The sequence below is a fragment of the Ensifer sp. Root954 genome (assembly GCF_001429005.1).
Taxonomy (GTDB): domain Bacteria; phylum Pseudomonadota; class Alphaproteobacteria; order Rhizobiales; family Rhizobiaceae; genus Ensifer; species Ensifer adhaerens.
Map to the genome: position 1 here is coordinate 414,134 of NZ_LMJM01000025.1, position 55,260 is coordinate 469,393.

The 55,260-nt window shown below is 63.7% G+C and carries 56 protein-coding genes (2 of these 56 only partly in view); 35 read left to right on the forward strand and 21 right to left on the reverse strand.

Translation table 11 applies throughout. The features are described 5' to 3' along the window. Both ASE71_RS21325 and ASE71_RS37050 read left to right on the forward strand, forming a co-directional pair. On the forward strand, positions 1–303 hold the 3' end of the coding sequence (locus tag ASE71_RS21325) for a transporter (RefSeq protein WP_060516086.1). Its footprint begins 675 nt before the window's first position; 303 of the gene's 978 nt are visible here — the last part of the coding sequence; its start codon lies off the left edge, out of view; it ends in the stop codon at positions 301–303. A 271-nt stretch (positions 304–574) separates the two neighbouring features. Then, the gene (locus tag ASE71_RS37050; RefSeq protein ID WP_060516087.1) at positions 575–1,024 is read left to right on the forward strand and encodes a hypothetical protein; all 450 of its coding nucleotides are present in this window, start codon (positions 575–577) and stop codon (positions 1,022–1,024) included. Between the two features lie 82 nt (positions 1,025–1,106). On the opposite strand, the gene ASE71_RS21335 is transcribed toward ASE71_RS37050, so the two are convergent. After that, complete coding sequence (locus ASE71_RS21335) at positions 1,107–1,787, reverse strand: glutathione S-transferase family protein (protein WP_060516088.1); 681 nt, start codon at positions 1,785–1,787, stop codon at positions 1,107–1,109. Between the two features lie 353 nt (positions 1,788–2,140). Here ASE71_RS21335 and ASE71_RS21340 point away from each other — a divergent pair, with 353 nt between their 5' ends. From ASE71_RS21340 to ASE71_RS21350, 3 genes are all read left to right on the forward strand, one after another. Further along, complete coding sequence (locus tag ASE71_RS21340) at positions 2,141–4,099, forward strand: elongation factor G (RefSeq protein ID WP_060516089.1); 1,959 nt, start codon at positions 2,141–2,143, stop codon at positions 4,097–4,099. A 499-nt stretch (positions 4,100–4,598) separates the two neighbouring features. Further along, a complete protein-coding gene (locus ASE71_RS21345) occupies positions 4,599–5,177 on the forward strand; it encodes a TetR/AcrR family transcriptional regulator (RefSeq protein WP_060516090.1) in 579 nt (192 codons plus the stop codon). A 27-nt stretch (positions 5,178–5,204) separates the two neighbouring features. Further along, positions 5,205–6,275, forward strand: coding sequence for an NAD-dependent epimerase/dehydratase family protein (locus tag ASE71_RS21350; RefSeq protein ID WP_060516091.1), 1,071 nt, complete (start codon positions 5,205–5,207; stop codon positions 6,273–6,275). On the opposite strand, the gene ASE71_RS21355 is transcribed toward ASE71_RS21350, so the two are convergent. Then, positions 6,223–6,618: a MerR family transcriptional regulator gene (locus ASE71_RS21355; protein WP_060516092.1), complete on the reverse strand. Its 396-nt coding sequence runs from the start codon at positions 6,616–6,618 to the stop codon at positions 6,223–6,225. The two genes, ASE71_RS21350 and ASE71_RS21355, sit on opposite strands and share 53 nt — an antisense overlap. A gap of 71 nt (positions 6,619–6,689) precedes the next feature. Here ASE71_RS21355 and ASE71_RS21360 point away from each other — a divergent pair, with 71 nt between their 5' ends. Continuing rightward, positions 6,690–7,673, forward strand: a complete 984-nt coding sequence (locus tag ASE71_RS21360; RefSeq protein ID WP_060516189.1) for an aldo/keto reductase — start codon at positions 6,690–6,692, stop codon at positions 7,671–7,673. Positions 7,674–7,758: 85 nt separating this feature from the next. On the opposite strand, the gene ASE71_RS21365 is transcribed toward ASE71_RS21360, so the two are convergent. After that, positions 7,759–8,670, reverse strand: coding sequence for a LysR substrate-binding domain-containing protein (locus ASE71_RS21365; protein WP_051659269.1), 912 nt, complete (start codon positions 8,668–8,670; stop codon positions 7,759–7,761). A 243-nt stretch (positions 8,671–8,913) separates the two neighbouring features. Here ASE71_RS21365 and ASE71_RS21370 point away from each other — a divergent pair, with 243 nt between their 5' ends. The 4 genes from ASE71_RS21370 (at position 8,914) to ASE71_RS21385 (ending at position 12,839) form a co-directional block, all read left to right on the forward strand. Beyond that, complete coding sequence (locus ASE71_RS21370; protein ID WP_063891141.1) at positions 8,914–9,702, forward strand: transporter substrate-binding domain-containing protein; 789 nt, start codon at positions 8,914–8,916, stop codon at positions 9,700–9,702. 268 nt (positions 9,703–9,970) lie between these two features. Further along, positions 9,971–11,476 carry a M81 family metallopeptidase gene (locus ASE71_RS21375; protein ID WP_060516093.1) on the forward strand — a complete coding sequence of 502 codons (1,506 nt, stop codon included), beginning with the start codon at positions 9,971–9,973 and terminating at the stop codon, positions 11,474–11,476. 137 nt (positions 11,477–11,613) lie between these two features. Beyond that, on the forward strand, positions 11,614–11,901 hold the full coding sequence (locus ASE71_RS21380; RefSeq protein ID WP_060516094.1) for a DUF3302 domain-containing protein: 288 nt from the start codon (positions 11,614–11,616) through the stop codon (positions 11,899–11,901). Next, positions 11,898–12,839: an HlyD family secretion protein gene (locus tag ASE71_RS21385; protein WP_060516095.1), complete on the forward strand. Its 942-nt coding sequence runs from the start codon at positions 11,898–11,900 to the stop codon at positions 12,837–12,839. The genes ASE71_RS21380 and ASE71_RS21385 overlap by 4 nt, the downstream gene beginning before the upstream one ends. Here the strand turns inward: ASE71_RS21385 and ASE71_RS35830 are convergent. After that, the gene (locus ASE71_RS35830) at positions 12,821–13,075 is read right to left on the reverse strand and encodes a hypothetical protein (protein WP_156400686.1); all 255 of its coding nucleotides are present in this window, start codon (positions 13,073–13,075) and stop codon (positions 12,821–12,823) included. The two genes, ASE71_RS21385 and ASE71_RS35830, sit on opposite strands and share 19 nt — an antisense overlap. Positions 13,076–13,124: 49 nt before the next feature. After that, entirely contained in the window at positions 13,125–14,138 is a 1,014-nt protein-coding gene (locus tag ASE71_RS21395) for an aldo/keto reductase (protein ID WP_034793226.1), read from the reverse strand. Between the two features lie 309 nt (positions 14,139–14,447). On the opposite strand from ASE71_RS21395, the gene ASE71_RS21400 reads away from it, so the two are divergent. Both ASE71_RS21400 and ASE71_RS21405 read left to right on the forward strand, forming a co-directional pair. Beyond that, entirely contained in the window at positions 14,448–16,883 is a 2,436-nt protein-coding gene (locus tag ASE71_RS21400) for an arylsulfatase (RefSeq protein ID WP_113544702.1), read from the forward strand. Positions 16,884–16,975: 92 nt separating this feature from the next. Continuing rightward, complete coding sequence (locus ASE71_RS21405; RefSeq protein WP_060516096.1) at positions 16,976–17,323, forward strand: hypothetical protein; 348 nt, start codon at positions 16,976–16,978, stop codon at positions 17,321–17,323. A gap of 33 nt (positions 17,324–17,356) precedes the next feature. Here ASE71_RS21405 and ASE71_RS21410 read toward each other — a convergent pair whose 3' ends face one another. Continuing rightward, the gene (locus ASE71_RS21410) at positions 17,357–18,208 is read right to left on the reverse strand and encodes a hypothetical protein (RefSeq protein ID WP_060539187.1); all 852 of its coding nucleotides are present in this window, start codon (positions 18,206–18,208) and stop codon (positions 17,357–17,359) included. A 266-nt stretch (positions 18,209–18,474) separates the two neighbouring features. Between ASE71_RS21410 and ASE71_RS21415 the strand changes: the two genes are divergently transcribed. From ASE71_RS21415 to ASE71_RS21435, 5 genes are all read left to right on the forward strand, one after another. Further along, positions 18,475–19,113 (forward strand): glutathione S-transferase family protein, encoded by a 639-nt coding sequence (locus tag ASE71_RS21415; protein WP_060516098.1) that lies wholly within the window; start codon positions 18,475–18,477, stop codon positions 19,111–19,113. Between the two features lie 159 nt (positions 19,114–19,272). After that, entirely contained in the window at positions 19,273–19,611 is a 339-nt protein-coding gene (locus ASE71_RS21420; RefSeq protein WP_060516099.1) for a hypothetical protein, read from the forward strand. Positions 19,612–19,998: 387 nt separating this feature from the next. After that, positions 19,999–21,498, forward strand: coding sequence for a nucleobase:cation symporter-2 family protein (locus ASE71_RS21425; protein WP_370689558.1), 1,500 nt, complete (start codon positions 19,999–20,001; stop codon positions 21,496–21,498). A 191-nt stretch (positions 21,499–21,689) separates the two neighbouring features. After that, on the forward strand, positions 21,690–22,295 hold the full coding sequence (locus ASE71_RS21430; protein ID WP_034793244.1) for a deaminase: 606 nt from the start codon (positions 21,690–21,692) through the stop codon (positions 22,293–22,295). 145 nt (positions 22,296–22,440) lie between these two features. Further along, complete coding sequence (locus ASE71_RS21435; RefSeq protein WP_060516101.1) at positions 22,441–24,345, forward strand: adenylate/guanylate cyclase domain-containing protein; 1,905 nt, start codon at positions 22,441–22,443, stop codon at positions 24,343–24,345. Positions 24,346–24,383: 38 nt separating this feature from the next. Here the strand turns inward: ASE71_RS21435 and ASE71_RS21440 are convergent, their stop codons facing one another. Beyond that, entirely contained in the window at positions 24,384–24,980 is a 597-nt protein-coding gene (locus tag ASE71_RS21440; protein WP_060516192.1) for a TetR/AcrR family transcriptional regulator, read from the reverse strand. A gap of 170 nt (positions 24,981–25,150) precedes the next feature. On the opposite strand from ASE71_RS21440, the gene ASE71_RS21445 reads away from it, so the two are divergent. Next, positions 25,151–25,573, forward strand: a complete 423-nt coding sequence (locus ASE71_RS21445; RefSeq protein ID WP_060516102.1) for a RidA family protein — start codon at positions 25,151–25,153, stop codon at positions 25,571–25,573. 91 nt (positions 25,574–25,664) lie between these two features. Then, a complete protein-coding gene (locus ASE71_RS21450) occupies positions 25,665–26,318 on the forward strand; it encodes a hypothetical protein (protein WP_060516103.1) in 654 nt (217 codons plus the stop codon). Between the two features lie 66 nt (positions 26,319–26,384). On the opposite strand, the gene ASE71_RS21455 is transcribed toward ASE71_RS21450, so the two are convergent. Together ASE71_RS21455 and ASE71_RS21460 are read right to left on the reverse strand one after the other, a co-directional pair. Beyond that, positions 26,385–27,242 carry a sigma-70 family RNA polymerase sigma factor gene (locus tag ASE71_RS21455; protein WP_034793265.1) on the reverse strand — a complete coding sequence of 286 codons (858 nt, stop codon included), beginning with the start codon at positions 27,240–27,242 and terminating at the stop codon, positions 26,385–26,387. Next, positions 27,242–27,712 (reverse strand): carboxymuconolactone decarboxylase family protein, encoded by a 471-nt coding sequence (locus tag ASE71_RS21460; RefSeq protein ID WP_034793267.1) that lies wholly within the window; start codon positions 27,710–27,712, stop codon positions 27,242–27,244. The genes ASE71_RS21455 and ASE71_RS21460 overlap by 1 nt, the downstream gene beginning before the upstream one ends. Before the next feature lie 233 nt (positions 27,713–27,945). Here ASE71_RS21460 and ASE71_RS21465 point away from each other — a divergent pair, with 233 nt between their 5' ends. From ASE71_RS21465 to ASE71_RS21480, 4 genes are all read left to right on the forward strand, one after another. After that, positions 27,946–28,872: a peptidoglycan-binding domain-containing protein gene (locus ASE71_RS21465; RefSeq protein ID WP_060516104.1), complete on the forward strand. Its 927-nt coding sequence runs from the start codon at positions 27,946–27,948 to the stop codon at positions 28,870–28,872. 157 nt (positions 28,873–29,029) lie between these two features. Beyond that, positions 29,030–30,010 carry an ABC transporter substrate-binding protein gene (locus ASE71_RS21470; RefSeq protein ID WP_060516105.1) on the forward strand — a complete coding sequence of 327 codons (981 nt, stop codon included), beginning with the start codon at positions 29,030–29,032 and terminating at the stop codon, positions 30,008–30,010. Positions 30,011–30,084: 74 nt separating this feature from the next. Then, on the forward strand, positions 30,085–31,791 hold the full coding sequence (locus tag ASE71_RS21475) for an ABC transporter permease (protein WP_060516193.1): 1,707 nt from the start codon (positions 30,085–30,087) through the stop codon (positions 31,789–31,791). Further along, positions 31,779–32,819 carry an ABC transporter ATP-binding protein gene (locus tag ASE71_RS21480; RefSeq protein ID WP_034793276.1) on the forward strand — a complete coding sequence of 347 codons (1,041 nt, stop codon included), beginning with the start codon at positions 31,779–31,781 and terminating at the stop codon, positions 32,817–32,819. Before ASE71_RS21475 ends, ASE71_RS21480 begins: the two co-directional genes overlap by 13 nt. Positions 32,820–32,831: 12 nt before the next feature. Here the strand turns inward: ASE71_RS21480 and ASE71_RS21485 are convergent, their stop codons facing one another. Beyond that, entirely contained in the window at positions 32,832–33,128 is a 297-nt protein-coding gene (locus tag ASE71_RS21485) for a hypothetical protein (RefSeq protein WP_063891143.1), read from the reverse strand. Positions 33,129–33,279: 151 nt separating this feature from the next. Between ASE71_RS21485 and ASE71_RS21490 the strand changes: the two genes are divergently transcribed. From ASE71_RS21490 to ASE71_RS21505, 4 genes are all read left to right on the forward strand, one after another. Continuing rightward, positions 33,280–34,077, forward strand: a complete 798-nt coding sequence (locus ASE71_RS21490; RefSeq protein WP_060516107.1) for an aminoglycoside phosphotransferase family protein — start codon at positions 33,280–33,282, stop codon at positions 34,075–34,077. Positions 34,078–34,244: 167 nt separating this feature from the next. Continuing rightward, positions 34,245–34,853, forward strand: a complete 609-nt coding sequence (locus tag ASE71_RS21495) for a glutathione S-transferase family protein (RefSeq protein WP_060516108.1) — start codon at positions 34,245–34,247, stop codon at positions 34,851–34,853. A 460-nt stretch (positions 34,854–35,313) separates the two neighbouring features. Next, on the forward strand, positions 35,314–36,354 hold the full coding sequence (gene ftsZ, locus ASE71_RS21500) for a cell division protein FtsZ (protein WP_034793296.1): 1,041 nt from the start codon (positions 35,314–35,316) through the stop codon (positions 36,352–36,354). 82 nt (positions 36,355–36,436) lie between these two features. Next, a complete protein-coding gene (locus ASE71_RS21505; protein ID WP_320410624.1) occupies positions 36,437–37,237 on the forward strand; it encodes a nucleotidyltransferase domain-containing protein in 801 nt (266 codons plus the stop codon). 178 nt (positions 37,238–37,415) lie between these two features. On the opposite strand, the gene ASE71_RS21510 is transcribed toward ASE71_RS21505, so the two are convergent. The 5 genes from ASE71_RS21510 to ASE71_RS21520 all read right to left on the reverse strand — a co-directional run bounded on the left by ASE71_RS21510 (position 37,416) and on the right by ASE71_RS21520 (position 42,497). Then, positions 37,416–37,808, reverse strand: coding sequence for a hypothetical protein (locus tag ASE71_RS21510; RefSeq protein WP_060516110.1), 393 nt, complete (start codon positions 37,806–37,808; stop codon positions 37,416–37,418). A gap of 481 nt (positions 37,809–38,289) precedes the next feature. Continuing rightward, entirely contained in the window at positions 38,290–38,412 is a 123-nt protein-coding gene (locus ASE71_RS37390) for a hypothetical protein (RefSeq protein WP_255380501.1), read from the reverse strand. A 416-nt stretch (positions 38,413–38,828) separates the two neighbouring features. Then, on the reverse strand, positions 38,829–38,960 hold the full coding sequence (locus ASE71_RS37395) for a hypothetical protein (protein WP_255380500.1): 132 nt from the start codon (positions 38,958–38,960) through the stop codon (positions 38,829–38,831). A gap of 238 nt (positions 38,961–39,198) precedes the next feature. Further along, the gene (locus ASE71_RS21515) at positions 39,199–41,496 is read right to left on the reverse strand and encodes a mechanosensitive ion channel family protein (RefSeq protein WP_156400687.1); all 2,298 of its coding nucleotides are present in this window, start codon (positions 41,494–41,496) and stop codon (positions 39,199–39,201) included. Between the two features lie 227 nt (positions 41,497–41,723). Continuing rightward, complete coding sequence (locus ASE71_RS21520; RefSeq protein WP_060516112.1) at positions 41,724–42,497, reverse strand: SDR family oxidoreductase; 774 nt, start codon at positions 42,495–42,497, stop codon at positions 41,724–41,726. Positions 42,498–42,797: 300 nt separating this feature from the next. Between ASE71_RS21520 and ASE71_RS21525 the strand changes: the two genes are divergently transcribed. Together ASE71_RS21525 and ASE71_RS21530 are read left to right on the forward strand one after the other, a co-directional pair. Beyond that, positions 42,798–43,700, forward strand: coding sequence for a LysR family transcriptional regulator (locus ASE71_RS21525; RefSeq protein ID WP_060516113.1), 903 nt, complete (start codon positions 42,798–42,800; stop codon positions 43,698–43,700). Between the two features lie 183 nt (positions 43,701–43,883). After that, a complete protein-coding gene (locus ASE71_RS21530) occupies positions 43,884–44,171 on the forward strand; it encodes a hypothetical protein (protein WP_060516114.1) in 288 nt (95 codons plus the stop codon). Between the two features lie 60 nt (positions 44,172–44,231). Here ASE71_RS21530 and ASE71_RS21535 read toward each other — a convergent pair whose 3' ends face one another. The 3 genes from ASE71_RS21535 to ASE71_RS36520 all read right to left on the reverse strand — a co-directional run bounded on the left by ASE71_RS21535 (position 44,232) and on the right by ASE71_RS36520 (position 45,829). Then, positions 44,232–44,648, reverse strand: coding sequence for a hypothetical protein (locus ASE71_RS21535; RefSeq protein WP_060516115.1), 417 nt, complete (start codon positions 44,646–44,648; stop codon positions 44,232–44,234). A 246-nt stretch (positions 44,649–44,894) separates the two neighbouring features. Beyond that, positions 44,895–45,392 carry a GNAT family N-acetyltransferase gene (locus tag ASE71_RS21540; protein WP_060516194.1) on the reverse strand — a complete coding sequence of 166 codons (498 nt, stop codon included), beginning with the start codon at positions 45,390–45,392 and terminating at the stop codon, positions 44,895–44,897. Between the two features lie 293 nt (positions 45,393–45,685). After that, complete coding sequence (locus ASE71_RS36520) at positions 45,686–45,829, reverse strand: hypothetical protein (protein ID WP_034793319.1); 144 nt, start codon at positions 45,827–45,829, stop codon at positions 45,686–45,688. Positions 45,830–46,119: 290 nt separating this feature from the next. Here ASE71_RS36520 and ASE71_RS21545 point away from each other — a divergent pair, with 290 nt between their 5' ends. Beyond that, on the forward strand, positions 46,120–47,280 hold the full coding sequence (locus ASE71_RS21545) for a sensor histidine kinase (protein WP_060516116.1): 1,161 nt from the start codon (positions 46,120–46,122) through the stop codon (positions 47,278–47,280). A 70-nt stretch (positions 47,281–47,350) separates the two neighbouring features. Here the strand turns inward: ASE71_RS21545 and ASE71_RS21550 are convergent, their stop codons facing one another. After that, complete coding sequence (locus ASE71_RS21550) at positions 47,351–48,055, reverse strand: SDR family oxidoreductase (protein WP_034793321.1); 705 nt, start codon at positions 48,053–48,055, stop codon at positions 47,351–47,353. A 124-nt stretch (positions 48,056–48,179) separates the two neighbouring features. Between ASE71_RS21550 and gcvA the strand changes: the two genes are divergently transcribed. Then, complete coding sequence (gene gcvA, locus ASE71_RS21555) at positions 48,180–49,124, forward strand: transcriptional regulator GcvA (protein ID WP_060516117.1); 945 nt, start codon at positions 48,180–48,182, stop codon at positions 49,122–49,124. A 7-nt stretch (positions 49,125–49,131) separates the two neighbouring features. On the opposite strand, the gene ASE71_RS21560 is transcribed toward gcvA, so the two are convergent. Next, positions 49,132–49,665 carry a putative immunity protein gene (locus tag ASE71_RS21560; RefSeq protein WP_060516118.1) on the reverse strand — a complete coding sequence of 178 codons (534 nt, stop codon included), beginning with the start codon at positions 49,663–49,665 and terminating at the stop codon, positions 49,132–49,134. A gap of 157 nt (positions 49,666–49,822) precedes the next feature. On the opposite strand from ASE71_RS21560, the gene ASE71_RS21565 reads away from it, so the two are divergent. Continuing rightward, the gene (locus ASE71_RS21565; RefSeq protein WP_060516119.1) at positions 49,823–50,980 is read left to right on the forward strand and encodes a M20 aminoacylase family protein; all 1,158 of its coding nucleotides are present in this window, start codon (positions 49,823–49,825) and stop codon (positions 50,978–50,980) included. A 63-nt stretch (positions 50,981–51,043) separates the two neighbouring features. On the opposite strand, the gene ASE71_RS21570 is transcribed toward ASE71_RS21565, so the two are convergent. After that, the gene (locus tag ASE71_RS21570; RefSeq protein ID WP_060516120.1) at positions 51,044–51,697 is read right to left on the reverse strand and encodes a glutathione S-transferase family protein; all 654 of its coding nucleotides are present in this window, start codon (positions 51,695–51,697) and stop codon (positions 51,044–51,046) included. Between the two features lie 323 nt (positions 51,698–52,020). Here ASE71_RS21570 and ASE71_RS21575 point away from each other — a divergent pair, with 323 nt between their 5' ends. The 3 genes from ASE71_RS21575 to ASE71_RS21585 all read left to right on the forward strand — a co-directional run. Then, positions 52,021–53,397 (forward strand): phenylacetate--CoA ligase family protein, encoded by a 1,377-nt coding sequence (locus tag ASE71_RS21575; protein ID WP_244496820.1) that lies wholly within the window; start codon positions 52,021–52,023, stop codon positions 53,395–53,397. Positions 53,398–53,564: 167 nt separating this feature from the next. Further along, complete coding sequence (greA, locus tag ASE71_RS21580) at positions 53,565–54,047, forward strand: transcription elongation factor GreA (RefSeq protein ID WP_060516121.1); 483 nt, start codon at positions 53,565–53,567, stop codon at positions 54,045–54,047. 199 nt (positions 54,048–54,246) lie between these two features. Continuing rightward, a protein-coding gene (locus ASE71_RS21585) for a DUF3095 family protein (protein WP_060516122.1) crosses the window boundary here: on the forward strand, positions 54,247–55,260 show its 5' portion. 18 nt of this gene lie beyond the right edge of the window; the window shows 1,014 of its 1,032 coding nt (coding positions 1–1,014); it begins with the start codon at positions 54,247–54,249; its stop codon lies beyond the right edge, outside the window.

Sequence of the window (55,260 nt, forward strand, 5' to 3'; positions counted from 1 at the left end):
GAATTCCACGCGGAATGGGCCGTTACCAAGCACTTCGGGCAGGAGTTCTCCGCCGGCGTTGCAGGCTACTTCTACCAGCAGGTGACCGGCGACAGTGGCGCCGGCGCAAGGCTCGGCCCGTTCAAGGGCCGTATTGCCGCGATCGGCGGCACCATGGGCTACAATTTCAAGATGGCCGAGACGCCGGTATCGCTGACGCTCAAGGTCTTCCAGGAATTTGGCGCCAAGAACCGGCCGGAAGGCACGGCCGGTTTCGTCACCATCGCCTTCCCGATCGGCACGCCGCCGGCCCAGGTGAAGTAGGCTTGAGCCAAGCCTCGCATGCCCCGCCGGCGCCGTTTTCGACCGGCGGAGGCATGGATGACGCGTGACCTTCGTGCCGGTCTGGAAACGACCGATCGCGGCAGGGTTCGCGTGCGGCGACGTTGCTTTATCTCCCGATCGGCGCATACTGCCGCCTTCGCTGGGCAGGATGCGGCTCCGGCGGCTGTAAGATCGTTCGCGTTTTCGTCCCGATACGGGCGGTCGCGGAATGTCTCGGACGGCCAGGCCACAGGCGCTTCTCCTGCACGCCATGGACCGGATCGATCAGGCCTTCGCCGAGATCGGGTGTCCGTGCAACGGCGATTGGGCGGAAGCAAGTGCCACGCGTCACTTCCGCCGCAGCCGGCGGGCATTCGTAAGAGCGTCCGCCCTGAAAGGCACAATTGGTTTCGACCCGCGGTTGGCGGCGTACGCGGATAGCGGCGCGCCGGCCCTTGGCAGCCAGGAGGTTTCAATGCAGGAGTTTGCACGCGAACCGGACGGCCCGATCGGCCCCGACGATCTTGATATGCTGCAACGCACCTTCGACCGGGTCTGCATCTGGTGCGACATCCCGCGTTACGGCAAACGTGCCGACCGGCTGGCCCGCCACATCACGGGCCAGTTCCGCAGGGGCATTGCCGACGAGCGCGTGCTCTTCGAAAACGCCATGTGGCTGGAGCAGCAGGGTGGTTCAACGCGGCATCGCGCCGACAATTGACGCCGGCGGCGCCTGAAGCACATCGCGATTTTCAGATTGAGCTGTCTATCGCAACCCGCTGCGCCCTTTTGCGCGACATTCGCTACATCTCGAAGAACCGCTCCGGCATCAGGTTCCGGTAGGGGAACATATGGAAATACGGACGCGCCTCGGTGAGCACCCGGCGGACGGACGCGCGCTCGAGCAGCCGTTCGAAATAGACCGCAAGATGCGGATGCGTCTCATCGAAGGGCTCGACGATGCCGCCATAAAAGAGAGCCGGGGTGGCGGCGCAATCGGCAAGGCTGAAGGTATCGCCCGCGGCAAATTCATGCGTGGCGAAGTGCGCGTCGGCCATGCCATAGGCCAAGCCAAGCGCGGCGCGGGCATCGGCAACGCCGCGGTGGTCGCTTTCACCTGGCGCCCGCAGCGTGTCAGTGACGATCTTCTGCATCGGCACGTGGATGTAGTTGTCGAAGAAGCGATCCCAGAGCCGGGCTTTCAGAGCCATATCGGGGTCATCGGGGATCAGCCGCTGGCGTCCCGGATAATGGCGGTCGAGATATTCGATGATGATCGACGTCTCTGGCATCACCACGTCGCGAGCGCTGTCCGTCAAGACCGGCATCTTGCCGACCGGCCACAGCGCCGCGAAGCGGGCCGCTTCTTCCGGGTCGAGCAGGTCGACCAGGCTGCTTTTGAATGGGGTCTCGTTTTCGTAAAGCGCGATGAGCACCTTGTGGCAGAAGGAAGCGAGTGGATGCTGGTAAAGCGTGAGGGACATGCGCGTATTCTCCAGTGCGGAAGGGACGCTTGCGGATCGGTCGTCAGGTCTTTACGTGCCCGTTTATCGCAAAACCGGTCCTGTTTCGCAATCGGTTTTCGGGGTTCAGGGCCAAAAGATCGGGGCCCGTGGCGCAGAACGGCGGCAGCCGCGCCGGACACGCGCCGATTTTTTGGGGACGCCATGCTGATCGATTCCAAGCGGTTAGCGCCGGAAAAGGACGCGCACGCGTAAAGACTTGCCGCCATCGTGCCCGGCTACCATTGAAAGCGCAAAAGCTGCCCTAGAATTAATAGAACAAGGGCGTCGCAACGCTCGGCGCCCGTCGTCATCGCGACAGGGGAGGATTGCCGATGCGCTGCTTCACGGTACTTGGGCCCTCGCAGACCGGAAAGACCACGCTGGCAGACAAGCTGGCCGGTCTGGAGGGGGCCTCCAGAAAAGCTGCTTCACCCTACGGATTGAACCTCACGGAATTCGAATTTGGCGGCGAAGCCTGGTGCGCGCTCGACGCACCCGGCGGCACCGAGGCGCTGGGACACGCCCAGCACGCGCTGATCGCCAGCGACGCCTGCGTGCTCTGCGTTTCGCCGGTGCCGGAGGAGGCAGTGCTGGCCGCGCCCTATCTGAAGGCGATCGAGGCGTCGGGCACGCCCTGCATTCTCTTCATCAACCGCATGGACGAGCCGCAGGGGCGGCTGCGCGACGTGATCGCCGCGCTTCAGGACTATTCCGGCCACATGCTGCTCCTGCGCCAGGTGCCGATCCGCGAAGGCGACAAGATCGTCGGCACCTGCGACCTGATCTCCGAGCGCGCCTGGCGCTACCGCGAGGGACAGACCTCGGCGCTGATCGAAATCCCCGACACGGTGATGGATCGGGAAAAGGAGGCGCGGGCCGAGCTACTCGAGCATTTCTCGGAATTCGACGACTGGCTGCTCGAAGAGCTGATCGAGGACCGGGCGCCGGCCAACGACACGATCTATGCGATCTCCACGCGGCTCTTGAAGGAAAACCGCATCATCCCGGTGCTGGTGGGCGCTGCAAGCCACGCCAACGGCATTCTGCGGCTGATGAAGGCGCTGCGCCACGAGGCGCCTCAGGTCGACGCGCTTCGAAAGAGGCTGGCTGAGGCCGGACCGATTGCCGAGACGGCGCTTTCGGCCGTCAGCTTCCACGCCTATCACAAGGCGAATGTCGGCAAGACAGTGCTGGTCAGGGCGCTGACATCCGGTATCAAGCAGGGTGCGACGCTCGGCGGCGGCAGCCTCGGCTCGCTGCAGGACCCGGCGACCGGCAAGCCGCTGCCGAACGCCACGCCGGAGGCGGGCGCGATCTTTGCCGCTGTCAAGGCCGACCATCTGCCGGTGCCGGCGCTGCTCGCCGCCAGCAGCACCGCCGAGGCGCCGGACTGGACACTGCCGCCGACGCCGATGCTGGTGCGCATATTGGTGCCCGACAGCGAGCGCGACGAGACCAAGCTCTCGGGCACGCTTGCCAAGCTCGCCGAGACCGACCGCGCACTCGCGGTCATGCAGGAGGAAGGCAGCGGCGCGCAGCTCGTCTGCGTGCAGGGGCCGATGCACCTGCGCGACCTCTGCAAGACGCTCGCCGACGTCTTCCATGTCGGCGTTACCGACCGGCCGCCGAGCCCAACCTATCGCGAGACCGTGCTGAAACCCTCCGACGTGCACTACCGCCACCGCAAGCAGACGGGCGGTGCCGGGCAGTTCGCCGACGTCAAGCTCAGCGTGCACCCGAACGAGCGCGGCGCCGGCTTCTCTTTCGCCGAGACGGTGAAGGGCGGGGCGGTGCCGCGCAACTTCATCCCGGCGATCGAGGCCGGCGCGCGCGAAGCGATGGAGAAGGGGCCGCTCGGCTTTCAGGTGATCGATGTCGGCGTGACCCTGACGGACGGTCAGCACCATGCGGTCGACAGCAACGACTTCGCCTTCCGCGCGGCCGCCAAGATGGGCGTGCGCCAGGCGCTGTCGCAGGCCTCGGCGGTTCTGATGCAGCCGGTCATCCGCGTCGAGATCCACATCCCCTCGATCTATTCCGGCAGCCTGGTGCCGATCGTCTCCACCTACAAGGGCCAGGTGCTCGGCTTCGACCGCGACGAGACCGCCAAGGGCTGGGACATCTTTCGCGCCCTGGTGCCGGGATCGGCGCTCGACGATCTCGCCCGGACGCTAAGGGCCGCGACGCAAGGCATCGGCTACTTCTCCAAGAGCTTCGACCATTTCGAGGAGCTCTACGGCAAGGAGGCGGATGCGGTAATCCACGCGCATGGGACACAGCAGGCGGGGTGATCGTCTATGAGAGCAGCGGCTTGGCGCGATGCACCATGACCGCGCCGAGCAATTTTAGTCGCGCATCAACGTCTCTTCGGTGGCGAATTCATTGCCGCGCAATCACGGAGCGTATTTGTCGTCGCGATAGGTCTCGCCGATTCCCCGGACCGCCGACGGGCAAGGTCAGTGCGCGGGTCGCCTTCCGTGAGGTTGCTTTCAAGGCCCCAACCCGGCATCGCCGTTCTGCGGATACAGTCTCCGACATCACGCTCCCTCAACTTCGTGTAGAGGCAGGATCGGCGCGGTAGTCCGTGAGCAACCGTTGATCGGGCTGGGGTTCGGCTGCGTTTTCACCGCTTCGAGAATGATGTGCTGGTCATCGAAGATCAGGTCGTGGCGCTGCGCGCATGGTGGGGCCGGAGGAGGCGATCCAGCTTTCTGAGGGATCCGACGCGCTTGACAAAGGCGCCGATAGATTATTTATAACCATCCGGTCGGAAATAAATTGGATGGAGCCATGGGCCGGAAACGCGCAATTGATCAACAGCAGGTACTGGATGCCGCCGAACGGGTCGTCGGTCGCGATGGCGCTGCCAACCTGACTGTCGATGCCGTCGCCAGGGAGGCCGGTGTCAGCAAGGCGAGTGTGCTTTATGACTATAAGTCCAAGCAGGCGCTGATCGAGGCCGTCGTCGACCGGGCGTTTGAGCGTGACAACGCACACCATGCGCGGGTCGAGCAGAAGATCGGAGACATTCAGGATCGAGCGGTCAGGGGGCGCATCGTTGCTGCGGCCGAACCGCCGCCCGAGGAATTCCGGGCGGTGGCACTGAACCTCAGCGCGGCGCTTACGCTCGATGCCGGTTTGCGCCGGAAGATGCAGGCAAGCCAGGATGCGACGATCGCGAGAATTCTTCAGAACTCCCAGTCGCCGCGCGGGGCGTTGCTTGCCTATCTCGCGCTCGAGGGTCTCAAATTCCTCGAATATCTCGACTTTCACCATTTTGCGCGTGCGGACCGCGACGAGGTGCTGCGCGAAATCAACTGGCTCGTGACTGCAACCCCGCAGGCAGCCGATCTTCCGGACGAGCGCTAAGCGTCCAAACCTCATAGGTGCAGTGAAATGAACCGAGCATGCGATGCCACATCCGCCGTGGCCACGGGCGAACGCGCCCCGTTCCGAAGCATCTTCATCACCGGTGGCAGCGGCTATGTCGGCCGCAACCTCATCCGCCATTTCGTCACGACGGGCGCTTCTGTTGTCGCTCTGGCGCGCAGCCAGAAGGCGGCCGACCGCGTCCGCCAACTCGGTGCGACGGCCTTTATGGGCGACCTGCTCAGTCCAGACATCGCCGCGGGAATGGCGGGCTGCGACGCGCTTGTCCATGCCGCGGCCGATACCGATCATGGACCAGGCACGCCGCAGCAGCGGCGGGTGAACGAGGATGGCACGCGGATCGTCATGGAGGCGGCCCGCGCCGCCGGTATCCGCAAAGCGATCCATATCAGCACCGAATCCGTGCTTGCCGATGGGCACCCGCTGGTGCAGGTGGACGAGACGGCGCCGTTTCCGCGCCGCCCGGCCGGCAGCTATTCGCGCAGCAAGGCGGCGGCCGAGCGTGTAGCCCTTGCGGCCAGCAGTCCGGCTTTCCCGGTCGTTGCCCTTCGGCCGCGCTTCGTCTGGGGGCGTGACGATACCACGGCGTTGCCGGCACTGGTCGAGGCTGCCCGCTCCGGCAAGCTCGCCTGGATCGCGGGAGGCACCTACCTGACCTCGACCACGCATATCGCCAACCTGTGCCAGGCCGTGGCGCTTGCGCTTGCAAACGGGCGGGGCGGGGAGGTCTATTTCATCACCGATGGCGATGCCGTGCCGTTCAGGACGTTCGTCTCGCAGCTTCTGGAAACGCAAGGGATCGTCCCGCCGGAAAAATCCGTTCCCCGCGCCGTCGTCAGAGCCGTTGCCTGGGGCGGCGATGTGCTCGCTGCCCTCTCCAGGGGGAGGATCAGCGTTCCGCTGACATCACAGGCCTATGCGACGTCGGCCGTCGAGATCTCGCTTGATATCGGCAAGGCAAAGCGGGAGCTGGGCTATGTTCCTGTCATCTCGCGGGAGCAGGGGCTGGACGAGCTTCGGACCGTCAGCACCGGTAGTCCTCCAGTTGCGGCGCCGTGTCCGGCTTGCCTGCCTTGATCCAGTCCACCTTGCCGCGCAGGAACGAGAGAGCCGCGTCCAGCGCGGCCTTCCGCTCTTCTAGTCGCGCGATCTGCGCTTGCAGGATCTCGACCGTTCGTGCGGGCGAACTTTCGCCGGCGCGATAGGCGTCATTGAGGGCCTGAATCTCCCGCAGCGAGTAACCCAGCGTCTGTTGCAGCCGGATCATCCGCGCGGCGGTAACATCTTCCTGGCTGAACAGCTGATAGGGATTAGAGCCCCCCTTGGCGCTGCGCTCCGGCTTCAGCAGCCCCTTGGAAATGTAGAAGCGGATCGTATCGACCGGCAGCTCCGTGGCCTTCGCAAATTCCGAAATCAGCATTCAGCAAACCCTTGACCATGGAGTATGGTCAATACTTATAAGGGCTGCTTGTCTGGAATTGGAGACCCATGATGACAAGCAAGGAAAAGATTCTACACCGCGTCCAACTCGGCTCGGATGGCCCGGCGATCGGGGCCCAGGGCCTCGGCTGCATGGGCATGAGCGAGTTCTACGGCACGACGGACGAGGCCGAATCTCGCGCCACTCTGGAACGGGCGCTCGAACTCGGCGTCACCCTGTTCGACACGGCGGACATGTACGGTATCGGCGCCAACGAGGCCTTTCTTGCGTCCTTCGTCAGGACGCATCGTGAAGCGGTCCTGATCGCCACCAAGTTCGGCTATGCGCGCACGCCGCAAAGCCCAGAGGACTGGAGCATAGACAACCGGCCCGAGTTCATTCGTGCTGCCGCTGACCGCTCGCTGAAGCGCCTGGGTGTCGATGTCATCGACCTGTATTACATGCATCGCCGCACCGATGCCGTACCACTCGAAGAATCCATTGGCGCGATGGCCGATCTGGTCGCGGCCGGAAAGGTCCGTTGGCTCGGCCTCTCGGCGGTGTCCGCGGCGGAGCTGCGGGCCGCGCATGCCATCCATCCGATTGCAGCGCTGCAGTCGGAATGGTCTGTTTTCACGCGTGAGATCGAGGAAGATGTCGTTCCCGCTGCATTCGAACTCGGCGTGACGCTCGTGCCTTACTCTCCGCTCGGACGTGGCATGCTGACCGGCCAGGCCTTTGCCCAATCCCTGACGGAGGGAGATGCACGCAGGAATTTCCCGCGCTTTGCATCGCAGCACCACCAGGCGAACATGCAGGTGGTGGCAAAGGTCGAGGAAGCCGCGCGTGGCCTCGGCATTACCTCGGCCCAGCTGGCACTAGCCTGGCTGCACACGCAGGGCCGCAAGTTGAATGCGAAGGTGGTGCCAATCCCCGGAACACGCAGGCGCAGCCGCCTTGAGGAGAACGTCGCGGCGGCGTCCATCATCCTCCCCGATGATGTAACGGCCATGCTCGATCCGCTCGCCGGGGCTGTGCAAGGAGCCGCCGTCTAAGGGTGCGACCGCCGTGCGCGACGGGCGTGCGGCGGCCGGTTCTTGTGTTGGGTGGGGAGGAGGGACGCTCGCCGGCCGCCGACGGCTAGCTTGTGCCAGATGTTTGCACTGCCTCTGCGCTCTGCCGCTCGCGCTCCTCGATCTCGGCGATCAGCCAGTTGAGAAAGGCCTTTGTTACCGGCTTGGTGCGCAGGAGGTCTTCCTGGCAGACGAACTGGTAGGTTTCGGGCGGCTCGTAGAAATGGTCGTGGGCCAGGCGGATCTGGCCGGATTTGAGTTCGTGTTCGACCATGGTGCGGTCGATCAACGCCACGCCCTGGCCTTCTCTCACCGCTTCGAGAATGATGTGCTGGTCGTCGAAGATCAGGTCCTGGCGGCTGCGCGGAAGGGCGAGGCCGGAGGAGGCGATCCAGCTTTGCCACTCCTGAAGGCCGCGATAGTGCAGCCGGTTGCCGGAAAGCAGTGCCTGCCTGTCGCCCTGCCAGAGGTCGCGGCCGCAGACGGGCACCAGGCGCTCGCGCAAGAGCTTGCGGGTGAAGCGTCCGGGTGGCGGCTGCAGGCAATAGGCGATCGTGACGTCGGCCGGGCCGGTGCCGGCGGTGATCGTTTCGAGGTGGGAGAGGTGGATCTGCACGCCGGGATTGGCGGCGAGAAACTCGGAGATGCGCGGCGCGATCACTTTCATCGAAAAGAACGGGCCGACCCGGACGCGCAGGATCTTGTCGCTCGTGCGTGGGCGGATGTGCTGGACCACGCCTTCGAGATCGTCGAAGGCGCGCTGGCAGGAGGCGTAAAGCAGCCCGCCCTCCGGCGTCAGTTCGACACCGTGCTGTTTTCTGACGAAGACCCGAAGGCCGAGATTGAGTTCCAGATTCCGGATCTGGTGGCTGATCGCGCCCTGGCCGATGCAGAGCTCGTCGGCGGCGGCCGTCAGGCTGCCGTTGCGCGCGGCCGCCTCGAAGGCGCGCAAGGATTTGAGGCTCGGCAGGTCACGCATCCGTTGCTCCGGGTCTGGATCGGTTGCAGCCTACATGAATTTTTTCGATAGCTGGAATGATTTCTTTCACATTGCGAAGGCTGGAGACCTCCCGCATTGTCGAAGCATAATAAAGCAAAACGAAAACTGAAATCGGCCGAAAATCCAGATAGTTTCAAGCAAGTTGCTCCTTTGGTCAGGCCAATGGTCACGCTTGCGACCGGAACTTCGTGGGTGGCCGACAGGAAGGACAGAGGGAACGAGATGAAAAAGAAGTTCATGACCGCATCGGTCATCGCCGCGCTGTTTGCGGCCGGCACCGCCAATGCCGAGACGCTGGCGATCGGCACCGAGGGCGATTACGCGCCATTCAACTATGTGACCGCAGCCGGCGAAATCAAAGGCTTCGACTACGATATCGGCCAGGCGGTCTGCGCCGAAATCAAGGTAGACTGTGTCTGGAGCACCAATGAGTGGGCGGGCATCATCCCGGCCCTGCAGGCCAAGAAGTTCGACGTGATGATCGCCTCGATGGCGATCAATCCGGATCGCAAGACGCAGGTCGACTTCACAACCCCTTACTACTTCAACGCCATGCGCTTCGTCGCTCGCAAGGATCTCGGCCTCAAGGACATCTCGCCCGAGGCGCTGAAGGGCAAGGTGATCGGCACGCAATCCGGCTCGGTCGCGGTCGAGGCGCTGCAGGAGTTTTTTCCCGATAGCGAAGTGAAGCTCTATCCGACGATGAGCGAAGTGTTTCTCGACATGGAAAACGGCCGGCTTGACCTGATCCTCGAAGGGCAGATGGCCTTTACCGAGTGGCTGGCCAAGGAAGAAAGCGGCTGCTGCGCCTTTGTCGGCGAGAGCTTCGTGCTCGACACGGCCGAGGGCAACGCCATGGCGGTGCGCAAGGGTGACGCGGCGCTGCTCTCCAAGCTCAATGCCGGCCTCAAGACGATCATGGAAAACGGCACCTACGACAAGATCCGCAAGCAGTATTTCGATTTCGACATCATGGCGAAGCCGAAGACCACGAGCGAGTATTTCCGCTGAGGTTTGCCGGCCACCGTCTCCCCGCCTGCGGGGAGAAGGTTAGGGTGAGGGGCAACTCCTCGAAAGATGCGCGAGGGCGTCTCTTCTAAAGGTGCCGAGAGGGGCCGCCGCGGATCCAAGGTTCAACTCCAACCATCCAGAATTCGCCTGTCGCGCCCTGCGTTCAACGCATCGCGCGGCAGGAGAACAGGCGCGGCGTCGGGGTTTCGCGTTTTCCCCGACGCCCGTCTTCTCGATTTTTCCAGTCAGCAAAATGAAAGTGCATAGGATGAGCTTCCGGGTCGCCGTTCTCGAATTCAACCAGGAAACCAACACGTTTTCGAAGCTCAAGACCGGGTTCAGGGACTTCGAGGCCTGCCACTATTTCGTTGGCGCCGAGATCGAAACCCATTGCCGCGGCACCAATTCGGAGATCGGCGGCTTCATCGATTGTTGCGACACGTACGGCTGGCAGCCGGTCTATACGGTGGCGGCGCGGGCCGAGCCCGGCGGCAGGATCGAGGAGGCGATGCGGCAGCGCTTCGTCACCGATCTCCAAAGCGCGCTCGACGGCGAAAGGCTCGACGGCGTGTTTATCGTCTTCCATGGGGCTATGTGCACGGAAACGGCTGACGATGCGCAGATCCAGCTTCTGGAGGTGGTGCGTGGCATCGTCGGGTCGGAACTTCCCATCGCCGCGACGTTCGACCTGCACGCCAATTCGGCGCCTGAAATGGCCGGCCTGCTCGATATTGCCGTCTCGTTCCGCACCTATCCGCATGTGGACATGGCCGAATGCGCTCACAAGGCGGGCGCATTGCTCGAGCGCGCCATGCGCGGCGAAATCCGGCCGGCGCTCGCCATCCGCCAGCCGCCGATGCTGAACGGCTGCAACGACGGGCGCACGACCCATGCCTGCGCCATGACCGAGCTGCTCGAAATTGCCGACGGGATCGCGGCGCGCGACGGCATGCTGGCGACCTCGATCAATGCCGGCTTCTACGATGCCGATATCTTCAATACCGGCCCATCGGCGGTTATCTGCTACGACCGCAACCGGGTGGCGGCCGAAGACGCGGAAGCCGAGGCCGAGCGTCTCTGCCGCGGGATCTGGGACCGGCGCGAGCACCAGGATGTGCAGCTGCCGCTCGACGCGCTGCCCGGCATCGTCGCGGCGCATCTTGCGAAAGATGGGGCCGGGACGCCGCTGGTCATTGCCGACTTCTCCGACAATCCCGGCTGCGGTGCCTATAGCGATTCCACCTGCGTGCTCGCCAGGCTGCTCGATACCGGCGTCCGAAACGCGGCTTTCGGCGCGCTCTGCGATCCGGAAGTCGTGGCCGAGTTGATCGCCGCCGGCATCGGTGCGACACGCGAGGTTACGCTCGGCTGCAAGATCGACCCTGAAGTCGGCGGCGGGCCGATCACGATCAAGGGCAGGGTGGAGGCGATTTCGGACGGCAGGATCGTCTTCGAGGGGCCGATGTTTCAAGGGCTGCCGGCGACGATGGGGCCGAGCGTGCGCTTTCATGTCGAAGGCATCGACATCCTCATTTGCAGCGAACGTCAGCAGATGCTCGATCGCAACCTCTTCCGCGCCGTCGGCATCGAGCCGTCCGACTATCAGATCGTCGTCGTCAAATCGCAGCAGCACTTCCGCGCCGCCTTCGGTCCGATCGCATCCGAGATCGTCGAGATCGACGGCACGGGCCTCAGCAGTGCCAATATCGGCGCGCGCAAATTCCAGCGGGTGCGGCGGCCGGTCTATCCGCTGGATCACGGCGAACTCGGCTGAGGCGGGCTGCCGTTCACGGGCCAAGGTTCATGCTGCGCCCTCTAAAGGGGCAGCCGTATGGCGCGGTAACCGTTACGTACTTCCGCAGTGCCCGGCTTTGGGTCTAGCGTCCCCGTCGTGAAGGGGAGCGCAACTTCATGAGTTTTATCGATCTCTTCGCCTGGATCGTGCTGATCGTGCTCGTGGTGAGCACGGTCGCCGTGCTGATCTTTCTCGCCATGCTGCCGGGGTCGATCGCAAAAAGGCGCAATCATCCCTGGAGCGAGGCGGTCAATGTCGCGGGCTGGGTGACGCTGTTTCTCGGCTTCGCGCTATGGCCGATCGCGCTCGTCTGGGCCTATGTCGACGTGCCGCGCCCGAGCGGCGCGCATCCGGCGGCGACCCCTGCAGGCGAGGTTCATCCGAGCGAGGCGGGCCAGTCATGATCGTCTTTCTCTTCAATGTCTATCTGGCGATCCTCTTCTGCCTGGTGAAATTCAGGATCGTGCCTTTCAACCTGTTCTGGAAGATTTCGCCGGCGATCGTGTTCCTGCTGCTTCTCGTCGGTCTGTTCATCCCGATGAACTGGGGCGCGCCGCAGGGCAAGGCGCTGGTGGTGCGCAATTCGGTGGCGATCGTGCCCGATGTCGCCGGCGAGGTCACGGAGGTGCCGGTCGCCCCCAACAGCCCGCTGAAAGCCGGCGACGTGCTCTTCCGCATCGACCCCGTGCCCTACCAGGCGAAGGTGGACGCGCTGCAGGCGCAGCTTTCGCTGCAGGAGCTGCGGCTTGCGCAGATGACGAAGCTGCAGTCGCGCGATGCGGCAACCGAATTCGACGTGCAGCAACGCCAGGCGGACGTCGACAATCTGAGAGCCCAGATCAGCAATGCCGAGTGGGAACTCGGCAAGACGACGGTGCGGGCGCCGGCCGATGGCTACGTGACCAACCTTGCGCTGCGCAAGGGCGCGCGCGTGACGACGCTGCCGCTGTCGCCGGCCATGGCCTTTATCGACACCTCCGAGACGATCATCGGGGTCGAGATCAACCAGATCGATGCGCGCTACATAGAGCCCGGCCAGATGGTGGAGGCGACCTTCAAGTTTGCGCCCGGCGAGACCTATACCGGTGAGGTCGAGGGCGTGCTGCAGGCGATCGCCTCCGGGCAAGCCCGGGTGTCCGGCACGGCGGTGACCCCGGAGGCAGTCTCCGCCGCGCCCTTCATCGTGCGGGTGAAACTCGACGACCAGGCTTTCGCCGCACGGCTGCCGGCCGGCGCCACGGGGGACGCGGCCATCTTCACCGACCGGGTGAAGGTGGCGCATGTGATCCGCCGGGTGCTTTTGCGCCAGATCGCGATCACCAACTACGTCAATCCGTTCTGATCGGCTGCGCGGCGGGGTGCCACCGGCTGCCCCGCCCGCTGGAAGACGGGCGAGGATAGGACGGTTTCTCGCAATTCCGGACGGAAAACTGCTGCGCACTTTTCCTGGAATTTCTTGGCCAAATGACGCAATTCCGGACGGAATACCGCTGCGCACTTTTCCTGGAATTGCTTGGCCAGATGTCGCAATTCCTGGCGGAAAACCGTTTCACACTTTTCCTGGAATTTCTTGGCCAAACGACGCAATTCCGGACGGAAAACCGCCGCACACTTTTCCTGGAATTGCTTAGCCGGCAATCGGTAGCGGCGCCTCCGGGTTGACGAGACCGGCTGCCCTCAAGTCCCGCCAGAAGTCGGCCGGCACGGCCTCGTTCAGGGCGGCGCGGTCTTCGGCGATGCGGCTCGGCTGGCTGGCGCCGGGGATGACGGCGGCAACTGCGGGGTTGGCGAGCGAGAACTGCAGGCCGGCCGCCTTCATCGAGATGCCGTGACGGTCGGCGATCGACTTGATACGCGCGACCTTGTCGAGAATTGCCGGCGTGGCCGGGGCATACTCGAAGTTCGGGCCACCGACGAGCGCGCCGGAGCTATAGGGGCCGCCGACGACGATGCCGAGGCCGCGCTTGGTGACCTCGGGCATGACGCGCTGGAGTGCGCGGTCATGGTCAAGCAGGGTATAGCGGCCGGCAAGCAGGAAGCCATCGGGACGCGGACCTTCGAGCGCGAGCAGCAGTTCGATCGGCTCCACCCGGTTGACGCCGAGCCCCCAGGCCTTGATCACGCCTTCGTCGCGCAGCCGGTCGAGCGCCCTGAAGGCGCCCTTGCGCGCCGTCTCGAAAACGTCGAGCCATTCGTCGCCGTAGAAATCCTGGGCAACGTCGTGAACGAAGGCGATCTCGATACGGTCGGTCTTCAGGCGCTTGAGGCTGTCCTCGATCGACCGCAGGGTGGCGTCATGGGAGTAGTCGTTGACGATCTTGTTGGGGCGGCCATAGCGGAAGACGTCGCCCTTTTCCCCAAGGTCGCGGGCGCTGACGTCCTCGATCTCGTCGAGGATGACCCGGCCGACCTTGGTGCTGATGACGTATTCGTCACGCGGGCGACCGCCGAGCGCTTCGCCCATGCGGATCTCGGCAAGGCCGGCGCCGTAGAACGGGGCGTTGTCGAAATAGCGGATGCCGTCGTTCCAGGCGGCCTCGACGGTGGCAAGCGCTTCCTTTTCGGGTATTTCGCGGAACATGTTGCCGAGCGGGGCCGCGCCGAAACCGAGCTTGCCGGGCAGAATATCCTTGAGTGTCATGTGTCCTGTCCTTTGCTGATCGATGGGGCAGGTGATGCGCTGCATCGCCGTTGTTTGGAAAAATAGGTCAGCGAGCGGAGTCCCGGTAGCGGGGCACGCTTCGCAGGATAGGGGAAACGAATTCACAGATGCGATGTTCGGAGCCGGATAACTGGTGAAGTGTTCCGGGGAAGCCATCGGGCAGACCGTCTGTGACGGATCGGATGGAGAACACCGGTCGTAAACTTCTCGCGTCTCGGGTCTGGTTTGCGTATATTAGACTAGCCTAAATCGGTGGAGATTCAACGATCTGCAATAGGGGTGTTCGCCATGACCATTGGCCAGAGCATGCTTGCGGGTGCAGCCTTCTTCGCGCTTGGTTTTACGTCCGCATGGGCACAGCAGGTTTCAGGGACGCTCGGCGCCCCGGGAGCGACGACAACAATTACGGGTAAGCAGCTTCCGTCACCAAGTCCGGCTTTTGGCGGTGTAATCAAGGAAAAGGCCTCGGAATCGACGCCCTGGTGGGCTCCGCGTGTCGTGCCGCCGAAAGGCGCGCCCAATGTGCTGCTGATCATGACGGACGATCAGGGCTTCGGCGCGCCCAGCACCTTTGGCGGGGTCATTCCGACACCGGCCATGGACCGCATCGCCAAGGAGGGGTTGCGCTTCACGAACTTCCACTCGACATCGCTCTGCTCGCCGTCTCGTGCGGCGCTGATCACCGGGCGCAATCACCATTCGGTTGGCTACGGGGTCGTCGGGGAGATCGCGACCGGATATCCGGGCTACGATTCGATCATTCCGATCGAGAAAGGCACTGTTGGCACGATCCTCAAGGAAAATGGCTACGCCACCGCGTGGTTCGGCAAGAACCACAACACGCCGTCCTATCAATCGAGCCAGGCGGGGCCCTTCAACCAGTGGCCGACGGGCATGGGCTTCGATTATTTCTATGGCTTCGTCGGCGGCGACGCGAGCCAGTGGCAGCCGAACCTGTTCCGCAACACCACGGCCATCTATCCGTTTGAAGGCAATCCCAAGTGGAACCTGGAAACGGCCATGGCCGACGAAGCGATCCAGCACATCAGGCAGTTGAGCGAGATCGCCCCGGGCAAGCCCTGGCTCGTCTACTACGTGCCCGGTGCCACCCATGCACCGCACCACCCGACGCCCGAATGGATCAAGAAGATCAGCGACATGCACCTCTTCGACGAGGGCTGGAACAAGGTGCGCGAGACGATCTTCGCCAATCAGAAGCGGCTCGGCATCATGCCTGAGAACGCGAAGCTCACGCCGTGGCCGGAGGGGTTGCCGCAATGGGATTCCCTCAGTTTGGAGGCGAAGAAACTGTTCATCAGGCAGGCCGATGTGTACGCCGCCTACCTTGCCTATGCCGACAACGAGATCGGGCGCGTCATCCAGGCGGTGGAAGATATCGGCGAGCTCGACAACACCCTGATCATCTACATCGGCGGCGACAACGGCGCGAGCGCCGAGGGCATGCTCAACGGCACGCCGAATGAGTTCACCACATTCAACGGCGTCGACGTTCCGGTGAAGGACCAGTTTCTCTGGTATCCGTTCTGGGGTTCGGAGCGGACATTCCCGCATTTCGCAGCCGGCTGGGCCTGGGCGATGGGGACACCGTTCAAGTGGGTCAAGCAGGTGCCTTCGCACTTTGGCGGGACGGCGCAGGGCATGGTCATGTCGTGGCCCGGCCATATCAACGACGCTGGCGGTGTCCGCGCGCAGTTTCACCACTTCATCGACATCGTGCCGACGATCCTGGAAGCGACAGGCATCCCGCAACCGGAGACGATCAACGGCATCAAACAGGAGCCGATCGAAGGCGTCAGTATGGCCTACACATGGGACAAGGCAAATGCCGCTGCCCCGACGCAACACCAGACGCAGTACTTCGAGATGCTGGGAAACCGCGCCATCTACCACGACGGCTGGGTCGCCGCGACGACGCCAGCGACGCTGCCGTGGGAACTCAGCACCAAGACGCCACCCGACGTGATCTCCGGCTACAACTGGGAACTCTACAACGTCGATGAAGACCCGACGCAATTCACCGATCTTGCCGCCAAAATGCCTGACAAACTCAAGGAATTGCAGGACCTCTTCTATGCCGAGGCGAAGAAGTACAACGTGCTGCCACTCGACAATTCGACGCTCGCACGCTGGAACGCCCCGCGGCCGAACCTGACGGCCGGCCGTACGGAATTCACCTACCGCGGCGAACTGAGTGGTGTGCCGGCCAGCGCTGCGCCGAGCACCTTGAACAAGTCCTATACGATTACGGCCGATGTCGAGATACCCGACGACGGTGCGCAAGGCATGATCGTCACCGAGGGTGGCCGCTTTGGCGGTTACGGCCTCTTCCTCAGCCAGGGCGACTTCGGTGTCGGCAGTGGGAAGGTCGTGTTCCTCTACAATCTCCTCGACCTCAAGCGCACCCTGTGGGAAGGACCGGAACTCGAACCCGGCAAACACAGGATCGTCTTCGACTTCAAGTCGGATGGAAAGGGACTTGGCGCCGGGGGCACCGGCGTTCTGTCGGTGGACGGCAAGGAGGTCGCCAGGAACAGCATCGATCATGGCATCCCGGTCACTTTCCCCGAGGATGAGACCTTCGACGTCGGTCTCGACACGCGCACCGGCGTCGCCCTTTTGGAACACCGCTACGACACGCCCTTCCGCTTTACGGGCAAGATCGACAAACTGACTTTCGAATTGAAGCCAAACGCAACGCCCTAGAGCGCCGTGCGTTCACGTGAACGCACATGGGACGCTCTGGCGACCTTGCATCGCAAGGCCCGGACACAAACGACTGGCAGAGGTGCGTTCCGATGATACGCGTGCTTGATCTCGCCGCCTTCGGGGAGATGGCAACAGGGCTCGCACTGGTGGTGGCGCCTTCGCTCGTGGGCCAGGTGCTGCTTGGCGAGCTACTCACCGGGCCTGCGATCCCGACGGCCCGGGTGGCGGGAATTGCCCTGATCGCACTCGGCGTTGCCTGCTGGAAGAACTCAAGCCTCATCGGCATGCTGATCTACAGTGCGGCCGTCACGCTCTATCTGGCCTGGTTCGGACTGACGGATGGCTCCACCGGCGTCCTTCTGTGGCCTGCGATCGCAGTTCATGCGGTGCTGTCGGTCTTGCTCTGGCGCGGACGTTACACGCCCGGCGCCGGCTAGTTTTCGGATAGGGACGGGGACATTGTGGGGGCGTTATCCGCCCGCAAGTGCAGCTATGGCAAGCAGGATATGAAGGGCCGCCACAGAAGCGACAAGGAAAAGCGCCATTCGCCGCATGAGTTCCAAGGTTTCGGAAGACTCATTGGGCCGACTTTCCGAAAAAAGGGTGTCAATAGGCTGCTCCCGAACGTCGTGCCAGCCGAGCCGCTTGAGATGACGGCGCATCAGATGGTCTTCGCCGCCGTCGTAACCTAGCCAGCCGGCATTTGTCAGATCGTAGTGTCTCTCGCCGAGACCACGTATCGTTGCAAGCGTTCTTGCGGCATCATCCTGCATATATGTACAGGGTTCATCGTCGGGATCCCGCTGCCAAAATCCGTACACGAGCAGACGGTAGAGCGCATTGCATCCTTCCATCGTTACTACTAGGTCTTTTATCTCCCGGCTTTGATAGAGATCGCGGTCGAGGCGCTCGTTGTCGTCGGTGAAGTAGACCTCCGGCAGCGATTGATCGTCCTCAAAAATCACATCGCCTGGCGTGATGATCAGCTTCCCCCAACGCCAGTCGATCGGAATTGCCACGGCCGCGCTGGACCAAGCGCGCTCACGGTCATTGAGCGGCCGCCGCCAATGTTGTCGGCCGATATCCGCGGAGCGAGCCCGGCCGCGTGTTCCGTCTGGTAGGCGGACGCGGTCGGCGGCAAAAGCTATTCCGAAGCGATAGTGGAGAACGGCAACGCCATGCCGCCGACCATAATCGCTCCGTGGTTCATTCGGCCCGCTCTGATCCGTAGACAGCAAATACCCTTCGGGATATTCGTCGTTCTCGAATGGCCACATGACTATCCAACCTTCCGCGCGCAGCCGCAGGCGGCGGCTGCTCATCCAGGCGATCTCCGGCAACCAGGATGTGGATTGTTCCCGTCTTGATCCCACCGGTTGCGCAACGAGTTACCGGAAAACGGTCAAGCGTTTGCGCATTTGGTTTGGGCAATTTTATCCAATATCGTTTTGCTCGCGTTCAGCCGGACGACATGATGCGCGGGCGGGTGGTGCTACCGGTCGAAGGGAACGGTCGATTTTCTCTCGCGCCTGTCGGCAAGCGTCGCCTCGGTTCGTCTTCACGACGTGCATCAACGGAGAGCCACCGCATGAAGCTCTATTTCAGCCGCAACCCCAATCCGCGCCTGGCGGTCGCCACGGCCCGATTTCTGAAGGCAGAGGTCGCGTTCGAATATGCCGAGCCGCTGGCGTCGGGGCAGGCGGACCGCTATCGGCCGCTCAATCCCAACCTGCTTTTGCCGATCCTGGAGCGTCCCGGCCGGGCGCTGTGGGAGGCGGATGCGATCGCCTGCTTTCTCTCTCGCCAGGTCGGCTCCAACCTCTGGCGAAGGGATGACGACGAGCCGGAGATGATCCGCTGGATCAGCTGGGGCAAGGAGAACTTCGTGAAGGCCTGTGACATGGTGCATTGGGAGCGCGGCACCAAGCTGCGCTACGGCATCGGCACTTGTGACGAGGCCATGGTGGAGGAGGGGATGATGGCGTTCCACAAGGCGGCCCGGCTGCTCGATGCCGAACTCTCCGGTCACGCCTGGCTGGTCGGCGAGGCGGTCTCCTACGCCGATTTTCGCATGGCGACATTCCTGCCCTACAATGATGTGGCAAGGCTGCCGCTCGCGGACTATCCGGCACTTGCGCGCTGGGCCGGGCAGCTCGAGGCGATCGACGCCTGGCGCGATCCGTTCCGCGGGCTTGATGCGCCCGCGTTGCCTCCGATATCAGGCTGAGCGGCGGCCTTTGCCTGCCGTCGAGCGGCGGCGACGGCCGGTGGTTGTCGCCGCGCATTCGCAGGTTGCGTGATTGTTCTCGCCATCCATTTTCTCCTCTGCTAATACAGTCGCGCTAGCATGCGAACAGCCTCTTCTTGCTCAGAAGGAATTCGTCCGATGCGTTTCACAGTCGCAATCGCAGCAGCAGCATTGATGTCCCTTCCGACAGCAACCCTTGCCAAATCGCCGGCCGATATCGCCGATCTCGTCGGCGCACGCGCGCCTGGCGCCGAGAGCGAGATGCAGTCCAGGGGCTATGTCGACGTCGGCGGCAACAATACCTGGTGGAATGCCGGCACCAAGACCTGCGTCCGGGTGCATGTCTCCCAGGGACACTACTCGGCGATCTCGCAGATCAAGCCCTCGGCTTGCGGCCAAGGGAGCGGCAAGAGCACGCCATGCCCGCCGGATCTGTCGCAGGCCGATCTCTACAAGCATCCGGGCTGCAGCCTCTAGGGGCAGTCGCGTCCAACTGGTGCTGGGCTGGAACTTTCGCAGTGAAGGCAACGGTGACACGGGCGGTGCCGGCGGCCGCCTCGGCTTCATTGTGCCCTTCGATCGGCGGGGAAAGCGGTACGAGAGCGCCGCGACCATTGCGCAATGCGATGATCTCTGCTCTCCTTTGAATGGCCTATCGGTGGAGCAGATTGCCCCTGGCGATCGGATTTTGCGGTTGAAAGCGTCGGAAACCGCCAAAAAAAGGCCGATTGCGGCAGATATTCCCGCCCCAACCATTCCCGCCCAAAACCCGAAAGGTGTTTCGCCTTTTTTAGGAAAGCGAGATTTGCCTACCTTCAGTACCCTTTTGGTTGTCCCGCTGGAGACGGGACATATCGCGAAGGTATGGAGGAGATACCCTTGGCAAGCATTTCAGAGGACACTACGCATACCCAGAATCCGGCGCAAAATCCGGAGGACGAACGGCTGAGCATTGGTGCCAATCTGGCCTATGGCCTGCAGCACGTCTTGACCATGTATGGCGGCATCGTCGCCGTTCCGCTGATCCTTGGCCAGGCGGCGGGCTTGAATTCCAGCGATGTCGGCCTGCTCGTCACCGCCTCGCTTTTCGCCGGTGGCCTCGCCACCATCCTGCAGACGATCGGCGTGCCATTCTTCGGCAGCCGCCTGCCGCTGGTGCAGGGCGTCTCGTTCTCGGGTGTCGCCACGATGATCGCCATTTCCGGCAATGGCGGCATTCCGGCGATCCTTGGCGCGGTCATCGCGGCTTCATTGATCGGCCTTCTGATCACGCCGGTGTTTTCGCGCATCACTCGCTTCTTCCCGCCGCTCGTCACCGGCATCGTCATTACCACCATCGGCCTGACGCTGATGCCGGTTGCGGCATTCTGGGCGATGGGCGGCAACAAGGCGGCGCCGGACTTCGGCAGTACCGCCAATATCCAGCTTGCGGCGGTCACGCTCATCATCGTGTTGCTCTTGAGCAAACTCGGCAACGCTTCGATCTCCAGGCTTTCGATCCTGCTGTCGATCGTTATCGGTACCGGCATTGCCTATGTCGCCGGCATGACCGATTTCTCGCAAGTTGCAAACGGCCCGGTCTTCGCATTGCCGAGGATCTTCCATTTCGGCTATCCGACCTTCGAGCTTGCGGCTGTTATCTCGATGCTGATCGTCATCATGGTGACGCTGGTCGAGACCTCGGCCGACATTCTCGCCGTCGGTGAGATCGTCGAAACCAAGGTGGATTCGCGCCGGCTTGGTGACGGCCTTCGTGCCGACATGCTGTCGAGCATTCTCGCGCCGGTCGTCGGCTCCTTCACCCAGAGCGCCTTTGCCCAGAATGTCGGCCTCGTGGCGGTGACGGGCGTGAAGAGCCGTTACGTGGTGGCAACGGGCGGCCTGTTCCTGGTAACGCTCGGCCTCTTGCCGATCATGGGTCGCGTCGTCGCCTCGGTGCCGACCTCGGTGCTTGGTGGCGCCGGCATCGTGCTCTTCGGCACGGTTGCGGCAAGCGGCATCCGCACGCTGTCCAAGGTCGAGTACAACAACAACATGAACCTGGTGATCGTTGCGACCTCGATCGGCTTCGGCATGATTCCGATTGCGGCACCCGGCTTCTACGAGCATTTCCCGGCCTGGGTCGCCACGATCTTCCATTCGGGCATCTCGTCGGCGGCCGTCATGGCGATCCTGCTCAACCTCCTGTTCAATCACTTCACCGCAGGCAATTCCGACCAGCAGTCGGTCTTCGTGGCTGCAACCGAACGCACGATCCGCTACCAGGACATCGCAAGGCTGCACGACGGCGACTACTTCCTCAACGGCAAGCTCTACGATGCCAAGGGCACCGAGGTGCCGCTGATTGCGGCGGAGGCGCACTGAACCGGCAAGCTCCCTGAATTGATGCAATCCCAGACTGCTTTCCCTGGGGTTGCTTTGAATTACGCAATCCCGGACGAAAAACCGCTTCGCACTTTTTCTGGAGTTGCTTGTGAAACCCGCCATTCCGGGCAGGAAGCCGCTTCCTGTTTTTCCTGGCGTTGATTGAAAAACCCAACGAAAGGACATTGGGAATGACACGTGAGACCGACAATTACGCGCTGCTCGATGCGCTGCTTCACACGATGGAGAAGGGCATCATTCCGGCAACGGAAGCGGGCGTTGCCGCCGGCAACAAGATCTTCGGCGCGGCGCTGATGCGCAAATCCGATCTTTCGACCGTGCTTGTCGAAACCAACAACGAGACGGAAAACCCGCTCTGGCACGGCGAAGTGCACACGCTGAAGCGGTTCTACGAGATCGAGGGCGAGAAGCGGCCGGACAGCCGCGACCTCATCTTCCTCTCGACGCATGAGCCGTGCTCGATGTGCCTTTCGGCGATCACCTGGGCGGGTTTCGATAATTTCTTCTACTTCTTCAGCCACGAGGATTCCCGCGACAGTTTCTCCATTCCGCATGACCTGAAGATCCTGAAGGAGGTCTTCACGCTGGAGCCGGGCGGCTACAACCGCACCAATGCCTTCTGGAAGGGCCAGTCGATCCACGCGCTGATCGACGCTCTGCCCGAGCCGCAACGCCAGGAACTCAAGGCCCGCGCCGAGGCGATCCGGGCGAAATACGACGATCTCTCCTCCGTCTATCAGGACAGCAAGGACGGCAACGCCATTCCGCTGAACTGACGCTCGAAAACCGTCACCTGTACCGGGCCATTTCATTCTCTCATCAGAGATTGAAATGGCCTATTTCTTTGAAAGAATATGCATTCCTCCTCGCCAGGGCAGGTGCTAGGGTCGCCTCCATACAGTCGCGTTTCGGGGGAATTGCGTGAACTGGTCCAGGCCTCTCAGGGTGCATCTCAGCGTGCTCGTCGTGGCGCTGCTCATCTTAACGGCGACGCCGATCATCTGGATGGCGTTCAGCCAGGGGCGGCAGGCGGCGATCCTTGCCGGCGAAAAGCACATGCGCGAGATGAGCCTGAGGCTGATCGAGGGCTACAGGAATGCGCTCGAGGGCGGCCACGAGGCGGTCGCGCTTGCGTCCACCGTGCCGCAGCTGGCCGTCGCGCCGCCGGGCGACCTGCAGCCGAAGGAGCAGTTCTTCCTGGAGGTGCTCAGAAGCGTTTCCAACGCGACGAGCGTCTACGCCGGCTATCCTGATGGATCCTACCTGCAGGTGATCAACACGGGGCGGGACTATGTTCGCCAAAGTCTGGCGGCACCGGCAGGCACCGCCTTTGCCGTTCGGTTGCTTGCGCATGCCAAGGACGCGGGCACCGTCTCGACCCTTCGGTTCCTCGACGCTGCGGCGCAGACGATCGGGGAGCGTCCGTTCGAGCGCACAAATTTCGACCCGCGGCAGAGCCCCTGGTATCAGACGGCGTTGCGAGCCGGCGGTCCGGTTTCCGTCGGGCCCTATGTCACCGGGACGCTGAAGGTTCCGACGCTGGCGCTGGCCGTTCCGCTGAAGGGCAAGGAGGGGATCGTGGTCGGCACCAACATCCACCTTCAGACCATCAGCCGCCTTCTCGATGCGCGCGAGATCTCACCGCGGGCCCGGTCCTATGTCATCGGCAGCGACAACAACCTCGTCGCCCATTCCGATCCCGCGGTCATGAGCACAATCCTCGGCGCCTGGTCGGGTGGTGGCGGCGCCGGCATGCGCAGCCTGGATCCCAGCCTCGACGTCGTCGCCGGGCTGCGCAAGGATCCCGCCTATGCGGGCGGTGGTCTTGCCGAAGCCGATTTTGCCGGCGAGCGCTATCTGGTCCAGATGGCACCCGTCAGCGTATCCGGCCTCTTCAAGGGCAGCTCGGTCGCGATCGTCGTGCCGCTGCAGGATCTGGTGGTGCAGGCAAACCGGCTCCTGGTGCGCAACCTCATGATTGCCGCAGCCGTGCTGGTGGCCGGCGTGGTCGGCTCGCTCATGCTGTCACGCGTGATCAGCCGCAAGCTCTATCACCTCGCCGACGAGGCGCGGCGGATCGGTGACCTGAACTTTGCCGGCACGGACGCCCCGCATTCCTGGATCACCGAGATCAATACGCTTGGCGGCGCGCTTTCCGCCAGCCGGCGCGCTATCGTCCAGTTTGCGCTCTATGTTCCGCGCGAGGTGGTGCGCCGGATCATCGATCCTGAGGGCGGAGCGGCGGTCCGGGGCAGGCGGCAGGAGGTGACGGCGCTTTTCACCGACGTGCGCGACTTCACCACCATCTCCGAACAGCATTCGCCGGAGGAAGTCGTCGATATTCTCTCGGCCTATTTCGAGATGCTGAACACGGTGGCCGAGCAGTACCACGGGACCGTGATCCAGTATCTCGGCGACAGCATCTTCGTCATCTGGAACGCGCCGGTTGCCGATCCGCAGCACATCGAGAATGGCTGTCATTGCGCGCTGGCGATGAAGGCGGCGGTCGATCGCCTGAACGAGACCAACCGCAAAGGCGGCCGGCCGGAGCTGTTCACGCGCTTTGGCATGCATACGGGGCCGGCGGTCGTCGGCAGCTTCGGCGCGATCGCGCGGCAGCAATACACGGCCATGGGCGACACGATCAACGTCGCCTCGCGGCTCGAAGGGTTGAACAAGGAGTTCAACACGTCGATCCTGGTGAGCGGGGCGGTGCAGTCTGCGGTTGCCGAGCTCTTCGACTTCCGCGCGATGGGGATGGTGCACGTGAAGGGGCGCTCGGGAGGCATCGACCTCTGGGAGCTGGTGAGCGCGAACGCCCGTTAGTCCTTGCCGCCGCGACGACCACCGCCCAACGGGGCGGATCAGCGCTCCGCCAGCAGGCCGGTGGCCATGGCGCGGAAGGCCTCGATCGCCTTCGGCAAGACCGCTTTCGGCTCGTCGCTGGCGGCGACCCAGAGGGCAGCGTTGAGGGCGGCACCGCTCAAGAGCCGCGCGGCCGCTTCCGGATCGACCGGCTTCAGCACGCCCTTGTCCAGCAGTTGCTCTACCGATCGCTTCGTCGCCAGCAGGCAACTGTTCTGGCTCGGCCATTTCGAGGGGTCGCCGAGCACGGCCGGGCCATCGAGCAGAACGATGCGCTGGACTTCGGGATCGAGCGCCATCTCGATATAGGCGGCCCCTTCGGCAAGCATCGCCTGCCAGTGGTCACCGGCTGCCGCATCTGCGCCGATCTGCTTGGCGCGGGCGGCCATCTCGCCGTCGATCTGGGTTACGACCGCGGCCAGGAGCCCGCGCTTGTCGCCGAAATTGTGGTAGAGCGCGCCGCGCGTCAGCCCGACATCGGCGGTCAACTCATCCATCGAGGCCGCCGCATAGCCCTTTTCGGCAAAGGCCTTTCGGCCGGCCGAAATCAGCTTCGCGCGGTTTTCCTCCATCGTTTCCTGGCGGCTTCTGGCCATCATTGACCTCAAATTCAGATACGGCGCGTATATGGATTTGACATACGCGTCGTATTTCGCTATTTCAGATACGTTCCGTATACCAAATGAAGCGGGTTTTGTGAAGTTCTGCCTGAAACGGCAGCGCGCGCCCGTTTGCGCGTCCTCAATTTACGAGAAGGATCAGACCGATGACCAAACGCAACGCAATCTTTCCGGCAAATCGTCATGCGCTCTACGAGGCGCACGGCTACTCCGCGGCCATCCGGTCGCAGGACCTGCTGTTCGTCTCGGGGCAGGTGGGGAGCCGTGAGGATGGCACCCCGGAGCCGGATTTCGAACGCCAGGTCGAACGCGCCTTCGACAATCTCGAAGCGACGCTCGCGGCAGCCGGCTGCAGCTTCGACGACATCGTCGATGTGACGACCTTCCACACCGATCCCGAACACCAGTTCGAGACGATCATGGCCGTCAAGAACCGGATCTTCAGCGAAAAGCCCTATCCCAACTGGACCGCCATCGGCGTCAACTGGCTCGCCGGTTTCGATTTCGAGATCAAGGTGATCGCGCGGATTCCTGTGAGCGCGGGTGCCGGGGCCGAGCAAGCGGCCTGATTTTTGGTTCTGGAGCAGCGTGGCGTCGCATTCCATGTGGCGACCACCTGCCTTACGAAGTTGGCCCACCAGCCATATCGGCAGAAAGGGTTTGCTGCTGGTTGTTGACCTTGAAGTCACAACCCTTGGCGTGCGAAGGAACGATGAAACCCTCTCGAAAAATGCGGTCCGGCTAATGGCTTTGGCGAACGAAGAGATGGTGCAGCAGAAGCTGCCAGGTACGGCCCGCTTCCTGGGCGCAGTCCTGGTGACACTCGGCGCACTGCCTGTACTTGCGAAAATGGTTGGCTATCAATTTTTGCCATCGGCAGATTGGGTAGCAACGACAACCATTCCCGGAATTTTCGGGGGCGTGGCGTTTGCGGCGGGAATGCTGTGGCTCACCTGCAAAAGCAAATACAGGATTCGGGGCAGTGAAATAAAGAAAGCCGCCGCGCTCCTTGGATGGCCGTTTATTGGCTACTTCTTTGGAAACAACACGGTGGTGTTCGCGGGCCCGATGATTCTTGCCATTATCGCGGGCCATCAGGTCGAACTCCCGTATACGGTAGTGGACCCGGGTCGCTACGGCACTAGCGAATGCCGTTCACCGGTCGAATTGCGAGACGTCCCGTTTCTCTTCAACAGCCTTTGCCGCGTTCCCGACGAGCTCAGGAGAGGTCTCGAACCGGGTGGGCGCATCATAGTCATTGGTCGCGGCACCAACTTAGGCCTCTATGCAGAGGGCCTTCGGCGGGCCAATTGAGACGGCCGCCTTGAGCCGGTCGCCTTGTGCCGAAGCGCAGGAGAGCTTCGACGGGCAATACCGGCCCTAGTGCAAATGCACCAGCTTGTCCGGGTTGCGCACGACGTAGATCGCCACGACCTTGCCGTTCTCGATCTCCAGCGCAGTCGTCTGCAGTTCGCCATCGGCCTCCCGGGTGACAAAGCCGGGCAGGCCGTTGATGAAGCCGGCGCGCACGAGCGTCGAGCCGTGCTTGGCAAAGAGGGCGGCCAGTTGCGCGTGCACCTTCATCACAGCGTCGAAGCCGAGGATCGGCTGCAGGGCGGCCGGGCGCTTGCCGCCGCCGTCGGAATGTACGCTGACATCGGCTGCGAGCATGGAGCCGAGCGTTTTCATATCGCCGTGGCGGGAGGCGGCAAAGAAGGCATTGGCGAGTTCGAGGCCGCGCTGCTGCTCGATCTGGAAGCGGGGGCGTTCCTCGCGCACATGGGTGCGGGCCCGGGCCGCAAGCTGGCGGCAGGCGGCGGCGTCGCGGTCGATCGTTGCCGCTACCTCATCGAAGCTCTGGCCGAAGACGTCGTGCAGCAGGAAGGCGGCGCGCTCCAGCGGCGAGAGCCGTTCGAGTGCCAGCATCAGGGGCAGGGTGACGTCGTCCTCCGGCTCCTCCTCGACGACCGGATCGGGAAGCCAGGGGCCGACATAGGTCTCGCGCTTCAGCCGCGCGGATTTCAACTGGTCGAGGCAGAGCCGCGTGACGGTGCGACGCAGAAACGCCTCCGGCTCGCGCACGGATGTGCGGTCGGCCCCCATCCAGCGGATGAAGGCCTCCTGCACCATGTCCTCCGCATCGGCGACCGAGCCGAGCATGCGGTAGGCGACGCGGACGAGCTTCGGACGCAGCGGGTCGAAAACCGCCGCTGCGTCCTCATGGGCGCTGTCCACCATCAGGCGGCAGCCTGGGCGGCGGCCTTGGCGGCTGCCGGATCGACCCAGAGGCCGAAGCCGACAGCCAGACGGTTCCAGCCGTTGATGACGTTGATCATCAGCGTGAGCTTCACCTGTTCCTCCTCGGTGAAATGGTCCTTCAGCGCCTGATAGGCCGCTTCATGGCCGTGGCCTTCCGAAAGCCGCGTCAGCGATTCTGTCCAGCCTAGCGCGGCGCGCTCGCGATCGGAATAGCAGGGCGCTTCGCGCCAGGCGGAAAGCAGGTAGATGCGCTGTTCCGTCTCGCCCTTTTCGCGGGCTTCCTGGGTGTGCATGTTGATGCAGTTGGCGCAGCCGTTGATCTGCGAGGCGCGGATTTTCACGAGTTCGATAATAGTGGCGTCAAGGCTCGCGGCAACGGCCATCGAGACACTGGTCCAGCTCTTCATCAGTTGCGGGGCAGCGGCGAAAAGGTCGATCTTGGCAGTCATGGTTCCGTTTCCTTTCGTTGGTTCCGATACCATGACGAGCGAGCGACGGCCGGTGTGACATGGCCGCGAATTTTTTTTGAAAACTCCAGTGTGGATTGTTTTGTGCGGAGCCGGCGCATGCCGCGCCGCACTAACCCGTTTGGATGACTATGCCGCATTCGGCCGATATGTGAGTGTAGCCTGGGGGATCCTTTATTGCAGGTGGTGGTGCCGAGTGCTTCGGGAGGTACTCAATGGCAGACGAATTCAATGCCGCACTCGATATTCCGTATGTCTTCGAGATCACCATTAACGACTTTGCGGCGCTGTGGCGGAAGCTGGAGAGGCGAAGCTTTGCGCTGAAGGCGCTTTTGCCTAACTGGTATGGCCAGCTCCAGGGAGAATTCGCAGCAAGCTTCGGCGCGCTCGATGCCTATGTCGGCCACGGCAGCGCGGTCATTCCCCGAAACGGCATGGAAAAGGCCGCTGTCGAGGCGGTAATCGCGACAATGCTGATGGGCCGACTCGGCATGGCCATTCGCGAGCTGGCCGTCGAGGCGGGCCAGGCCGCGACCCAAGAGGGCGCTCCCATCAAGGGCCGGCTTCACTATGGCAAGGACAACCGGATTATCGGTGTGGACAACGAGTATCTGCGCCGGGTGCTCGATCCGGCCGAGGACTATCAGGCCGCCGGCTGCGTCTTCGAGGTGCTCGGCTATTCGCCGAGCAGTCCCTTTTCCATGACGTCGAGGATCGCCTCGATGATGCTGCTCTTCAACCGTGGCATGGCGCCCTTGAGCGGCCGGCCGGTCGAGTACAACGTCATCCTGAAGACGATGCACGCCTTCATCGCTGCGGAGAACCTCGGCTATGTCATGACCTTCGAGCACCGCAACACCAATGACGACCTGTCGATCTTCACCACCAACGAATTCAACAAGCTGACCATCCAGTCGGCGGAGGGCGACCTTCGCCTCATTCAGAAATACCTGAAGGCCATCGGCTTCTATTTTGGCGATGTCGACAATGCGCTCGGACCGGAGTTCGAGGTCGCTGCCCGAAATTTCGCGCGCGTCTACAGGCTGGACCACTATGCGCACTACAGTGACCGCGATTTCCTGTACACACTGGCCAATGCCTATGTGCTCCACCGCAGCCAGATGTCGACGGGCGCGCGCTAAAGCTCATCGCGTGAAGCACGTCGTCGCCGCAAAACCGTTGCACACATTTGCGCGACCTGCATCGGGACCCACAGATCGCGCGTCCCCCGGTTTTGTCATACCCCTGTAAAAGGGTGGCCCTATCCCTCGGCGCCAGTTTCAACACGAGGGTGTATCCATGAAATCGTTTGTCTCCGTCCTTGCCGGCGCTGTTGTCGCAGGCCTGCTTTCGACCGCGGCCAATGCCGAGAGCCTGGTGCTCTATACCAGCCAGCCGAACGAGGATGCGCAGGCGACGGTCGACGCGTTCCAGGCCGCCAATCCCGGCATCGAGGTGGAATGGGTGCGCGAGGGCACGACCAAGATCATGGCCAAGTTGATGGCAGAGATCGAGGCCGGCAATCCGGTGGCCGACGTGCTGCTCATCGCCGACACCGTGACCATGCAGCGGCTGAAGGAAGCAGGCCATCTCGCCGACTACAAGTCGCCGGAAGCGGCAAACTACGACGCGGCACTCTATGATGCGGACGGCGCCTATTACTCCACCAAGATGATCACGACCGGCATCGTCTATAACACCTCCGCCGCCATGAAGCCTGAAGGCTGGCAGGATCTCAGCAAGCCGGAGGCCAAGGGCCTCGTCACCATGCCGAGCCCGCTGACCTCGGGTGCGGCTCTCATTCACGCTCAGACCCTGACCGGCATTGATGGCCTCGGCTGGGACTATTACAAGGCACTCGCCGCAAACGGTGCTACGGCTGCCGGCGGCAATGGCGGCGTCTTGAAGGCGGTTGCGACCGGCGAGAAGGCCTATGGCATGCTCGTCGATTTCATGGCGATCCGCGAGAAGGCCAAGGGCGCGCCGGTGGAATTCGTCTTCCCGGCCGAGGGCGTGTCTGCCGTGACCGAGCCCGTCGGCATCCTGAAGACCGCCAAGAACGTCGAGGCGGCGAAGAAGTTCGTCGACTTCCTGCTGTCCGAGGAAGGCCAGAAGGCGGCGGTGAAGATGGGCTATATCCCGGCCCGCAACGGCGTGGCGCTGCCTGCGGGCTATCCGGCCCGCGAGACGATCAAGGTGCTGCCGGTCAATGCGGCCGAGGCCGTGAAGAACTCCGACGCGGATCTCAAAACCTTCTCCGGCATCTTCGGCACGAACTGATCCCGGGAATGCTTGAACGCAACGATGCGCGCAGCCGGCCCCGCTGGCTGCGCCTTTCCTTTCACGGCCGGACGATGGGCGCGCCCAAGGTGCGGGCAGGGGCGAGCCCCGCCGCCGAGCCGCGCTGGCTGGTGCCCTTCGTTCTCGCCTGCCTGTTTCTCCTCTGCCTGCTGCCGCTCTTCAGCCTGGGGAAGGCCGGCTTTGCCGGGCTTATTTCGGGCCGGTCGATTGGCGTGCTCACGGAACCTGCAACCTTTGCCGCCATCCGCAACACGCTGATAACCGCGACCGGCGGCATGGTCGTCTCCGTTGTCATCGGCGCGCTCTTCGCCTTCTCGGTGGCGCTGACGGATGTGCGCGGCAAGCTTACGCTCAGCTTTGCCTTCATGCTGCCGATGATGATCCCGCCGCAGGTAACGGCGCTTGCCTGGGTGGAGATGACCGGGCCGGCGAGCCCGCTGCTAAAGACGTTCGGGATTGCGCCGCCGCTCGGCAGCCCGCAGCCGCTCTATTCGCTGGCAGGCATTTCGCTGCTTCTCGGCGTCCAGCATGCGCCGCTGGTTTTCCTGGCGCTGAAAGCCGGGCTTTCCGCCGCGCCGCGCGACGGGGTGGAGGCGGCACGGCTTGCCGGGGCCACGCCATTCCGTGTCTTTCGCGACATCGTCGCGCCGCTGTCGCTGCCGGGACTGATTGCCGGGGCGGCGATCGCCTTCGTCTCCGGCGTCGGCAATTTTGGCATTCCGGCGATCCTCGGCATTCCCGCGGGCATCGAGGTGCTGCCGACCCTGATCTATACGCGGCTCGCCAGCTTCGGCGCCGGCACCTTCGGCGAGATCGCGCTGCTCTCCAGCCTCATCGCCATGATCGCGGCTGCCGGGCTGATCCTGCAGCAGAAGGCGCTTGTCGGCAGGGATTACCGCATCATCGGCCTTTCCGGGGCGAATGCCGCCTTTTCGCTCGGCCGCTCCCGCCCGGTCGTCGAGCTGGTCCTCGTGGCGATCCTGCTTCTCGTGCTGGTCGCACCGCTCGCCGCTCTTGTCGCGAGCTCGCTGGTGCCGGCCTATGGCGTGCCACTCAACCTTCAAACGGTGTCGCTGCGCGCTTACGAAGAAATTCTCTTCCGCCAGTCGATGACGCTGAAGGCGCTTGGCAATTCGATGTTCCTTGCAGCAACGGCCGCATTCGGCCTGCTCGCCGTCTCGGTGCCCGCGGCCTATCTCATGACGCGGCGCAAGGGGTGGCTTGCCAATACGCTCGGCATCCTCATCGAGATCCCCTATGCGCTGCCGGGCATCGTGTTGGCCGTCGCCTTCATCCTTACCTTTGCCGCACCTCTGCCGATCCTCAAGGTCTCGCTCTATGGCACCATCTGGATCATCCTGGTTGCCTATTTCTCCTCGTTCCTCGCCGTCAGCCTCAAGCCGGTGATGAGCGCCTTCCTGCAGATGGACCCATCGCTGGAAGAGGCGGCGCGTCTCGCCGGTGCTGGCTTCTTCAGGCGGATGTCCGACGTGATCCTGCCCTTGGTAGCGCCGGCCGCGGGTGCGGCGATCATCCTCGTCTTCCTGATTGCCGCCAATGAGCTGACGGTCTCGGCGCTGCTCTGGTCGGCCGGTACCCAGACGCTCGGCGTCGCCATCTTCAATCTCGACGACAGCGGCTCGTCGGACCTGGCCGCAGCCCTTTCGGTGCTCGTGGTTGTCATGGTCGTCGTGCTGATGGCCGCGCTCGAGGCTCTCGCAAACTATCTCCCGGAAGGCGTGCTGCCGTGGCGCAACTGATCCTCAATCACGTCACCAAGCATTTCGGCGGCGGCCGGCCGGCGGTTTCCGATGTGTCGCTGACCGTGCGGGAAGGCGGCTTCCTGGCGCTGCTCGGGCCTTCCGGCTGCGGCAAGACGACGGTGCTGCGCATGATCGCCGGCTTTGAGCAGCCCAGCGATGGATCGATCGATTTTGGCGAAAGACGGCTTTCGGATGCTGCACGGGCGCTGCCGCCGGAGCGACGCAACATGGCGATGGTGTTCCAGTCCTATGCGCTCTGGCCGCATATGACGGTGGCCGAAAATGTCGGCTATCCGCTGAAGGTCCGCGGCATTTCAGGCTCGGCGTGGCAAAGGAGCGTCGCCGATGCTCTGGCGTTGGTAAAGCTCACCGACTATGCCGACCGCCGGCCGGCAGCCCTTTCCGGCGGCCAGCGCCAGCGCGTGGCGCTCGCCCGCTGCCTGGTGACCTCACCGGATGTCGTGCTGCTCGACGAGCCGCTCGCCAATCTCGACCAGCACTTACGCAAGTCGATGGAGGAGACCTTCCGCATCTTCCACGAGCGCTCGGGCGCGACGATGATCTATGTGACGCACGACCAGGCGGAAGCCATGGCGCTCGCAACCGATGTCGCCGTCATGTCCGAGGGGCGGCTGATGCAGATGGCGCCGCCGGCCGAGATCTACGCAAGACCCGAAGGCGCCGTCGTCGGCGGCCTGATCGGCCGCGGCTCGGTGCTCAAGCTCGCCGTGCCGGAGGGCGCGCCACGGGCGCTGGAATGGTCGCTGCTGCGGTCAGCGCTTGCCGGCGTCCGCATGGAAGGCGCGGGCGATGGCGCCGTGCGTGACGTCCTCGTGCGCCCGGAACATGTGCGCCACGACGGCGAGGGCATGGCGCTCCGCGTCGTCTCCTGCGTGTTCGAAGGCGAGCGTTTTGCCCTGACCTTGGCTTTGCCGGACGGTCAGTCATTGAAGGCCTATGGCGACAGGGCGATCATGCCGGGAGACACGGCGCGCTTCGTGATGAGCCAGGGGTGGCGGCTCTAGGTCGGGTTGGCGTCAGTCGCAATCGGGTTTGTCGAGTTCGACCTCGAACTGGCGCGGGCCGACAACGCCAGGCTTTGCCGGCAGACCGACGATCCTTGCGATCACCGTGCATTTGCCGGCGACGACGGCATAACGGTCGCGGCCCTGGCTGATGACCTTGTCGATCGGGTGTTTGGGAACGGCGACGGCGACCGCGTTGATGACCGCGTTCAGTTCGCGGGCACGCTGAAAATTTGGCGCAAGGGCGGCATTGGCCTGACCGGTGGCAAGGACGAGGACGAGGCAGGCGACGGCGGATCGGGCGAACATGGCAAGCTCCTGTTTGGAAGAGGCAAGCATGATCGCCCGGCAGATTCAAGGACAGCGATCGGCCGGGCCGTCGATGGGAACGGCTCGTTGACAGGGGGTGATCCGAAGACGATCCTCGGCCAGCTTCGCCTCCAGCCTCTCGAACGGTCCGATGACATCCGAAACGCCGATACAGGAAACGCCGCTTGCGGGCGGGAACGTCAATGCCGGCGTCGTACGCGTGGGCGATACGGTGCGCCGCGCCACGCGCCCTGAGAGCGCGACCGTTCACCGGCTGCTCCTCCGTCTCGAGGCAAAGGGCTTTGCGGGATCGCCGCGGTTCCTGGGCCTCGACGGCCAGGGGCGAGAGATGCTGAGCTTTGTTGAAGGCGATGCCGGTGTCTCTTCCGACATCTGGCTTTGCGAGGATGCGCTGATTGCCGCAGGGCGGCTGCTTCGCGCCTATCATGACGCGACGGCCGAATTCGACTTCGGCGCGGCGGATCGCTGGGCCTTTAGATATCCGGATCGGCGTCGATGGGAGGTCATTTGCCACAATGATTTTGCGCCGTACAATCTCGTTTTTCGGGCCGGCGAACCGGTGGGGATCATCGACTTCGATCTCGCCGGTCCCGGGCCGCGGCTGCGCGACCTTGCCTATCTCGCCTATTGGACCGTGCCGCTTTCCTTCCATTCCGATGACTTGAAGGCAGCGGCGCTGGCGGATCTCGATGATGGCAGCCGGCGGCTGAAACGGCTGTGCGCGACCTACGGTCTTGCCTCGGACGATGCGTTGCTTGGGATGGTCGCCGATGTGCTCGGGCATATGGGCGACGAGGCGGCGATGCTGGCAATGATCGGCGCGGCCGCGACCGAGCGGCTGAAACGGGACGGGCATCTCGATCACTGGCGGCGAGAGCGGGACGCCTTCGAGCGCCATAGGACGCTATTGTCCCGAAACCTTGTCTGACGACCGGCGAAGCGGCGGGGCGAGCCGATAGCGTTCGCGAAAAAGAATTTTTGCCTACTGAAATAAACCATTGAGTTAAATGAAACTGGTTGTTATAAACAACCGGTGTTCCGCTTTTATGCGGTTGAGGAGGAACGGGGCGGTCGCCTCATCGACAGGAGGATAAGATGAAGCTTTATCAGGGCATGGGACCGAATTCGTATCGCGTGCGCATCTTCATGGCGGAGAAGGGGATCTCGCTGCCGATGGTGGATGTCGATTTCGCCAAGGGCGAGCACAAGGCGCCGGAGTTTCTCGCCGTCAACTCGCTCGGTCAGATCCCGGTTCTGGAACTCGACGACGGCACTGTTGTCACCGAGAGCGTCGCGATCTGCCGCTATCTCGAAGAGACCACGCGCGAGGCGCAGCTCTTCGGCCATGACGCCGTCAGCCGCGCCAAGGTGGAGATGTGGAACCGGCGCGCCGAACTGGTGATCCTCGGTACCGTCGGCAATGTGGCGCTGCATTCGGACGCGTTCTTTGCCGAGCGGCTGACGCAGTTTCCGGCTTTTGCCGAGACCGAGCGGGCGGCGGTGCCGCAGAAATGGGGCTGGCTCGACGATGAGCTCTCGGATGGAAGGCCGTTCCTGGCAGGCGACGAATTCTCGATCGCCGACATCACCGCAGGGGTCACCGCCTGGCTCTGCGAGGTCTTCGGCATGGAAATCCCGGCTTCCGCAAAAAACGTCCAGCGCTGGCTGGAGCGGGTGCGTTCGCGGCCGAGTTTTGAGGCCTAAGGGACAGCCTGTGGCAGGGGCGGTTTCGCGCAGTCTTAGGGTGGCGAGATCGGCCCCTCATCCGGCCTGCCGGCCACCTTCTCCCCGTGGTCGCGGGGAGAAGGAGGGACGTGGCGGCCGCTCGTTCCTTCGGCCAATGTGACAGCCGCGTTGCCCGTCGGCAGGTCTCGACCTGGGAGCCAGCCGTCGTCCGCGTTCCCTCTCCCCGCAGGCGGGGAGAGGGTCAGGGTGAGGTGATGGCATGCGCTATAGAATTGATTATTTTGTAGATTTCCCCATTCTGCCGACGAAACCCAGCGGCCGAATTCCCGCCTCTGCGCCCCCGCTAAAATTCATATGTGGATAGGCGCGTCGCCCTTTTTGCTTGCCTTCTCCATGGCTTTTTTCAATTCCTAAAATACAAGCTGCCCGATTCGCCGCTGCCGGGCGCCTGCAAGGCGCTGGCTCTAGGAGACAAGCCATGACCGATTTCAAGAAGCCCACGATCACCGAAATGCGCCCGAAGATCACCGTGATCGGGGTCGGCGGCGGTGGCGGCAACGCCATCAACAACATGATCAACGAAGGGCTTCAGGGCGTCGATTTCGTGGTCGCCAACACCGACGCGCAGGCGCTCGCCATGTCGAAGTCGTCGCGCATCATCCAGCTCGGCGCCGCCGTGACCGAAGGCCTCGGCGCGGGCTCGCTGCCGGATGTCGGCCGGGCGGCGGCGGAAGAATCGATCGACGAGATCATGGATCACCTCGGCGGCACGCATATGTGCTTCGTCACCGCCGGCATGGGCGGCGGTACCGGCACGGGCGCGGCCCCAGTAATTGCGGCGGCGGCACGCAAGGCCGGCATCCTTACGGTCGGCGTCGTCACCAAGCCCTTCAGCTTCGAAGGCAAGCGCCGCATGGAAACGGCCGAGCAGGGCATCGAGCGGCTGCGCGAGGCGGCCGATACCGTCATTGTCATCCCCAACCAGAACCTCTTCCGCATCGCTGACGCCAAGACCACCTTTGCCGATGCCTTCGTGATCGCCGACCGGGTGCTCTATTCGGGCGTTGGCTGCATCACCGACCTGATCGTCAAGGAAGGCCTGATCAACCTCGACTTCGCCGACGTGAAATCTGTCATGAAGGGCATGGGCCGGGCGATGATGGGCACCGGCGAGGCGACCGGCGAGGGCCGCGCGCTGAAGGCGGCCGAAGCCGCCATCGCCAACCCGCTGCTCGACGAAGTGTCGATGCGCGGCGCCCGCGGCGTGCTGATCTCGATCTCCGGCGGCATGGACATGACGCTGTTCGAGGTGGACGAAGCCGCGACCCGCATCCGCGAAGAGGTCTATGACGAAGCCGACATCGTCGTCGGTTCGATCTTCGACCGTACGCTCGACGGTACCTTCCGCGTGTCCGTCGTTGCGACCGGCCTCGACGGCGCGCGCTCATCCGCCAACCCGGCCGGTGCCGCCGTCGGCCAGCCGGCGGCAGAACCTGCACCGACCCGCACGCTGCAATAGCATAAGCATCCATCGCCTGCTTCAAGGACCCTCCCGATGTGATGACGCCATATCGGGAGGGTTCTTGCGTTTGGGGGCTCGAATGAGCGACGAGGGTGTGCCCGCCGATGAGGCGGCAAAGCACGCGCCAGCGGCACCAGGCCGTGCGGCGAGAGCGGTGATGGCGGCTGAGGCGGTGCTTGCGGAACGCTTTCCGCAGGCGATCTTTGCGATCGTCGCGGGCTCGATCCTGCGCGGCGAGGGTACGCAGACCTCGGATATCGACCTGGTGGTGCTGCACGAGGCCCTGCCGGCCGCCTGGCGGGAAAGCTTCCATTTCGACGGTTTTCCGATCGAGGCCTTCGTGCACGACTTCGAGACGCTCAACTGGTTTGTCGACCAGGATATGGCGGGCGGTTGCCCGGTGCTTGCGGACATGGTGGCGGGCGGCGTTGCTATCGGGCCTGAGCGGGCGCGTGCCGAAGCGGTTCAGGCCGGGGCGCAACAGCGCCTGGAACGAGGGCCGGCGCCGCTGACGCCTGAGATACGCGACCGACTACGCTACCAGATCACCGATCTGGTGGATGATCTGCGCGATGCACGCCCGGCCGCCGAGATCCGCGCCATTGCCGCCGAACTGGCGAAGCCGCTCGCCGATCTGATGCTGCTCGGCCGCGGGCGATGGTCTGGGCGCGGCAAATGGCTGCCGCGGTTGCTCGTCCGGGCGGACGCGTCGCTTGCCGAACGCTTCGACACGGCATTGCGCCACGCGGGCGCAGGACAGGCAGCAGAGCTGATCCGGCTTGCCGAGCTGGAACTGGCGCCGCATGGCGGGCCGTTGTTTGCCGGCGACCGTCGGACGGCGCCGCCGGATGCCCGGCGTCCTGGTCTTCTCGCGCAGTGAATGCGCCGGCTTGTGGGATGGCCGCCTCCGATGCCTTGGGCGCGGGTGGGGACATGATCTGTTTGCGAGAAACCGCCGGGACGCTTCAACACGAGCGCCGGCGCCCGCATGGCTGACGGCCGCCAAGTTCTGGGTGAGCCAACAGCTACGGCGAGTGCAGAGGCGAGGCCTTTGGCCTTCACTTGCTGCGCGGAGGGCGTGGCTCCCGGCGCTCAGCCTCCTCGACCACGGAGAATGGAAGCTCCTCGTACATCGAGCGGTTGAACTCGGCGAAGGTCAGCCTGCCATCGATGAACACTTTGAAGTAGCGCCGGCAGACGTCCTCCGCCATTTCTTTCCGGCTGGAATAGGGCGTTCCCTCAAGCGCATTGTCCTTTAGGTCGGGCAGGTACTCCGATACGCATGCCTCTACATATTGCCGCTGCGCGCCCGGGCGCTTGCGCAACGCGGAGATCGTCCACTCATATTTGGAATGGCTCATATATTGCTCGGTTCGCGGCGCGAACAGGACGATGGCGATTGCGCACAGCAGAGCGACAAACATGCCGCCGGCGACGAGACGAAAGTCCATTTATTCAATCGTATAAATTGTTGCCCATGTCTATGTAAGACAACTTTAGCGGTTAGCAAGAGGCGCGCTTAGGCGTCGAGTGGTTTCACGAAATGTTCCTCCCCCATTTGGGGGAGGAGGCTACGGGAAAACCACTTTCGTGCTTGGACCGTTCTCCCATCGTTCGGTGTCTATTAGAGGTTGCGAAATTGGGCGCTCCCAATTGCGCCCTCGGCCGGAGCGGGGACGGGCGGGCAGGGCACGATCGGTGGCGGGGCTATGTCGCTGCGCCTGCGGGGCAGCTGCCAGAGACGCCTGGGATGGAAACGGTAAGGGTCGGCGGGCCGCGACCGATGTCCTTCGCGCCGACTGGACAAAGCAATCCCTGTGGTGGCGCTTCGAGTGCGAGTGCCGTCTTCAGCCAGAGATGGGGAGGATGGAGAGCTGTGGCGCCGGGCCGGAGCATCGTTTTGCTACCGGCAGCACGATCAGGGGGAGGTTCTTAAAGGGCGGCGAGCTGTTCGGCTGTTGCAACGATCTGCGTGTTGCCAAGCGAATGATCGGCATATTTGAACACCAGGATGCTCATGACTGAGGCGACAAGGGCTACCAGGATGATGCGCATGGCGTTGCTCCGACTTCCTTCTTGCCTGGCCTTGATCCTTCGTTGCGCCGGGCGGTGATCGATCCGGAAGCCCTGTGCTTTCCGGTCAAAGGCCTTCCGGCCTTTTGTTGAACCTGTTCTAGCAAATGGGCGGGGCCGACTATTGTTCCCGTGGGGACAGCGGGAAATCGCGGAGGCATGCAGCTTTTCGGTGTGCTCCAGCCCGTCCTGGGCCGGAGATTTCCCCGGGGAGCTACACGCCGTGTTGAAGCGGTTGCGCGAGACCGACGGATCGGAGTTGCGGCCGGCCACCGAGAAGTTCAACGGGCGGCTGAAGGGGCGCAGCCGTGTGAATTCGGACGCGTGAGGAGCGCTTCGCATCTCCTCGGGCTTCTGGACCTTCGATGTCGATTTGAAGAGATGGCCGCCGAACGGCTCTACAGGCCGAGGATCCAGAAGACGACGCCGAACAGCACGATGAATGCGCCGACGGCCAGCAGGAAGCGGGCCATGCCGGTGTTGGTGTCCTTCGTGCCGACGAGACAGTACCAGAGGTGATCGTTATCCATTCCTGACGCTCCATCGAAAGGCGCTGCTGCCGCGCCCGCGCGACCCACCATACACGCAAAGGTCGTCGCGGCACTTGAATGATTGCGTGTCCTCGTCGCCGGACCGAGATCGGTGGAGGACGCGTGCCGTTGGCGGACACGGCATGTCGCAGCTCGGTTGCTCAAGGACAGGGTGGGGCAGGTTGTGTCTCGCGGCAGCTACGGCATGTCCATGCCGCTGTCGCCATCGACTGCCTGCTTATCCCTCCGCCTCCGCCGTTTCGGCCGCTGCCGGCTTTTTCGCCAGCGCCAGGTTGGCGGCGGCCGCTTCCGCCTCGGCTGCACCGGCAGCGCCGGAGCGCACGGTGACGGCGTTGGAGGCGAGGTCGAGGCCGGCTTCGCGCAGCGCCGGCAGCAGGCGCTTCATCGACTCGCGCTGCAGGATGCTGGGGTTGCCGGGGCGGGCGGTGAACTTGAGGCGCACGACGAGCGAGTTTTCGGTGACGTCCTGGATGCCTTGCATCTTCAAGGGCACCAGGAATTCGCCGCCGATCTCGGGATCCTCCAGCATGGCAAGGCCGACCTTCTTGATGGTCTTGCGGATTTTCTCGGGGTCGGCATCGCGCTCGAATTTCAACTCGAACTTCACCGTGCTCCAGTCGCGGCTGAAATTGGTGACCGCCTGAAGCTGGCCATAGGGGATCGTGTGGATCTGGCCGTTCTGGTGGCGCAGCCGGAGCGAGCGCAGCGAGATGCGCTCGACCGTGCCCTTGAGCTTGCCGGTATCGACATATTCGCCGACGCGGAAGGCATCGTCGGCGATGAAGAAGATGCCGGAGACGACGTCCTTCACCAGCGTCTGCGAGCCGAAGGAAAGGGCGAGACCCAGCACGCCGAAGCCGGCGATCAGCGGCGCAATATTGATGCCGAGTGCGGAAAGGATGACGAGGCTGGTGACGGCGAAGATACCGCCGAAGATGAGGTTGCGGACGAGCGGCAGGATGGTCGAAATCCGGCTTTGCTGGTGGACCACCGTATCGTCCTCGCTGTCGCCGGGCAAAGCGAGGCGGGCGGTGGGCGCGAAGGCCTCGAAGCTCTTCCAGAGGAAACTGCAGATCACCCAGCTCGCGACCACCGCAAGGCTGATGCGCTCGAGGATGACGATCCAGCCGATGGCACCGGCCGTATCATGCTGGACGAGCACCGGGCGCCAGAGCGTGATGATCAGATGCAGGCCGATCAGCCAGATGGCGCCGGCAAGCGCCGTCTGGACGCTGCCCGAAATCGCCGCGTGCAGCGCATGGGAGGCCGGCGTGCGCCGGCGCTCGGCGGCAGCCCCCGCCAGCGAATGGATGCCGAAGGCAAGGATCGGAAGCGCGAGCAGGATGATCTGTGTCGTGCCGCCGGCAAAGCTCCAGGCGGCGCTGTTCGGGCTGCCGGCAACGATGACGCTCATCAGCCAGAGCACGATGGCGCTTGCCGCATAGAATTCGGGCACGCCGAAGGCGATGGCGCGGCGCACCGGGCCTGGGTTTTCACCGGCAAACACCGTGCGGATATCGCCGGCGCCGGCGATGAACCAATAGAGTTTCAACAGCGTCAAAAGGGTCACGCCGATCAACAGCCAGCCATCGGTTGCAGCGTTCTCCAGTCCGCGCTGGTGGGCAAAGCGCAGGCTGGCGCCGAGGATGGCGCCGATCGCCCCATAGGCGGTCAGCATGTTGGCGTGGAAGCGCGGGTGGGCGATATCGAGCAGGCGGATCTCGGGCCGCGTCGGCGCAAACAGGAAGCGGGCGCCGACCGCATAGACCACGGAGGCGAGGGCGATGGTGATGAGGGCGTGGGCGAGTTCGGCAGAGGCAGTGGCCGGCGTCAGGAACAGGCGGGCAACGGCATGCGCGGCCACGGCGAAGATCGCCAGATAGGCGATGTCGAAGCCAAGCCGGATCAGCGAGGCGCGCATGCGGTGGAGCAGATCGACCACTTCGAACGAGGCGCCGAACAGCCGGTGGATGAGGAGCCGGCTGGCAAAGGCGGCGGCAAGGCCGGCTGCGACGGCGAGCAGGGCCACGGCTGTTACCGAAACCACCGACCAGCCCTCGGCGCGGATGCCTGCCGCAACGTCAGCCATCACCCCGGCGATGCCGGACATACCGGCAACGCCCATCTGCAAGCCATTGACAAAACGAGCGGAAAGCGTGTCGAGCGTGTCCGGCTGATCGGGCGAGGACGTTGGTTCAGGCGTCGTGGTTGCGGGTGCAGCCTGATGCGTGGCCGCGCCCCCCGACGCGGGCGCCGGTGCCGCGACGCCAGCGCCAGCGGGCGTCGCCGTTTCGCCCGAGGCCTGCGCCGCAGCGTCGCGCCACTCGACGGTCACCGACCCGCCGGCCTTGGCGGCGGCGCGCAAGATCTCCTCGATCTCGGCAGCACTCTGGCCGGGTGTGAGGATCACGGTGACCGGCGGAGGGGTCGTCTCGGCGAGTGCGGGCAGGGCGAGGGTCAGGACGAGAACGAGGCCCGCCAGCAGATGGCGGCAGAGGAGGTGGAAACGCAGCATGAAATTCATCCATCAAAATCGGTTGTCCGCCCTGCGGCCTTGTCCATCACATTACATAACGTTCTAAAATTCCAATCGAATTTTGTGGGGCGGGATGGGGACAGGGCCGCCGCTCACCAAGGGTTGCCCTGCGCCGAAGCTGCCCCCTCACTGTCTTGCCGGACATCTCTCCCCGCCAAGCGGGGAGAGAGACGCTGGGCGGACGCTCCGGTGCCAGGTCCTCCGGCCTACTTCGTCGTGTAGCCGCCATTCACCAGGATCGTCTGGCCGGTCATCCACCAGCCGTCGGAGACGAGGAAGCGGATGTAGGGGACGATGTCCTCGATGTCGGTGAGGCCGGTCCTGGAGAAGGCCGAAAGGGCCGATGCGGTTTTGTGATAGGCGACGGCGTCGGCGCCTTCGGCCGGGTAGAAGAAGGGCGTATCCATCGGGCCGGGTCCAATCGCGGTCACGGAGATGCCGCGCGCGCCGAACTCCTTGGCTGCTGCCCGGGTGAAGTGCTCCACCGGCGCCTTGGTGCCGGCATAGGCCGCATAGAAGGGCGTGAAGGCGCCGAGCAGCGAGGTGACCAGCGTGCAGACCTTGCCGTTGTCGCTGACGTGCCTGCCGGCCTCGCGCAGGAAGAAGAATGCGGACTTCGAATTGACCGCGCTCATCTCGTCGTATTCGGCCTCGGTGATCTCGACGAAGGGCTTTTTCAGCACCTTGCCGACGGTGTTGACGGCGATGTCGATGCTGCCGAGCGCCGCCTTGGCGTCGGCAAAGAGCTTTTCGACATTGGCGGCGCTGGTGAGATCGCCGGAGAAGGCGTGGGCCGCGGCACCGGTCGCCTTGATCGCCGCCACGGTTTCATCGGCTGCCGCCTTCGTCGCCGCGCTGTTGTAATGGATCGCGACGCCACGGGCGCCGTGTGCGGCAAGATCGCGTGCGAGCAGGCCGCCGAGGTTCTTCGCGCCGCCGGCGATGAGGACGGTTTTGCCGTTGATGCTGTGGTCTGCCATGGGTTTCTCCTGTTGTGGCCGCCTGGTTGCGGATGCTTTCGTTCGGCGGGCGGGGCTACGCATTTGCCCGAGATCGCCCCGCTCTCCAGTACGGGCCGCCTGTGCGACCGCCGCTCGTTGCGGACGTCGTGTCTCTTGCTTCATGGGGTGCGGGCCTTATCGCCGCCGACGTGAGCGGTCGGTGATGCGACCGGCATCGCGACCAGGAGAATATCGTCGGCGCTGCTGGCATAAAGTCCCCGAACGTGACATGACTTGTCAGGAATTACGAACAATGGGAGTGAGGCGTCGCGCGCCGGCATGGACAGGATCGAGCTTTTCCGCATCTTCACCCGTGTCGTCGAAAGCGCGAGTTTTACCCGCGCGGCCGACACGCTGGGCCTGCCGCGCTCCTCGGTTTCGGCGGCGGTGCAGACGCTCGAAACATGGCTCGGCACGCGACTTCTCCATCGTACCACGCGCAAGGTTGCGCCGACGCAGGATGGGGCAGCCTTCTACGAGCGCTGCCTGCGGCTGATTTCCGATATGGACGAGGCGGAGAACCTGTTTCGCCGCGACACCTCCGGCCCGACCGGACGGCTGCGGGTCGACCTGCCGAGCCGCATCGGCCGGCTGATCGTGGCGCCGGCGCTGCCGGAGTTCCTGGCGCGGTACCCCGGCATCGACATCGATCTCGGCATGACCGACCGGGCCGTGCACCTGATCGAGGAAAGTGTCGACTGCGCGCTGCGCGTCGGACCGCGCGAGGATTCAAGCCTGATTGCCCGGCCGTTCGGCACGCTCCGGCTGATCAATGTCGCAAGCCCCGACTATCTTGCCCGCCATGGCACGCCCGCAACGCCCGCCGTTCTCGAAAGCCATTTCGCCGTCAACTATGCCTCGCCCTCAAGCGGGCGGGTGGAGGACTGGGAATGGATCGAGGCGGGCGAGGTGCGCACGGTTCAGGTGCCGGGTCGGGTCAGCGTCAACAGCGCGGAAGGCAGCATCGCCTGCTGCCTTGCCGGCCTCGGCCTCATCCAGATCCCGGCCTATGATGTGATCGATCACATCCGAGAGGGCCGGCTGGTCGAGGTGATGCCGCATCACGTCGCCGCGCCGATGCCGATGGCTTTGCTCTACCCGCACCGCCAGCATCTGTCGCGCCGGCTCAAGGTGTTTGCCGACTGGTTGGAGGGGCTGATGCGGGGGGTGATTGCGGCGTGAGGGGCGTAAGGTCCTGCAGCGGAGAGGAAGCCGATGCGGGACTTTTTTTGCATCGTGGCTCCGGTGAAGAAAATATCTAAATATCCGAGAGACCAGTTTGCGAAGAATTATTAGAATTTCTGCCGAAGATCTAGCTATTGTCTCTCTGTCGCTTCTTATCTCCAAGTTGAAAGGAGTGTTTGTGTGGGCTTGTTGTCTAAATTACTGGCAATGTCCAAGCGCTACGGATCGAGGGTTGCTCATCCCGTTTTTTCCGTTTGGACGGATGAGATCGTAGAGCTGATAGATTTTGAGACCAAATATAAATACGGGAAGGTCTCGTTTCAGCTGCGAAAAGATAAATCATCCGGCGCCGAATACCTGATGATGGAGCATCGAGGCCCCGAAGGGTTTATATGGGTTCCGATCGTAGCAAGCGACGCCAAGAAGCTATCGAAATTTTTGATGGAAAAATTCGATAACGAATACTGAGCGAAGGCTCAAACAGGATCCATCCTCTTCCGGACGCGCGGCGAACGCACGAAGTAAGCTTTAGCTAGTCGTCTGATGACACCGCCTGCCGTTCCACGGCAGGAACTCGGATCCGCCGGCATTCCACTTGCCGTCGAATTCGGAGAAATCCGGCGTGAAGGTGACGATCAGCTGGCCGTAGCCGTATTTGTCGCGCCACATGAAGCTTCGGGTGAGATCGCTGCCGTCGCCATCGTCGCCGGTTTCGGCGAGTTCACCGTCGACGGACTGGCCCTGATCGGAAAACACGTATTTGCCGACGACCGTACCATCGGCAGCGGTTTCGAAATGCGTCTCGGCGTCCGAGAGCACGCCGGCGGAGGAAAGCTGGCCGCAATAGGTGCCCGAGGGCGCGGTGCTCGTCTCGCCTGCCATCGCCGCAGAGGCGGATGCGGCCACAAGCAGCAGCGCGGCGGTGAAGGAAAGGCTTGCAGGCAACGCGGCACCTTTGGCGTTTCGGGATGTCGCGGTCTCTCGTGATCGCCTGGCAGCAGCGAGTCGCGACGGTTGTCGTCATGGACAGTCATTCGGGATGCAAAATCAAGATGCTCATGCGTCCAGCGCCGGCGCGGTTCTGACGCTGGCGTCGCCGAACAGGCGTCCCTTCTCGGCGACGAGGAAGCAGGCGAGTATCGGAGCGCGATGTGCTTCCACATCGCGCTCCGAGGCATGTCGTCAGGTCAATCAGCTTGCATCAAAGCCCGCGTGGAAGCTGACGCGCCCTGACGGTACCGGACCTTCGAACGCCGTTGCCATGAAGTATTCGGCCGGAACGCCTTCAAGGCGCAGGGCGGCGTGGTTCTCGAAGCCGAAGCGTTTGTAGTAGTCGGGCTCGCCGAGGACGACGCAGCCCTTGGCGCCGGTCTTTGCAAGGCGCGCAAGGCCTTCGCGGATCAGCCTGCCGCCGGTGCCGCTCTTCTGGCGGTCGGGCCTGACGGAGACGGGGCCGAGACCGAACCAGCCCTTGTCCTTCCCGTCGATCGTGACCGGGGAGAAGGCGACGTGACCGATGATTTCGCCCTGGTCGAGGGCGACCAGCGAGATCGTCAAGGCGCCAGCGTTGCGCAGCGCGTCGATGATTTCGGCCTCCGTCTGGCTGCTATAGGCCATCGGCGCAAAAGCGGCCTTGGTGATCTGCCGGATGGTTGCGATGTCAGTCGCTCGTTCGGATCGTATGTCGATGGTGGTCATTGTCAAAAACCTGTTCTTGAAACCCTTCAGTCGCGCGCTGTCGACCGCGAACGACGGGTATCGTTCGCCGGTGGCGCGGTTTCGCGTCTCGACCGATCGAGACGCTCAGTGGGTGAGAACAAGCTCCAGCATCGACAATTCCTCTGCTCAGTTCAGGCGAGCAGGTTCGGTATAGGGCCAGGCCTTTGCCATGGTCAACAGGCGGCTCTGGTAGCGCAACGCGTTCACGCGGCGGCCGGTTGAGGTCCGTTCCCGCTTCGTCGTTCGCGCCTGTTGCCTGCGTCCTAGTTTTCCTGAACCGAAACGCCGTCCTGGCCGATCTTGATCTCGACGCCCGGCTTCGTCTCTTCCTGGTAGACATAGATGCCGAGGCCGACGACGGCGACGGCAAGCAGGGCGATGACGAGATAGAGGCCGTTTCGGTTCATGCGGAACTCCTTTTTCGCGGTTTCGTCAGGGAAATAGGAGCTTCTCAAGGAAAGACAACGGGATAGCGACGAACATGCGCACGGAGGGTGGCCCGGCCAAGCGACTGAGGGGGCCGATTTGACCACTATGCTGGCGTCTGTGTGGCCGCGCAGGGGAACCTCAGCGCGCCCGCAGCGCCTTCTATTCCTGTGGCGTACAAAGGTTGATTTGCCTGCATTGGTTGATTTTCGCTAATTGAGGCAAATAGATTGAACACGCGAATGACCGAATGCGGATGGTGGCCGGAATAATGGTGCTTGGAAGTTTCTACCGAAAAACCTTCGACATGGACCATTCGGACACGAGCGCCGCGGCGTTCTTCTCACGCGTGATCAAGCTCGTGCTCTCCTTCTGGGCGGCCGAGTTCTTCATGACCGGCGGGCTCTGGGTGGTGCTGGGCGTCAATCCGGTCGACTACGCACCGATCAAGCTCGTGGTGTCGCTGGTTTGCGTGCTGATCACGCTGATGATTTCGCACATCGTGGCGATGATGCGCGCGCGGAACATCGCAGCCCAGGTTTTCGTGTCGGCCGTCCTGTCCATTCTGGCGTCGACGGTTGCAACCACCATCGACTATCACCTGTTCACCTATGTGAAGCCCGCAGTCGGTGTCGACTATACGATCGAGAACTTCTGCTACACGCTGTTTTACGGCGTCTCGCTGTTCTTCGGCTGGTCCTGCTTCTTCATCGCCTACATGTACAATCTGAAGGTCCGGGCGCAGGAGCGCCGGCTGGCGATCTCGCGCGAAGAGGCGCTGACCGCGAAGATGCAGGCGCTCTACTACCAGATCAATCCGCACTTCCTGTTCAACACGCTGAACTCGATCGTCGGTCTGATCGAGGAGGGCGCCGCCTCTCAGGCGAGCCGCGTGGTGCTTTCGCTGTCGTCGTTTCTGCGAAAGACGCTGGAGATGGATCCTCTGCGGGATCTGGCGCTTTCGGAGGAACTGGCGCTGCAATCGGAATATCTGGCGATCGAGAAAGAGCGGTTCTCCGATCGCATCAGCGTCACGCTCGACATTCCGCAGGAGCTGAGAACGGCGCTGGTGCCGAGCCTGATCCTGCAGCCGCTCGTCGAGAATGCCGTGAAGCATGGGCTCGGGCGCTCGTCCGGCGATCTGAAGATCACGATCAGCGCGTCGCAGGAGGAAGACCGGCTGCAGCTTTCGGTCGACAACGTGTCCGATGCCGGCGAAGTCCTGCCGATGGTCAATCGATCCGGGCTCGGTGTGGGGCTTGCGAATGTCGAAGAGCGTGTCAAGGCGCGCTTCCCCGAGGGCGGTTCGCTCATCGCCGGACCGGTCTCCCCGGCCCATTTCCGCGTGACCCTGACCATGCCGTTGAGGGCACCCGCCGCCGATCGGCTTGCCGATGCTGCCATCAACGCCGCGCCGGCCGTGACGGCCTGAACGGGGTGCGACAATGGCTGGCGCGCGCCCCTGGGAGGCGCGCGACGGGAGTAACAGGGGTGGCTCGCGTTCAGACCGAACGCGTCAGGCCGCCATCCACCTTCAGGTTCTGGCCGGTGATGTAGGCGGCACCATCAGAGGCGAGGAAGGCGACGGTGGCGGCGATCTCGGCGCTGGTGCCGTAGCGCTTCATCGGCACGGCATCGCGGCGCTCTTCGGTCGCCGGCAGGCTGTCGATCCAGCCGGGCAAAACGTTGTTCATGCGCACATTGTCGGCCGCATAGGTGTCGGCGAAGATCTTGGTGTAGGAGGCAAGACCGGCGCGGAAGACGGCGGAGGTCGGGAACATCGGCGAGGGCTCGAAGGCCCAGGCGGTGGAGATGTTGATGATCGCGCCCGCCTTCTGCTTCTGCATGATCGGCGTGACGAGGCGGACCGGGCGGATGACGTTCATCAGGTAGACGTCGAGGCCGGTGTGCCACTGCTCGTCGGTGATTTCGAGGATCTGGGCGCGCGGGCCATGGCCGGCGCTGTTGACCAGCACGTCGATCCGGCCCCATTTTTCCATGGCCGCATCGACAAGACGCTTCAGGTCGTCGTTCGACTGGTTGGAGCCGGTGATACCGATGCCGCCGAGCTCGGCGGCGAGCGCCTCGCCCTTGCCGGAGGAGGAGAGGATCGCAACCTTGTAGCCGTCGGCTGCCAGACGCCTGGCGCTCTCGGCACCCATGCCTGAGCCACCGGCGGTGATTACGGCCACTTTTTCTACTGCCATTTTACCAATCTCCTCATCCATATTCGTGGAATGCCGCTTTCGCGGGTGCTGCCATTGAAATACCATCTCCTCCATGCGACGACGAAGCAATTTCGCTTTCATATGGCAGTAGAAAAACTATCCGATGAGTGATGCACCGGGAAAGCTCCCTTCGCTGAATGGGGTGAAAGTGTTCGAGGTGGCCGCGCGCCACCTGAACTTTCGCCTCGCAGCCGAGGAACTGGGCGTGACGCAAGGGGCCGTCGCCCAGCAGATCCGCGGGCTCGAGGCCGAGCTTGGGGTCAAGCTCTTCGAGCGGTTGCCGCGCGCGCTGGCGCTGACCGGCGAGGGACGCGCCTATATCGCCGATGTCAGGCGGGCGCTGGAGATCATCGCGCGGGCGACCGACGGGCTGAAGCCCCAGCCGGTGCGGCTGACGATCAGCACCACCCCGTCCTTCGCGTCGCGCTGGCTGATCCCGCGCCTGCCGGATTTCACCGTGCGGCATCCGGATCTCGACCTGCATATTCTGGCGACCGACCGCATGTCCAGCTTCCAGGCCGATGGCGTTGATCTTGCCGTGCGCTACGGGCGGCCACCCTTCGGGCCGGGGCTTGCGGTGGAACTGCTGTTCGAGCAGGAGATCGTCGCGGTCTGCAGCCCGATGCTGCTTGCCGGGCGGCCGGCGCCGAAAAACGCCGAGGAACTGGCCGGCTACACGCTGCTGCACGACGCCCATAATTTCTGGCCGGAGTTCATCGAGCGGCATTTCGGCGGCAGCCGGCAGGCCTCGTTCAAGGGCATCAGCTTCAACCAGACTTCGCACGCGATCGAGGCGGCGACGGCAGGTCAGGGGATCGTTCTTGCCAACCGCGATTTCGTCGCGCGCGATCTCGCCGAGGGGCGGCTCATCCGGCTGTTCGAGGGCTCGATGACCGGGCCCTCGGATTTCTATCTGGTCTGGCCGCGCTACCGAAAGTCGCTCAGCCTTCAAACTGTGATCGCCTGGCTCAGTGACGAGGCGAAAAAGGAGCGGGGAGGCCCGACCGATCGGGGGCCTGCAAATGGGTGGCGGAGCGAGGGTTCCTGATCCGCGATCAGCGACGCAGCGCCGTGTCGAGCCGGTAGAGCAGGGCGTGAAACGCACCTTTGCTGGGCTTTCGTCCCGGCAACTTGCCGACGATGCCTCGGATCTCCGGCGACGCGGCGGCGATCAGTTGCCGAAGGTCGGCTTCGATGGTGGCGGCCTCGTCCGCCGCGCCGATCGAGAGCGCCTGGATGGCGTAGGCAGCCGGGCCGAGCACATGGTTGATCTGGTGCGGCGTTTCGATCGGATGGGTATAGGGCGCACCGGCCGCAGCAATGGCCGCGCGGGCGGCAGCCTTGGCGGCGGGATCGTCAACCGCGCGCGCCGCTGCCTGGGCGCCCCAGGCGGCTTTGCGCAAGGTGGCCGTGCGCGGACCGCCCCCGGAAAAGGCGACAGCCGCGGCGATCGCCTCGCGCGGCCGGGTATCGCCCGGTACCGCCGCCTCGAAGACCGGCAGCGCGCGCGCGGCGCACAGGACCGCCCAGCGGGTGATATGGCGCAGGTCGTCTTCGGTCAGGAGCGGTTGTGAGGCTTCGTCGATCATGGGGTGCTCATGGTGAACAGGCCGAATGCATATCATGCGGTCGCCACGTGACAAGCCGATCGGTTGTATAAAGGACGCAGGTTGCATCCCTTCATAAACGCCATATCTTTCACCGCCGAGCCATTTGCAGCCGCAAACTCAGGAAAAGGGAGGCTCCATGCCGGCCGTCGGTTCCGATTATGGCGATGTCGTTGCCTGGCGGCGCGACATTCATGCCCATCCGGAGTTGCAGTTCGACGTCCACAGAACGGCGGAGTTCGTGCGTTCCAAACTCGCCGCGTTCGGATGCGACGAGGTCGTGACCGGCATCGGTCGGACGGGCGTCGTGGGCGTTATCCACGGCCAGAAGCGGTCAAGCGGCAGGGTGATTGGCCTGCGGGCGGATATGGATGCCTTGCCAATCGAGGAGGCGACGGGGGCCGCCTGGGCGTCAAGGACAACGGGCGTCATGCACGCCTGCGGTCATGACGGCCACACGGCGATGTTGCTGGGGGCCGCGCGGGAATTGGCCGAGGCGCGAGCATTTGACGGCACGGCCGTGGTCGTCTTTCAGCCGGCCGAAGAGGGCGGCGGCGGTGGCAAGGCCATGGTCGACGATGGCCTTATGGAGCGTTTCGGAATCAACGAGATCTATGCCATGCACACGGAGCCCGGTTTGCCGATCGGGCAGTTTGCCACCGCTTGTGGACCTCTGGCCGCTTCGGCCGATGGCTTCAGGATCAGGGTCGACGGCAAGGGCGCGCATGGCGCTTCCCCGCACGTCAGCGTCGATCCGCTGGTGGTCGGCGCCAATATACTTCTGGCCTTGCAGACGATCGTCTCCCGCAACGTCCATCCGCGTCAGTGCGCCGTGGTCACGGTCGGCTGGATGGCAGGAGGCAAGGCCGGCAACGTCATCCCCCAATCGGCCGAGATGGGCGGGACGACCAGGACCTACGATCCCGGCACGAGAGACCTGATAGAGGCGCGCGTTACCTCCATCGCGCAACGGATTGCCGAGGCCTACGGAGCCAGCGCCACGGTCACCTACAAACGCATGTTTCCGCCGACCGTGAACCATGGAAGAGAGACCGCCTTTGCCGTCAGCGTGGCGCGATCCCTGGTCGGAGACGCGCACGTCAACGACGCCCTGGAGCCGCTGATGGGCTCGGAGGACTTTGCCTTCATGCTCGAAGCGCGCCCCGGCAACATCATGCTGATCGGTAATGGCGACAGCGCGTCGGTGCATGACGCGCGGTTCGATTTCAATGACGATGCCATTCCTTTCGGCGTGGCCTATTTCAGGGCCATCGTGGAGGGCAGAATGCCGCTCTGAGCGATCGGCCGGATGTCCATCGCGCTGCGGCTGCAGCGACGACATCAACGAGGTTTCCTGCCCTCAACGCTCCCAGCCCTCGGTAAACGGAAAGCGTTCCGCCCAGAGCGTCGCGAGCTTCGGATCGGTATCGACGCGGCGGACGATGTCGGCAAGGGTCGGGGCGACCTCGTAGAAGCGGCGGCGGCCGGGTGACCAGCGCGAGGCAGTGGCGACGTAGAGGTCGAGGACCGACAGTTCATCGCCGAGAAGGTATTTGCCCGGTTGCAGTTCCGCGCCCATTCGCTGCCAGCAATGGGCGACGCGGTCGAACACGCGGGCCTTGACGGTTGCGTGGTCTTCTTCCCGTTCGGCGATGCGGGACGGGTTGTCGGTGATCCAATAGAGCGCGTAGATGGCGGCGGATACGAAGGTCATCCATCGGAGAAACGCCGGCCGTTTTGGGTCGGTTATCGCCGGGGCCAGACGGCTCTGAGGGTGTGCGTCGGCAAGCCAGATCAGGATCGCGGCACTTTCGGTCATCAGTTCGCCGGTCGGGAGTGCGAGGGCCGGAACCTGGCGCAGGGGATTGATGCGCGCCAGCCTGTCCGCCTCCTGCTTTCCTTTCCAGGGGGCGTGTTCCTCGACGCGGTAGGGCACGCCGATGAGGCTCAAAACGGCCTCGATCGGAACCGATCCTGAGCCTGAGGCTCCGTAGACGACAAACGGCTCGGCCAACTGCTTTTCTCCTCCTGATCGTGCCGCGACGAATCCGGCCGAAGCTTGGTCGCCCTGCGTCGAGACTGGGGGCGGGGCGGGTATTCCGCGTTGCAGTCGCATAGATCCCCGCCTTCGCGATACAATCAAGGCCCTGAGGTGCAATTGGACGTTTCGCCGCAAATCCCGGTTGCAGCGGGCAGGCGGGCCGATTCCGCTTTCCGCGGCAAGGGGCTCCGGTTCCATCTGCCGGAGCGACGGTTCGTCCGCATGCGGACCTTTTGACCGTGCCCGGTTGCAGTTGGCGCGGTTCCAGGCTGAAGCAGGACACGAGGATTGATCCGATGTCGCCAGTCACCGCCGCGTCTCCGACGCTCGATCGCGACCTTCTGCTGAAGACGGCACGGGAGCGTCTGCTGCGCTCGGAATGGTCGCGGGAGCTGTTGCGATCGTTTCAAGGCGGCGCGCTGCAATCCGCCCTGAAGCATGCGGTCAGTGCGTCACCCTACTATCGCGAAACCATTGGCGACCGCTTGGCGCAGGGGGCCGCACTCAAGGACCTGCCCGTGCTGACGAAGCGGGCGCTTATGGAGAATTTCGACCGGATCGTTACCGACCCGAGGCTGAGCCGGCAACTGGTCGAGGGGCATCTCGGCGGACAGTCTTCCGGCTCGCTTCTGCTTGGTGAATACAGAGCCGTTGCCACGGGCGGCACGACCGGCGAGCGTGGGGTCGCGGTCTTCGATCCCGCAGCCTGGCTATCGGCCATCGCCAACATGGTGCGTTTCCAGGCGATCGTCGGCATCGACGAGACGACGCGCAGTGTTGCCATATTCGCCTCGTCGCCGGTCCATATTTCCTACCATATCGGCGTGGAGCTTCGGGCGTTGAGGCCGCCGGCGCCCCGGTTCAACGTGCTGATGCCGATCGAGGAGATCGTGGAGGGCCTCAACCTGAACCAGCCCGAGGTGATCTCGACCTATCCGTCCTTCGTGCGTGTCCTGGTGGGCGAGCAGCAGGCGGGGCGGCTGAAGATCAGGCCGCGGCTTTTCCGAACCAGCGCCGAGACGCTGACGGAGGAGGTGCGCGAGCTTGCGGCCGAGACCTGGCAGGCGGCCATCGCCGACAGCTATGTCTGCACCGAGGCGGGACCCATGGGCCACGAATGCTTGCTTGGCGACGGGCTGCATCTCGCCGAAGACAGCTTCGTCTTCGAGGTGGTGGACGGAGACGACCGCCCGGTACCCGACGGCGTGGAGGGCGAGAAGCTGCTGGTGACGACCCTTGCCAATCGCGCGCTGCCGCTGGTGCGCTACGAGATCTCCGACATCGTGGCGATGGCGACCGAGCCGTGCCGCTGCGGCCTGCCGTTCTGGCGGATCGGGTCGATTGCCGGGCGGAGGGAAGAGACGCTGCGGCTGCCCAGGCGCGGTGGCGGAACCGTCAATGTGCACGCCCACCGGCTTCGCTCGCCGCTGACGGGTGCGGCCGGGGTGCGGCAATTCCAGTTCGTGCAACTGCCGGATGGTCTGGAAATCGCGATCGCCGTGTTTGAAGGCGCCGATGCGGCCGCCGTCCACGCTGCCGTCGAACTGGGCGTGCGTGCGGCACTCGAGGCGGTGGAAGCCGAACCCGCGGAGTTCCGTGTGCGGGTCGTGGATGCGATTGCGCGTTCGGGCGGCGGCGCCAAGCAAAAGCTGGTGGTCTCCGGCGGCGACTAGGAGAGGGCAGGATGCACGCGTGGTGCAATCGCGGCCCGGCTTCGGCCACGCGGCAGCAGGTGGACATTCCGGTGGCCGGCGGGCGGGCAAGCGGCTTATAGTGTTGATAGGCCGGTCCGGGGCCGATATGAAGCCGGCCTCTTGCCCGCGATACGGAGTTTTGAAGATTGAGCGTTGCCTTCACCAAGGAAGAAAGTGCCGAAACCGCCGCCGAGACATTGCTGCCGGACCGGGCGGTTTCCCCGCATCCGAACCTGGTGACAAAGGCGGGGCTGACGGCGCTGGAGGCGCAGATGCAGGAGGCGCGGGTCGCCTATGAAGCGGCAGCCACGATCGACGACGTGAACGAAAAGCGGCGGCAGCAGGCGGGACCCTTGCGGGACGTGCGCTATCTCTCCGAACGGCTGCGCACCGCACAGCTGATGCCCGAACCTGCCTCCAACGAGATCGTCGCCTTTGGCAGCACGGTGACCTTCAGCCGGGACGACGGGCGGGTACAAAAATACCGGATCGTCGGCGAGGACGAGGCAGACCCCAAGGCGGGATCGATCTCCTATGTCTCGCCGGTGGCACGCATCCTCATGGACAAGGCAGTGGGCGACCTCGTCACGGTCGGCGACCAGGAGCTCGAGGTCGTGGCGATTTCCTGACCTTTAGCGTTTCGGCTTGATCGCGGGGATTCGTGGCCATTATTATCGTATCCGATTTAATAGTGTCATCTTGACATTCCGCTGTTGCTCGGTATTTATATCGCGTCCGATCTAATTTGGCGGTGCCGGATGATCGGAGGCGCTTGCCGGAGGCAGGCGGCCAAGAGGTTTGCTCGGTTCGTCGGTACGGAGAATGGACATGCACAACACTGGTGACGCTACGCCCGTTCGCGCCTATCGCGAGTTTTCCCGCGTGCTCGATCCCGATGTCTACGAGCCGCTGCCGGACGACTGGCTGATCGGGATCACCGACGTCGTGAATTCCACCGGCGCGATCCGGGCCGGGCGCTACGAGGACGTCAACTATGTCGGCGCTTCGGCGATTGCCGCCATCGGCAATGCGCGCGGCGATTTCGATTTTCCCTTCGTGTTTCGCGGCGATGGCGCGGCCTTTGCGCTGGCGCCCGGCGGGGCGGCAATGGCAGCTTCGGCGCTGCGGCAGCTCGCCGCCTTCGCAAGGGACCGGTTTGGTCTCGATTTGCGCGTCGGCCTGCTGACGGTCCGGGATATCAGGGAACATGGCCAGGATGTGCGCATCGCCCGCTATGCCGCATCGGAAAACGCGACCTATGCGATGTTTGCCGGCGGTGGGCTTAAATGGGCGGAGCGGCAGCTGAAAGAGGGGCGCTACCTGCTTTCGCCGGAAAGCCATGGAGCCGAACCGGATCTGACCGGCCTTGCCTGCGAATGGCGGCCGTTTCCAAGCCGGCAGGGGCAGATCCTGTCGCTGCTGGCCGAACCCGCCGATGAAGTGACGCCCGAGCGCTTTGCCGCCGTGGCGCGCGCGGTGATCGCTGTCTTCGATCAAGGGCCGCGGCAGTCGCATCCTCTGCCGGAGGAAATGGGTGTGCCGAAGGACGCGCGGGTGCGGGTTGCGCCCGAGCGCTGGGCGGGAGTGGCCGCCAGTTCCGATTTCCGCAAATATGACGACGGCCTGCGCCTGACGGTGGATTGCACGACGGAGCAGATCGACCGCATCGAGGCGATCCTTGCGGCCGCCAAGGCGCGCGGCGAGGTGATCTTCGGGCTGCATCGGCAGAGCCACGCGCTGATGACCTGCCTTGTGCCGTCGGCGCGACCGGATGCGCACTTACATTTTCTCGACGGCATGGACGGCGGTTACGCCAAAGCGGCGGAAATGATGGTGCCGCGT

Coding starts and splice junctions, on each gene's coding strand:
- ASE71_RS21405 (WP_060516096.1), top strand. CDS start 16,976: ATGATACGCGTGCTTGATCTCGCCGCCTTCGGGGAGATGGCAACAGGG.
- ASE71_RS21410 (WP_060539187.1), bottom strand. CDS start 18,208: ATGAGCAGCCGCCGCCTGCGGCTGCGCGCGGAAGGTTGGATAGTCATG.
- ASE71_RS21560 (WP_060516118.1), bottom strand. CDS start 49,665: ATGATCGACGAAGCCTCACAACCGCTCCTGACCGAAGACGACCTGCGC.
- ASE71_RS21465 (WP_060516104.1), top strand. CDS start 27,946: ATGGCAGACGAATTCAATGCCGCACTCGATATTCCGTATGTCTTCGAG.
- ASE71_RS21370 (WP_063891141.1), top strand. CDS start 8,914: ATGAAAAAGAAGTTCATGACCGCATCGGTCATCGCCGCGCTGTTTGCG.
- ASE71_RS21550 (WP_034793321.1), bottom strand. CDS start 48,055: ATGGCAGTAGAAAAAGTGGCCGTAATCACCGCCGGTGGCTCAGGCATG.
- ASE71_RS21510 (WP_060516110.1), bottom strand. CDS start 37,808: ATGGACTTTCGTCTCGTCGCCGGCGGCATGTTTGTCGCTCTGCTGTGC.
- ASE71_RS21485 (WP_063891143.1), bottom strand. CDS start 33,128: ATGTTCGCCCGATCCGCCGTCGCCTGCCTCGTCCTCGTCCTTGCCACC.
- ASE71_RS21475 (WP_060516193.1), top strand. CDS start 30,085: ATGGGCGCGCCCAAGGTGCGGGCAGGGGCGAGCCCCGCCGCCGAGCCG.
- ASE71_RS21380 (WP_060516094.1), top strand. CDS start 11,614: ATGAGTTTTATCGATCTCTTCGCCTGGATCGTGCTGATCGTGCTCGTG.
- ASE71_RS21360 (WP_060516189.1), top strand. CDS start 6,690: ATGACAAGCAAGGAAAAGATTCTACACCGCGTCCAACTCGGCTCGGAT.
- ASE71_RS21545 (WP_060516116.1), top strand. CDS start 46,120: ATGGTGCTTGGAAGTTTCTACCGAAAAACCTTCGACATGGACCATTCG.
- ASE71_RS21490 (WP_060516107.1), top strand. CDS start 33,280: ATGACATCCGAAACGCCGATACAGGAAACGCCGCTTGCGGGCGGGAAC.
- ASE71_RS21355 (WP_060516092.1), bottom strand. CDS start 6,618: ATGCTGATTTCGGAATTTGCGAAGGCCACGGAGCTGCCGGTCGATACG.
- ftsZ (WP_034793296.1), top strand. CDS start 35,314: ATGACCGATTTCAAGAAGCCCACGATCACCGAAATGCGCCCGAAGATC.
- ASE71_RS21335 (WP_060516088.1), bottom strand. CDS start 1,787: ATGTCCCTCACGCTTTACCAGCATCCACTCGCTTCCTTCTGCCACAAG.
- ASE71_RS21495 (WP_060516108.1), top strand. CDS start 34,245: ATGAAGCTTTATCAGGGCATGGGACCGAATTCGTATCGCGTGCGCATC.
- ASE71_RS21400 (WP_113544702.1), top strand. CDS start 14,448: ATGACCATTGGCCAGAGCATGCTTGCGGGTGCAGCCTTCTTCGCGCTT.
- ASE71_RS21345 (WP_060516090.1), top strand. CDS start 4,599: ATGGGCCGGAAACGCGCAATTGATCAACAGCAGGTACTGGATGCCGCC.
- ASE71_RS21425 (WP_370689558.1), top strand. CDS start 19,999: ATGGAGGAGATACCCTTGGCAAGCATTTCAGAGGACACTACGCATACC.
- ASE71_RS21340 (WP_060516089.1), top strand. CDS start 2,141: ATGCGCTGCTTCACGGTACTTGGGCCCTCGCAGACCGGAAAGACCACG.
- ASE71_RS21525 (WP_060516113.1), top strand. CDS start 42,798: ATGGACAGGATCGAGCTTTTCCGCATCTTCACCCGTGTCGTCGAAAGC.
- gcvA (WP_060516117.1), top strand. CDS start 48,180: ATGAGTGATGCACCGGGAAAGCTCCCTTCGCTGAATGGGGTGAAAGTG.
- ASE71_RS21395 (WP_034793226.1), bottom strand. CDS start 14,138: ATGACACTCAAGGATATTCTGCCCGGCAAGCTCGGTTTCGGCGCGGCC.
- ASE71_RS21575 (WP_244496820.1), top strand. CDS start 52,021: ATGTCGCCAGTCACCGCCGCGTCTCCGACGCTCGATCGCGACCTTCTG.
- ASE71_RS21415 (WP_060516098.1), top strand. CDS start 18,475: ATGAAGCTCTATTTCAGCCGCAACCCCAATCCGCGCCTGGCGGTCGCC.
- ASE71_RS21385 (WP_060516095.1), top strand. CDS start 11,898: ATGATCGTCTTTCTCTTCAATGTCTATCTGGCGATCCTCTTCTGCCTG.
- ASE71_RS21365 (WP_051659269.1), bottom strand. CDS start 8,670: ATGCGTGACCTGCCGAGCCTCAAATCCTTGCGCGCCTTCGAGGCGGCC.
- ASE71_RS21520 (WP_060516112.1), bottom strand. CDS start 42,497: ATGGCAGACCACAGCATCAACGGCAAAACCGTCCTCATCGCCGGCGGC.
- ASE71_RS21420 (WP_060516099.1), top strand. CDS start 19,273: ATGCGTTTCACAGTCGCAATCGCAGCAGCAGCATTGATGTCCCTTCCG.
- ASE71_RS21430 (WP_034793244.1), top strand. CDS start 21,690: ATGACACGTGAGACCGACAATTACGCGCTGCTCGATGCGCTGCTTCAC.
- ASE71_RS21505 (WP_320410624.1), top strand. CDS start 36,437: ATGAGCGACGAGGGTGTGCCCGCCGATGAGGCGGCAAAGCACGCGCCA.
- ASE71_RS21375 (WP_060516093.1), top strand. CDS start 9,971: ATGAGCTTCCGGGTCGCCGTTCTCGAATTCAACCAGGAAACCAACACG.
- ASE71_RS21515 (WP_156400687.1), bottom strand. CDS start 41,496: ATGCTGCGTTTCCACCTCCTCTGCCGCCATCTGCTGGCGGGCCTCGTT.
- ASE71_RS21350 (WP_060516091.1), top strand. CDS start 5,205: ATGAACCGAGCATGCGATGCCACATCCGCCGTGGCCACGGGCGAACGC.
- ASE71_RS21460 (WP_034793267.1), bottom strand. CDS start 27,712: ATGACTGCCAAGATCGACCTTTTCGCCGCTGCCCCGCAACTGATGAAG.
- ASE71_RS37395 (WP_255380500.1), bottom strand. CDS start 38,960: ATGGATAACGATCACCTCTGGTACTGTCTCGTCGGCACGAAGGACACC.
- ASE71_RS21445 (WP_060516102.1), top strand. CDS start 25,151: ATGACCAAACGCAACGCAATCTTTCCGGCAAATCGTCATGCGCTCTAC.
- ASE71_RS21565 (WP_060516119.1), top strand. CDS start 49,823: ATGCCGGCCGTCGGTTCCGATTATGGCGATGTCGTTGCCTGGCGGCGC.
- ASE71_RS37050 (WP_060516087.1), top strand. CDS start 575: ATGGACCGGATCGATCAGGCCTTCGCCGAGATCGGGTGTCCGTGCAAC.
- ASE71_RS21455 (WP_034793265.1), bottom strand. CDS start 27,242: ATGGTGGACAGCGCCCATGAGGACGCAGCGGCGGTTTTCGACCCGCTG.
- ASE71_RS21440 (WP_060516192.1), bottom strand. CDS start 24,980: ATGGCCAGAAGCCGCCAGGAAACGATGGAGGAAAACCGCGCGAAGCTG.
- ASE71_RS36520 (WP_034793319.1), bottom strand. CDS start 45,829: ATGAACCGAAACGGCCTCTATCTCGTCATCGCCCTGCTTGCCGTCGCC.
- ASE71_RS37390 (WP_255380501.1), bottom strand. CDS start 38,412: ATGCGCATCATCCTGGTAGCCCTTGTCGCCTCAGTCATGAGCATCCTG.
- ASE71_RS21470 (WP_060516105.1), top strand. CDS start 29,030: ATGAAATCGTTTGTCTCCGTCCTTGCCGGCGCTGTTGTCGCAGGCCTG.